Below are 43,115 nucleotides of genomic sequence, written 5' to 3' on the forward strand. Positions count from 1 at the left end.
GGTGTGTCTGGCAATGCTGTGCTAGCCAATCCACCGCTATCGCAGGCAAGCCAGCTCCCACATTTTGACCGTGCCGGCTCCTGCAGCGATGTGGGCGGGTCAGTCCGGGTTGGCCAGCCGTTGTACTAGCGCCGAGGCGCCTTTGTGCAACGGCTGATGCTTCAACCACACCGCGTTCACCACCATCGCCAGCCCGTTCTCGATGTTCTTGAAGTCCAACCGCCGCAACCGCCCTGCCGCCAGCAATGGCGCCACCGCCGACTGTGGGAAATTGCCCCAACCCAAGCCCGCCTCGACCATGTCCAGCGCCATGCCCAAGCTGTCGGTACGCCAATAGGATTGCCCCACGAGTGGGCGGCGATCGCTGAGAGGACTGTCCCGGCCCGCCACCAGAATCTGGCGTACCCGCACCAGGTCTTCCAGAAACGGCTCGCCTTGCGCCTGCGGATGGTGCGGGCCGATACAGGCGATCAACTGCTCACTGGCGACAAACTGAAAACGCTCCAGCACGTTCACGCTCAGCCCTGCAAACACCACGCACACCTGCACGCGCCCGCTGTGCAGCAACTGCAACACGTCATCTTGTGGCGCTGTCAGCACTTCGATTTCCAACAGTGGAAATTGCTCGCTGATGTCGGCGATGGCCGCGAGCAAACGCCGAGTATTGATATCCACCCCCACACCGATCGACAACTTGCTTTCCAGCCCCTGGGACAGTTGCAACGCATGCACCTGCAACTGCTTGAGCTGTTCGGCCATCAACCGCGCATGGGGGATCAGCGCCAGCGCGAGGTCGGTGGGCACCGGCTCGCGGTGGCTGCGATCAAACAACAGGTAACCCAGTTCGGCCTCAAGGTTGGCAATGCCCATGCTCACCGCCGAAGGCACCTTGCCCAGTGCCCGCGCCGCCGCTGAAAACGAGCCGCCCTCCACCACTGCCAGGAACACTTCAACGCTGTCGCTGGAAAAGCTCATCTCGCCACCTATCAATAAAACTGAAAGCTTCTGACTTTTTGTGTCAGCCATATTGACGCTATCTTCCGCGCCTAGTGACGTTCCTGTCACCCGAAAAAAGAGGAAGCGGTATGCAAGGCGTGAAACGCAAACTGGTGTATGTGTCGCTCTATGAGCTGATCGGCATGACCTTCTCGGCCCTCGGCCTGGCGCTGCTGTCCGGCACACACCCCTCCAGCACCGGGCCCCTGGCCGTGGTGATCACCACCGTCGCGGTCACCTGGAACTTCATCTACACCTCGCTGTTCGAGCGTTGGGAAAGCCGCCAGCATGACCGCACGCGCACAGTCAAACGGCGCATCGCCCACGCGGTAGGGTTCCAGCTGACGCTGATCGTGTTCCTGATTCCGCTGATCGCCTGGTGGATGAACGTGAATCTGGTGCAGGCGTTCCTGCTGGACCTGGCGCTGATCCTGTTCATCCCCTGCTACACCTTTGCCTTCAACTGGTTGTTCGACCGCACCTTCGGCTTGCCCGCATCGGCGCTGCCTGCCACATCGGCGTAGCTTCGAGCGTGCACCGCTGCTAGATTCCTTCAGGTCATCTTCAGCGACAGGGAAGCACCATGGGACACTCACTGAAAATCTTGGGCCGTACGTCCTCTATCAACGTGCGAAAAGTCCTCTGGACCTGCCAGGAACTGGGAATCGACTACCACCGCGAAGACTGGGGCATCGGCTACAGCCCCACCCAGTCCCCCGAGTTCCTCGCCCTGAACCCCAACGCCCAAGTCCCGGTGCTGATCGACGACCATGGCGTGCTGTGGGAATCCAACACCATATGCCGTTACCTCGTAGGCCTCTACCAACGCCACGACCTGCTGCCTGCCGAGCCCGCCCCACGGGCCCGGGTGGAGCAATGGATGGACTGGCAAGCCACCGAACTCAACCCGTCATGGGGCTACGCCTTCCACGCCCTGGTGCGCCAGAACCCGGACTACCAGGACCCGCAACGCATCAGCGCGGGCGTGCAGGCCTGGAATGACAAGATGGGTCTGCTGGAGCAACAGTTGCTCAAGACGGGCGCCTACGTGGCCGGTGATGAGTTCAGTCTTGCCGATATCCTCGTCGGCCTGTCGGTACATCGCTGGCGCAACGCGCCGCTGGAGCACCCACCCTACCCGGCGGTCGAGGCGTATTACCAGCGGCTCAGCCAGCGCTCGGGTTTCCAGAAGTTCGCCCTGGACGGTCACAACTGAGCCCCGCGCCATAAAACCTGCAAACACAAGGCCTTGGCGCAATAAATCGGTGAATGTGAGGCCAAACACAGGCAACTTCACATGCACCGATTTCCGTTAGCCAGCTAAGATTCCAGGCCACTGCTCCTGGAATCTCGCTCATGTCGACACTCACTGCCTCTGCCACGGACGGTATCGACCCGATCCGTGCCGCCCATATCAGCGCACGCATTGACCGCCTGCCCGCCGTCGCCACCGTCTGGCGCCTGGTGGCGCTGCTATCGATTGGCGGCTTTTTCGAGCTGTATGACCTGTTCCAGACGGCCTATATCAGCCCCGGCCTGATCAGCGACGGGCTGTTCCACACCGGCAGCGAGGGCGTGTTCGGCTTCTCGGACCAGGCCGCGTTCGCCTCGGCCACCTTCCTCGGCCTGTTCCTCGGCGCCAGCCTGCTCAGCCCGATTGCCGACCGTTTCGGGCGCCGCGCCATCTTCACCTTCGCGCTGGTCTGGTACACCGTCGCCACGGTGTTGATGGGGATCCAGACCTCCGCCCTGGGCATTATCTGCATGCGTTTTCTGGTGGGCATTGGCCTGGGAATCGAACTGGTGACCATCGATGCCTACCTGTCGGAACTGGTGCCCAAACGCATGCGCAGTTCGGCGTTTGCCTTCGCGTTTTTCGTGCAGTTCCTGTCGGTGCCGGCCGTGGCGCTGATGTCGTGGTGGCTGGTGCCCCAAGCTCCGTTTGGCATTTCTGGCTGGCGCTGGGTGGTGTTGGCCAGTGCAGTGTTTGCACTGTTTATCTGGTGGCTGCGCAAACGCCTACCGGAATCACCGCGCTGGCTGGCGCAGAAAGGCCGCTTCGAGGAAGCCAGTGCGATCCTCGACACCCTGGAAGCCCGCTGCCAGAAGGATCACGGCAAGCCCCTGGATGAACCCGAGCCCGAGGCCGTCAGCGTGCAAGGCAGCGGCCGCTTTGCCGATATCTGGCAACCGCCGTACCGTCGCCGCGCATTGATGTTGATCGTGTTCCATGTGTTCCAGGCCATCGGTTTCTTCGGCTTCGGCAATTGGTTGCCGGCATTGCTGTCGGGCCAAGGCGTCAGCGTGACCCACAGCCTGATGTACGCGTTCATCATCACCCTGGCCTACCCGCTGGGGCCGTTGCTGTTCGTGAAGGTGGCCAATCGCTTTGAGAACAAATGGCAGATTGTCGGCTCAGCCTTGGGCGCGATGATCTTCGGCAGCCTGTTCGCCCTGCAAACCACGGCGGTGGGCCTGGTGATCTGCGGGGTGATGATCACTTTCTGCAACGCCTGGCTCAGCTTCAGCTATCACTCGTACCAGAGCGAGCTGTTCCCCACCAACATCCGGGCGCGGGCGGTGGGGTTCTGCTATTCGTTCAGCCGCTTGTCCACGGTGTTCAGCAGCCTGTTGATCGGCTTGATCCTCGACCACCTGGGCACACCCGGCGTACTCGCGTTCATTGCCAGCAGCATGTTGATCGTGATGATCACCATCAGTGGGTTCGGGCCGCGCACGCGCAACCTGGCTCTGGAGAACATCGCCCACTGACGGCAAGGATCGGCCGTCGACAGGACAATACTTGCCGCGACGGCCGCGCCAGCCCCAATAAATACGGGGGCATGGCCCCCGGCACGCTATTTGCTCCACCTGTGGCACCGAACACACCCCAGGTGAGCAATCATGCTGATCAACAACAACACCCAAGCCATTTCCACCGTGCAACAGCTCAAGCGTGCCGACATGGACCCGGCCAACGCCGCCGCCAGCACGCTGTACAGCGGCGCCCTGCAAGCCGCGCAGCAAAGCGTGACCGTACCGGCCGCGCAAAAGGACCTGGACAAGGCCAACGACCGTATCGACGAGGCCTTCGCCAAGACCCGCGTGCAGTTGCAGGCCACCACCGCAGCCCCTGCGGCGACCACCGATGTGCCGGCAGCCGGTTCCAGCACCAGCACTGCCCGCGCTGACTTCACCGACTACATGAACAAAACCCCGGCCGAGCGTATCCGTGAGCAACTGCTCAAGGAACAGGGTTTGACCGAGGAAGAAGTGCAGGCCATGCCGCAGGAAAAACAGGACGCAATCGCCAAGCAAGTGGCTGAGCGCGTGAAGGAGCAGCAGGATCAGCAAGTTGCCGCCAAAGCCACTGACCCGGCACAAGCCGTGAAAGAAACCCTGGCCGCAATCTGACAAACGCCCCCCTGTAGGAGCCGGCTTGCCGGCGATGAGGCCCTTGAGTTCGATGTTGATCTCAGGGACGCCATCGCCGGCAAGCCGGCTCCTACAGGTATGGGTTACGCAGTCGCCGGTATGGGTTGTTTCAGTTGCAGAGTGGCGTTATTGCAGTTGCAACGTCGAATTGAACTGACTGATCGCATCCACCACATGCCGTGACCCTTCCTGAATCTCCAGGATCACCTGCCCCGCCTCATTCGCCAGTTCCACCCCCAGCCCCGTGCGGCTCAAGCTCGACTGCATGCTCGACACCGCGCTCACGGACAGGTCGTGGTTTTTGCGCACCACATCCACAATCTCCACCGTTGCCTGGCTGGTCCGTGCCGCGAGGCTGCGCACTTCGTCGGCCACCACCGCAAACCCGCGCCCGTGCTCACCGGCGCGCGCCGCTTCAATCGCCGCGTTAAGCGCGAGCATGTTGGTCTGCTCGGCGATGCTGCGGATGGTCTGCACGATGGCGCCGATGATGTCCGACTGCTTGCTCACGGCATCGATGCTTTGCGCGGCTTGGTTCAGGTCGTGGGAAATTTCTTCGATGATCTGCACCGTTTGCTGCACCACCTCCGAGCCTTTGCGTGCGCAGGCGTCATTTTGTACCGAGGTGGCATGAGCCGAATCCGCCGCGGTGCGCAGGGTGGTGACCTGATCGGTGATGTCACTGGCGAACTTCACCACCTTGTACAACCGGCCGTTGGTGTCGAAGATCGGGTTGTAGGACGCTTCCAGGAACAGCGTCTTGCCGTACTTGTTTTTGCGCTCGAAACGATGGGAGTGATATTCGCCGCGGTTGAGCGAGGCCCAAAACGCCTTGTACGAAGGCGAATCCACCTCGCTGCGGTGGCAGAACATGCTGTGGTGCTGGCCGATGATTTCTTCACGCGAGTACTGCACGGTGCGCAGGAAGTTGTCGTTGGCGTTGATGATCTGGCCCTGGGGGGTGAACTCGATCACCGCCATGGAGCGACTGATGGCGTCGATCAGGCTCTGGTTTTCGTGTTCATGGTGGACCCGCGCGGAAATATCCGACGCCACCTTGATCACGCTCTGCACCTGGTTCTGGCTGTCGAGCACCGGCATGTAGCTGGCCTCCAGCCACACCTCCTGGCCACGCTTGTTCAAGCGCATGAAGGTACCGCTTAGCGCTTCACCCCGCGCCAGGTCGCGCCACAACTTGGCGTAGGCCTCCGTGTGGGCGTAGGCCTCTTCGCAGAAGATCCGATGATGTTTGCCACGAATCTCCTCCACGGTGTAGCCCATGGCTTTGCAGAAGTTATCGTTGGCATCGAGAATCACGCCATTGCGGTCAAACTCGATCATCGCCATGGAACGGCTGATGGCGGCGAGTTTGGCGTTGGCTTCAGTGAGGGCACAGGAGAAACGTTCGATTTCTTGCAGGTCGGATTTGTGATGGCGGTTGAACATGTTCAGATCACCCTTGATTCCCGGCGCCTGGAAGGCGCATTCCATTCATAAGTTGGATAGAGCTGGCAAACCTTTCATGGGGAACAAACCAACCGAATCGCTTTATATGGCAAGCGTCATCACGGTTCAGGGTGAGCATAGACAGGGCTTGGCGCTATGCAAGGTCACTAGTCAGCCAGCATTTTTAACAATGCGCTGACCGCAGCGGAGGCCGGGCGGGTTGGGGAACCGACCAGGGCAAATTCGCGGTGCATCGGCACCGTCAACGGCATGACACGCAGGCCATTTCGCTGGGCCGGCAAGGCCATTTCGGGCACCAGTGTCACGCCGACGCCTTCGCGCACCAGGCTGAAGGCACTGTTAAACTCACGCACTTCCACACGAATATCACGCAGGCTCAGCCCGGCTGCGGCTCCCAGGCTGCGCGCGTTGGCGGTGCAACCACCGGTGGCCAGCACGAACGGTTGCTCCAGCAACTCCTCCAGCGACACCGTCGCTTCAGCCGGGCGCTGTGCGAACGCATGCTGGGCCGGCAGCACCGCCATCCAGAAATCGCGCCCCAGTACCGTGGCCTTGCGCTCGGGCTTGGGGTTGAGCACCACGCCCAGGTCGATCAGGTCGGCGTCCAGCAAGGTGTGCACTTCGCTGTCGGTGACATCCAGGGTGGTGACCTCGATACCGGGGTTCAACTGACGGAAGCGCTGCAGCAGCGGTGTCAAAAATGTCGCCAGCACCATGGGAAAACTCGCGATACGAATGCTCCCACGCAGCAGCGGGCGGGCTTCGTCGACGGTGGTCCGAATCGCCTGCAAGGCCCCGAGCATCACCCGCGCCTGTTCGATCACACTCAAGCCCAGGGCGGTCGGCAAGGTCTTGCGCGGCTCACGGGTAAACAATTGCGCACCCAGAGTCGCCTCCATGCCGGCCATGGCCTGGCTGGCGGCGGATTGGGTCATGCCCACGTGCTCGGCGGCGGCGGTGATGCTGCCGTGGTCGGCCACGGCCACCAGCAGGCGCCAGTGCATCAGGTTCATCATGGCAGTAGCTGTCCTTATGGCGGGGCTCTGAAGGTTTAATTTTACGCAAGGTGTCATGCCCGTGAGACTGGCGCAAATCCAAAGGAGTCGCCCTAGATGAAACTGTATTTCTTCCCCCACGCCTGCTCTCTCGCCCCGCATATCGTGCTGCGCGAATTGGCGCTGCCGTTCGAGCTGGTGCGGGTGGACAACCAGACCAAAACCACCGCCACTGGCGAGAACTTCCTGCAGATCAACCCCAAGGGCTACGTGGCGGCGCTGCAACTGGACAATGGCCAGGTGCTGACCGAAGCCAGCGCGATCCTGCAATACCTGGCCGACCAGAAAACCGAAGCGGGCCTGGCCCCGGCCAATGGCAGTTGGGAGCGCGTGCGCTTGCAGGAATGGCTGAACTTTATCGCCAGCGAAATCCACGGCGGCCTGGCGATCTTCTTCAATGGCGCGATCCAGGGCGACGTGCGCGCCATGTTCCTCGCCACCTTGCACAAGCGTTTCGCGATTCTGGTGCAGACGCTTGAGCGCCAGGATTACCTGCTGGAGTCCGGGTATTCGGTGGCGGATGCCTACCTGTTCGTGGTGCTGCGCTGGGCGGCGTTTCACGATATTGACCTGCAGGAATGGCCGGCGCTGGCGGCGTTTCAACAGCGCATCAGCGAGCGGCCAGCGGTGGTAACCGCATTGGCCACCGAAGCCGCCTGACCTCACCCACCTACCTGTAGGAGCCGGCTTGCCGGCGATGGCTTCCCTGAGTTCAACATTGAATTCAAGGGCCTCATCGCCAGCAAGCCGGGCTCCTACAAGGGGAAGGGGGTGGTTTGGAGGAAGGCGCTCAGGGCCAGCACGTCCACTGAGCCGGAGCGGTCCTGGTCCAGGTGCGCCACGTGGCGGCGTACCGCCTCATGGACCTGCCGCACGCCCTGCCCCAGTTGCAGCGGGCCACGCAGGTCGACGGCCTGCGCAGCGACGATCAGCTCGATGCTCGCCAACCACAGCACCCGCTCGGTCAAACGGCGGGTCTTGTCGACCACCGCCAGCGCTTGCCCGGCGTAATCTTCCACGCGATCGGCCACTGGCACACTCACCGCCGGCAACGGGTTGGCCAAGTGCCCGATTTCGGCGACCAGCGCCGAGCTGGTGCGTTGCAAAGCCGCCATCCCGACATGCCCTGGCTGGGTGATCAGAAACCGTGGCAAGTCGCTGGACGCAGGCGATAACAGCTTGGCGATGCGTTCAGCACTGCACACTGCCACCCGACTCAAGGCTAACCCCAAGCCTTCGGCCGCCAGCGCCAGATGGGTACTGTCAAAGTTCGCCGTGGCCAGTACCAACGCCTCTTCACTGATCAACGCCGGGTTATCCGCACCGCTGCGCAGTTCCAACTCGACCAGATCATACAGCTGTTGCAACGCCTGCTGCGCGGCGCCCTGTACCACCGTGGCACAGCGAAAGCTCAACGGGTCCTGCAAGCGGCGTGGGCCATCGGCCAACTCACCGCCCGCCAGCAGCTGTAGCAGCGCCGCCGATTGTTCGGCCTGCCCCGGCGCCGCTCGCAAGCGCGACGCCCACGGTTGGAACGGGCTGAGATTGGCCCGATAGCCTTCGCACGAAAGCGCCAGCGCCGCCAACAACGCATCCAGCACCTGCTGCGCTTCGGCCACCAGCAAGGCGCCCAGGCCGACACTCGCGGCATTCGCCGACACCAGCGCCAGGCCGTCCTTGCCGGTCAACGGCACCGACAACGCCAGGCTCAGGTGGGCCAGGGGCGCCAGGTCACTCTCGCCCAACGAGCCGAGCAACGGCACCGCGGGCTCGACCCCGGCATTGAGCAGCGCCAGCAACGCATCCGCTGCCCCAGGTGAAATGCCTGAACGGCCCTGGGCCAACCCCGCCAAACGCGCGGCTGTGATCGCGCGCACTTCCTGCCGGTTGGCCAGGCGCCCCACGCCCACCGCCCGACCCAGGGGAATATTCGCCTGCACAGGTGCCACCGGCGTATCCACCGCCGCGCCGAGGCCGGTGGTCACGCCATAAATCGGCGTGCCTTCGGCGGCCAGTTTCAGCAGCAGTGCGTGGCCTTCCTCGATGCGCTGACGCGCTCCAGCGCTGAAGTCGGCCGGTGCATCCTGCCGGGCAATCGTCAATAAATCCGCGAGCGCCAGGCCTTGGGGATCCAGCTCAATCATGCCCAGCGCAACCGCTGGCCAATCCCCAGGCGCTTGGCTTTTTCCAGCAGGGCGTGGCCCAGGGCGATATCGCTGAGGCTCAGCCCGCGGTGCCAGAACAGGATGGTTTCTTCAGGGTTTTCACGGCCATTTTTCAAGCCGGCAACGATCTGCCCCAGCTCGGCATGCAGGGTGTCGGCACTGAGTTTCCCCGCGTCGACATGCGCACGCAGCGAACCGAAAAGGCCGCCTTTGCACTGGCCCCAATCATCGACCACCAACTTGCTCATGATGTCGGTGAGCGACAGTTCCACTGCGCTCATGGTGCCGTAAGGCACGACAAACGCGCCGGGCTTGATCCAGTCGGTGCGCAGCAAGGGCTCGGGCTGATCCAGGCGCGAGGCCTCGACCACGATGTCGGCGCCGCGCACGGTGCTTTCCCAATCCTCGGTGACGATCACCGGTTTGCACAAGTCCTGGCGCAGGCGCTCGGCGAAGGCTTCGCGGCTTTCGCTGCGGCGCGAATGCACGCGGATTTCCTCGAAGTCGAACAGGTGATCCAGCAAGCGCACGTTCCAGTACGCGGTGCCCCGGGCGCCGATATGCGCCAGCACTTTGCTGTCGGGTCGGGCCAGGTATTTGGCACCGATGGCGGTGACCGCACCGGTGCGCATATCGGTGATGGCCGAGGCGTCGAGGATCGCCTTGGGAATGCCGGTGGCCGGGTCCAGCAGGTTGAGGATCGCCAGTTCCGAGGGCAGGCCCTTGCGGTAGTTGTCGACGAAATCCCCCACCACCTTAACGCCCGCGTAGCCGATGTCGCCGCCCAGCACACCACGCAGCACGTTGAAGTGGCCGTTGATCTCGCCGCCGGGAATCAGGTGGGTGCGCGGCTCGATCACCGCCTCGCCCCGGCCCTGGATCGCCAGGCTGGCTTCGATGGCGGTGAGGATTTCGTCGTTGGAGAGGCCCAGTTCATCGATGTCGAGGCCGTTGAGAAAGTCGATGTAGATCGGTTGCATGGTCTGCTCACTGATAAAAGAAAACTTCACGCCAACCCCTTCTGTAGGAGCCCGGCTTGCCGGCGATGGCGATTTTACGGACGCCATCGCCGCGGTGCGACGATTCGACAAGCCGGGCTCCTACAGGGTTTAGGGAGATCAAGGGGCGTGGAACACGATTTGCTGCACATCGACCTTTTTCGGGATCAGGCCGTTGGCAAAGAACAGGTCGGCGGTGCGTTGCTGGTTAGCGACGTCGACGGCTTGCAGCGGACGGATCGGCGCCGGCGAGCGGTGTTCGAAGTAGCTGCGCACCACGGCCGGTGGCAGGCCCAGGGTCTTGGCCATCAGGGCGATGCTGTCGTCGGGCTGGTCCAGGGACAGGCGCTGCGCCTTGGCCAGGGTCTGGATGATGGTGGCAACCACCTGCGGGTGCTGTTGTGCAAACGGATGGTTGACCACAAAGAAACTGCCGGCCGGGTTGAGGCCCTGGCCATCGCCCAGCACACGGGCGGAACCGTCGACCACGGCGGCCGAGTAGTAAGGGTCCCACACCACCCACGCGTCGACCTTGCCCTGCTCGAACGCGGCGCGCCCATCGGACGGTGACAGGTACACCACGTTCACGTCTTTCCATTGCAAACCGGCGCGCAGAAGGCTTTTCAAGAACAGGTTGTGGGCACTGGAACCCTTGAGCAGCGCCACGCGCTTGCCCTTGAGTTCGGCCACGCTCTGGATCGTGCTGGACTTGGGCACCAGCACCGCTTCGGTCTTGCCTTCATTGGGCTCGACGGCGAAGTACTGCAGGTCAATGCCAGCCGCCTGAGCGAAGATCGGCGGGATGTCGCCGATATTGCCGATGTCCAGGCTGCCGCCGTTCAACGCCTCGATCAGCGGCGGGCCACCGAGAAATTCGATCCACTGTACCTGGGTGCCGGGCAGCGCGGCTTCAAAGAGCTTGTGCTCACGGGCCAGCACCATGCTCACCGAGCTTTTCTGGTAGCCGATGCGCAAGGTGGCCGGGTCGGCCGCCAGCACGTGGCCAGCGACCAGCGATAGAACGGCAGCAGCGAGGAATTTAAGCATCAGAGCGCCCCCTTGACCTTGGCCGCGACGTCCGCCGGCACCCACTGTTGCCAGACTTGCGGTTGCTCCTTGAGGAACGTCAACGCCACTTGGCGCGGTTGCTCACGCTTCTCGCTCATCTGTGCGAGGGTGCCGTTGAGCAGGTCGATCGGCAGGTCGACTTTCTCGAAGAACGTCACCAACTGCGGGTACTGCGCCTTGAACGGCGCCGACACGCCAATCGCCAAATGCGCGGGCAACGAACGGGTGCCGATGGGGTGCGGATTGTGGGCGTCGGCCAGGGTTTTCCAGGCCTCGGCGTTGAACGGCGGCTCTTCCAGCTTGATCAGCTTGAAGCGGCCGAGCAGCGGCGTCGGCGACCAGTAGTAGAACAACACCGGCTTGCCGCGACGGATCGACGACGCCACCTCGGCGTCCAGCGCCGCGCCGGAACCGGTGCGGAAGTTGACGAAGGTGTCGGTCAGGCCATACGCCTTGAGCTTCTGGCTGTTGACGATCTCCGAGGTCCAGCCGGTGGGGCTGTTGAGGAAGCGCCCTTTGCTGGGGTCTTCGGGGTCACGGAACACGTCTTTGTAGCGCGCCAGGTCGGCCACCGATTTCAGCTCGGGCGCCAGCGGTTTGATACCCCGTTCGGCATCGCCCTTGATCACGTACTCGGGCACCCACCAGCCTTCGGTGGCGCCTTTGACCGTGTCGCCCAGGCCGAACACCTTGCCTTCACTTTCGGCCTTGACCCACGCCGGACTGCGCCCGGCCCACTCTTCGCCGATCACCTGAATGTCGTCCTTGGCCAGGGCGGCTTCCAGGCTCACGGTGCTGCCGGGCAAGGTGTCGGTGGGCAGGCCGTAGCCTTTCTCGACGATCACGCGCAGCACTTCGGTGATGAGGCTGCCGCTTTCCCAGGTGATGTCACCGAAGTGGATCGGCTTGACCGCGTCGGCGGCGGGCGCGTGTTGGGCCACAAGGGCCAGTGCCAGTAGTGAGCCACCGAGCAGATGTTTGATCTTTTTCATGCAGAACCTCGTGGTGATTCGGATGAGTAATACGGTGCATTGGATGACGCCATCGCCGGCAAGCCGGCTCCTACAGATCAACTCAATCCTGTAGGAGCCGGCTTGCCGGCGATGGCCTCGACTCGATCTCAACCCTTAAAAGTCATAACTGAGCCGCGTGTAGTAAAACGCCCCCTCCGGCGCGGTCGGCGACAGGTAGCTGTATTGCTGACCGGGCGTCTGGCGCAGGCGGGTGTTGAAGTCGTCGGGTTTGCTGTCGAACAGGTTGTTCACGCCCACCGAGACGCGCAGTTGCTTGGTGAACGCGTAGTTCACGTCCAGGTCGGTGGTCCATTGCGCGCTGAAGGTCTGGTCGTATTGGGCATTGGCTTCGGCAGCCGCGTATTTGCGGTATTTGCCGTAGCGGGTTTCGTTGAGGGCAATGGTCCACTGGTTGATCTTGTGCACCGCGCCGAACACCAGCTTGTCCTCGGGGTAGCCATGCTCGATAAAGCCACGGGCTTCGCGGGTCAGCACTTCGAAGCCGTTGGGGTTTTCGTGGACCTTCTCGATGGTGGTGCGGGCCTTGGTGTAGCCGGCCGACAGGTTCAGGTCACCGAACTGCGCAAGGTCAATGTTGTACTTGCCGACGATGTCGACACCCCGGGTGCGGGTGTCGGCGGCGTTGGTCATGAACTGCGCCCAGGAGTACTGGCCGTAGCCGGCATTGTTGAGGATCTGCTCGGCCAAGGGCCCGGAAATACCGCCGCTGAACAACAGCCGGTCGCGGATCGAGATCTGGTAGGCATCGACGGTCAGGGATGCGTGTTCGGTCGGTCGCAGCACCAGGCCCAACGAGTAGTTGGTGGATTTTTCTGGCTTGAGCGCCTGGGCGCCGAGGGCACGGGCGGCCGGGTTGTCGGCCGGCAGCATGCGGGTCAGCACCGGGTTGCCGTTGACGTCCAGGTTGGTGGTGGTGGTCCACGACGTGCCGATCTGCCCCAGGCTCGGCGCGTGGTACGCGTTGTTGACCGTCGCGCGCACGCCCACTTGCGGGGTGAAGTCATAGCGCGCCGACAGCTTGCCCGTGGTGGCCGAGCCGAAATCCGAGTAGTGCTCGGTGCGCCCGGCCACGCCCACTTGCAGCTTGTCGGTGACCTGGTTTTCCAGGCCGAAATACACCCCGCCCACGTCGCGCTTGAAGGTGCCGGCGTCATCCGGCGTCAGGCCCGAAGCCTGCACCGCGCCCACTTGCACGTTGTCGATACCGCCATAGGAGTAGGAATCGTAGTCACCCGCCTCCAGGCGATATTGCTCATGCCGGTAGGCCACGCCGGCCGAGACGGTCAGCGGGTGGCTGGACCAGTTCACGTCCAGGTCCTTGGCGTAGTCGAGGGTGATGTTGGTCTGGTCGTTGATCAGGGTGGCGACGTTGAATTTGGTCGGGCTGTTGGCACCGTAGCTGGGGTTGACGGTGTTGAAGGCCAGTTCATCGTGCTCGTCGCGACCATAAGTGGCGCTCAGGTCGAAGCGACCGATGCTGTCATCCTCATAACGGGTGCCCACGGTGATGGCGCCGTCTTCATAGCGATAGCGGTATTTGGGGATCGTGCCGTTGGGGTAGATCGCCGCCACGTTATTCGGGCTGCTGGCCAGCAACGGCGGCGTGTTGTTCACCGACGTGTCCTGGCCAAAGGTGGCGAAGCTGTAGAGGCGCCATTGATCGTTCAGGCCGATCTCGGCGTTGGCCGCCAGGTTGTATTTGTCACGCCCGGCACCGCCCCAGCGCGGGTCTTGCACCTGGCCGTCGGCCACGTACTTGTCGCCGATATCGTCGGGTTTGTTGTTCAGGGTGTTGAAGCTCAGGGTCAGGAAGCCATCGCCCGGCAGGCCGATGCCGTACCAGCCGTCGGTGGTCTTGCTGAAGCCGTCGCCCTGGGCGTACTTGCCCAGTTGCGTGTTGATGCCGCCGCCGCTGTCGCGCTCCTTGAGCACGATGTTGACCACGCCGGCCACTGCGTCGGAGCCGTACTGCGCCGAGGCGCCATCACGCAGCACTTCGACGTGGTCGATGGCGCTGATGGGGATCATGTCCAGGTCCACCGGCTGGGCACCAATGAACGGCACGCCACCGGAAATATTCACCACCGCCGAGGTGTGCCGGCGCTTGCCGTTGATCAGCACCAGGGTCTGGTCCGGTGACAGGCCGCGCAGTGACGCGCCCTTGGGGTCCTGGCCACGGGTGGCGCTGTTGTTCTGCGGAAAGTTGAACGAGGGCAGCAACTGGAACAGCGCCTGGTTAAGGCTGGTGGCGCCGGTCTGCTTGAGTTCTTCGGCGTTGATCACGTCCACCGGGGCGCTGCTGGTCAGAGCCGTGGCGTCACTGCGACGGGTGCCGATGGCGACCACGCGGTCCAGGGTCGGCGCCTGCGCGGCGCTGGTCTGGGCCTTGACGCTGCTGGTGGCGTTTTTGCTCGCGCCTTCCTTGATGATAAAGGCACCTTCCGGGCTGACCTGCACTTGCAGGCCGGTGCCCTTGAGTGCGGCGTCGACGGCCTGGTGGGCCGACAGCGAACCGTCCACGCTGGCCGAGGAATACTGGCCCAGTTGCGGCGTGAAGGAGATCACCTGGCCGCTCTGACGGCTGATGTTCAGCAGCACTTCATCCAACGGGCCAGGGGCGATGTGATAGACCTGACGCGCCTCTTCGGCACTGGCGGCAAATGACAAAAACAGGCTGGCCAACGGCACCAGGGCAAAGGTTCGAAGCGGCACACGGTTGAACTGACTCACTTTGGCTCCCCCCAAGGAAACTCGAGAACGCTGCTCCCCGCAGCGCTTACGGGAGTGATGTGGGACAGCCGGGGGAAAACTTGCAGATCGTTTGGTTATGTCCTTAGAACCCCCACCGAACAACCGCCGCTCTGTAGGAGCTGGCTTGCCAGCGATGCAGGCGCCTCGGTCTTTGTTTAGGACCGGGTTGATGCCATCGCCGGCAAGCCGGCTCCTACAGAGGTCAGGCCGCACTGACGGTCACCCACAGGCCGGTACGGCGCGTGATGTGGATCGGCAAGGTGCGCGCCAGGGTGTCGAGGATTTGCTGGGGGTTGTCGAGGCGGTACAGGCCGCTTACGCGCAGGCCGGCGACAGCGGGGTCCAGGCGCAGCACGCCGTTGTGATACGGGCGCAACGCCTCGATCACCTCGGCCAGCGGGCGGTCGCGTACCTGCAGGAAACCATCGACCCACGCGGTAGCGGCAGAAGAACTGGCCTCAACAGGGCCAAAGCCCGTGGGGTCGTAGTGCACTTCATGGCCGGCCGCCAGTTGCAGGCGCTCGCCGTCCTGGCGGTCGATCTGCACCGCGCCGCTGAGCGCGACGACCTGGCCCTGCCCTTCCCGCTCACGCACCAAAAAGCGATTGCCATAGGCGTGCAGGCGCGCGTGGTCAGTCTGGATCAGAAACGGTCGATTGCGGTCGCTGGCAACCTTGGCGAGTAACTCGCCTTCGCGCAGGCGCACCAGGCGCCGTTGCGAATCAAACCGGATATCCGCCGCGCTTTGCGCGTTCAACAGTAATTCGCTGCCATCGGCCAGGGTGACGGTGCGGCGCTCGCCGGTGCCGGTGCGGACATCGGCGGTCAGCTCCGACAAGCCCATGGGCTTGGCCAGCAGCGCTGCGCCGATAGCCACGCCTGCGCCGGCCAACGCGATCTGCAACACCTGGCGCCGACTGGAAGGCGCGTCCAACGCCTGCTGCAACACTTTGCCGCTCACCCCCTGGGCCTGGGGAATCTGGAACACGCCCAGGCGCGTCTCCAGTTGCTGGCACAGCGCTTCGTGGCGCGGGTCACTGGCGCGCCACTGGTGATAACGCTGCCAATCCGCCGCCGTGGCCTGACCCGAACGCAACAGCACGTACCAGTGCGTGGCACTGTCGATCAGTTCGTCGTTCATTCCAGGCACAGCCGCAGGCAACGGTTGAGGGCGCGGGCCATGTAGTCGCTCACCGAGCGCTGGGATATACCCAGCTCGACCGCGATTTCCGGGTAGGTCAGGCCATTGAGCTGCGACAACAAAAAGGTCGCCTTGACCTTGGCCGGCAAACCGTCGAGCAAGTGGTCGATGGCCTGCAGGGCTTCGAGCATTTGCGCCAGGTCTTCGGGCGAGGGTGCGGTGGAGGTTTCGTCGTTGTCGAGGGCGTCGAGGTAGGCGCGCTCCAGGTCCCGGCGACGCCACAGCTGGTACATCAGGCGCTGGGCAATGGTGGTGAGCAAGGCACGGGGTTGCCGGATCGGCATCACACCCGGCGAACTCAAGAGTTGGACAAAGGTGTCGGCGGCGATGTCTTCGGCGTGCGCACGGGAGTCGAGATGACGGTGCAAACGGCTGCACAGCCAGTCGTAATGACTGCGGAACAATCCGCCCACGTAATCGCTGTGAGAAGTGTCGGCGCCGGACATAGTGGCTCCATTTGAGTAGGTTGCGCGTTATGTCCGGTGTTCCGGTGGAGCGATCCTAGCAAGGCGACTTATTCTTTAATAATATTTAAAAGGTATTTTTATATAACCTTATTGAAGTACCGAGTAGCCAGCGCTGGCGGCTTGCTGTTGATAGTCCAGCAGCACCTGATAGTCGTCTTCGCTGGCCGGGAGCACCTCCTGCACGCCCAGGGTTTCAACCACCTGCGGCAAATCCTGCAGCGCCTGGTTCATCGCCTGGCGAATCGTGGCGACCTGTTCATCGCTCAAACCCAGCGGGCCGATATAAGGCAAGGTCGGGCTGGGCGCGCTACGGGTGATGAGGCGCAGCCCCGCCACGTCCTGCGGGGCGAAACGGGCCAGGTAGTCGTAGGTCACGCTGTCGATGGCGGCGAGGTCGGCGCGGTTTTCCCGCAGCCAGCGCAGGCTCTCGCGGTGCGCGCCGCTGATGCCGACGCTGGCGAAGAAGCGGCCATCGCGCTGCAACGGCGCGAGGCGTTCGCGCAGCAGGTTCATGCCGCTGTTGGAATCATGGCCATTGATCACGCCACGGCTGTCGTAGAACTGCGCCAGGCTGGTACGCGGGTTGTCGTCGCGGGTCAGCAGCAGGCTGCAATGTTCTCCGCCGCTGCTGTGGGGCAACTCGTAGCGCGGGCGGCCGATGACGCGGACCCTGCCGCGCAACTGGGTCATCAGCGGGTAGCCGCAGGTTTGTGTGACGAGCAGTTCGGAGGCGAGCCACAGGCCGTGCAGGTCAAGGTGGTCGGCGTTGCGGCGGCTAAGGCCGAGCCGTTCAAGAATACGTGCCAGCCACTGCTGGTTGGCCTGGTGTATGTGATCCGGCGCGACGTACATCAGCAGCTCGGCGTAATGCTCACTCATGGTTTTGTCTCACGCAAAAGGATGCCGGGGGCTGTCGATGGCCTTGAGGCCGTGACGGCTGATCAACTGGCCATAGCCCTGCACCAGGAACCCACCGCTGCGGGCCACCCACTGCTCGCGGCGCGCGCGATACACCGCGGGCAGCAAATACCAGGGCAGTTTCGGCAAGTCGTGGTGCACCAGGTGCAGGTTGTTGTTGAGGAACAACCAGGTCCACGGCCAGGACGCTTCGTTGAGCACGGTGCGCTGTTCCGGTTGCGGGTGTGGGCGGTGTTCATAGTAGGAACGGATCGACGCCAGCGACAAGGCTGGCACGCTGACCAGCAGCAGGTAGTGCAGCACCGACAAGGCGCTGTAGTGGGCGATGAAGCTGAGCATTAGTACGGTGACGGCGCCGTGGCACAGCCACATCGGCCATACCTGCGGCAGGCGTTGCCACTCATGGCGGGCCAGCCGGCCAATCGCCAACGGAGCGGCCAACAGGAAACGGCCGAGCACGGTCTTGGTCAGCCAATGTACACCACGCTCGAACAATGAGCTGCTGTCCCATTGGGCTTGCTTGAGGTATCGGCTTTCCGGGTCGATGCCCGGCAGCGTGAGGTCTTCGTCGTTGTGGTGCAGCAGGTGGCTGTCGCGGTACAGCGTATAGGGGTACCACACGGCAAACGGGGCGTAGCCGAGCAGTTTGTTCACGAACAGCGAACGGGTGGGATGGCCATGGAGCAGTTCGTGTTGCACCGACAGCCACAGCGTCACCAGCGGGATCAGCAACAAGGTGCTCAGCCACAGGCCCAGCCAATGGCTGGCGAACATCACGCTGAACCAGCCGGCATAGACGCCGATGATCAGCAGCCAGGTCGGCCATTCGGTGCGTACGGTAAAACGTTGCGCCAGGGCTTCGATTTCCCGGCGTTGGGTCAGATCAAGGTAGTTGGCCATCGGCAGCTCAGAGCAGGTGTTTCCTGCTCTGTGCAGCGAGGCCGGAAAATCTTGCAGATCATTTGGTTCTAAGCTTGGAACTCAATGGCCGAACAAGCCGGTTTCGGATTTCTTGGCTTTCTTGTCGGCGCGTTTTCCATCGGCGGTCTTGGCCGGTTTCTTCTTCGCGGCTTTCTTTGAATCCATACCTTTGGCCATGATGCGTACTCCACGTGCAGGGGATGTAGCACTGGGTATACCACCTATTGGGCGGCAGAAGGCGCTTATAATCCCCGCCCCTTCACAACGCCTGTATGACCACCATGCCTGAATTGACCCTGGAACTGCTGGCAGAGCCTCTGTGGCCGCTGCTGAACAAGTTTTATCGCAGCCACGACTCGTCGATGAAAGCCCTCAAGGGCGGGCGTTTGTGGGTGGCGCGGGAAAGCGAGATTGTCGCCGGGCTGTGCCTGACCCCGGTGGTCGGCGGGCAGTGGCTGACCCCGGTGGTCGGCGGGCAGTGGCTGACCGGTGTGTTCGTGGCCCCCACCTATCGCGGCCAGGGCCTGGCGGCGCGCTTGATCCGCCAGGCGGTGGCATCGAGTGAAGGCACGGTGTGGCTGCTGTGCCATCCGGACCTTGAGGGGCTTTATCAGCGCATGGGGTTCAGCCAGCAAACGCTATTGCCTCAATCCTTGAGCGAGCGGCTGGTGCGCTACAAGCGCAACAAGCCGATGATCGCCATGGGCTTAGAACCGTTGGTGAGGTCGACCTTCGATAATGTGTGATCAGCCGGTGGAGGGCCCATGCTAGCCTCGACGGCACAGTGGCCCCAAACAGGACGATCATGAACAAGACGCTTGCAGCCCTCTCCCTCACCGCCCTCCTCGCCCCGGCCATGAGCCACGCAGCCGACGCACCGATCAGCGCCAAGCAATACGCCAGCGTGCTCGCCGGCACCTGGCGCGACCCGGCCAACAGTGCGCGTGATGTTTATCGCCACCCGCAACAGACCCTGGAATTCTTTGGCCTGGGCGCCAAACAGACGGTGATAGAAATCACCCCGGGGGGCGGCTGGTACAGCGAAGTGCTGGCGCCGCTGCTCAAGGACCACGGGCATTACATTGCCGCCGTGCAGGCAGCCAGCGTCAGTACCTACGCGCGCACGTCCGAAGAGAACCTGAAGAAGAAATTCGCCGCCGCCCCTGCACAGTACGCCAAGGCTCAGGTGGTGGAGTTTGATCCCAAGGCGCCAGTGTTCGGCAAGCCGGCGTCGGCCGATGCCGTGCTGACCTTTCGTAATGTGCATAACTGGGTAGAAGCCGGCACCGCGCCGGCCACCTTCAGCGCGTTCTATCAGGTGCTGAAACCGGGTGGCGTGCTGGGTGTGGAAGACCACCGGGCCAAGGACGGGGCGGACCTGGAGGCCATCAAGGACAGCGGCTACCTGACCACCGCCCAGGTGGTGAAGCTGGCCACCGATGCCGGGTTCAAGTTGGCGGGGCAAAGCGAGGTGAATGCCAACCCGAAGGACACCAAGGACTATGCCGGTGGCGTGTGGACTTTGCCACCGACGTTGCGATTGGGTGAGCAGGACAAGGCCAGGTATGTGGCGATTGGTGAGTCGGACCGGATGACGTTGCGGTTTGTGAAGCCCGCCCAATAAGCCGACTGAACACAAAACCAATGTGGGAGCTGGCTTGCCTGCGATAGCGTTCTGACAGTCACCGTTGCAGCGACTGACAGACCGCTATCGCAGGCAAGCCAGCTCCCACAGTTTTGATCGGTGTTGTGTCAGAGGGTCAGTCGTCGGCACTGGGGTCCATGTCAGGGAACATCACTTCGATAAAGCCGAACTTGCTGAAGTCGGTGATCCGCGACGGGTACAACCGGCCGATCAGGTGGTCGCATTCATGCTGCACCACCCGCGCATGAAAGCCGTCGGCGATGCGCACAATCGGCTCGCCCTTGGGGTCGAAGCCTTCGTAGCGAATCTGCTGGTAGCGGTTCACGGCGCCACGCAGGCCCGGCACCGACAGGCAACCTTCGTAACCCTCTTCCAGCACCGGGCTCAGCGGCGTGATCAACGGGTTGATCAGGATGGTCTGCGGCACCGGAGGCGCGTCCGGGTAGCGTTCGCTGGCTTCGAAACCAAAGATCACCAGCTGCAGATCAACGCCGATCTGCGGCGCGGCCAGGCCGACGCCGCCCACGTGTTCCATGGTCTGGAACATGTCATCGATCAATTGCCACAGCTCGGGGCTGTCGAACATTTCCGGGGGGACCGGTGGCGCAATGCGCAGCAGGCGCTCGTCGCCCATTTTCAGGATTTCACGGATCATCGATCAGACTTCATCGGTAGTGGGCTTGGAATGGTCACGGCCGAGGCCTGAGACGTGTTGTTTTTCATCCGTGTCGGCGTGCTCATCAAAATCCTTCTCGCCAGGGTCCTTGCCTTCGACCGACATGTGTTCGATCACGGCATTCATCTCCGCGCCGAGCAGCAGCACGGCGGCAGAAATATAGAAGTACAGGAGCAGGACGATGATCGCACCGATACTGCCATACATGGCGTTGTAGTCGGCGAAGGTTTTGACGTAGTAGCCAAAGCCAAGGGAGGCGACGATCCACACCACCACGGCCAGCACCGAGCCCGGAGTGATAAAGCGGAATTTCTGCTTCACGTCGGGCATCACGTAATACATGAGGGCCACGGCGAACATCAGCAAGATCACAATCAGCGGCCAACGCAGGATGGTCCACAGCGTGACCACGATATCCTGCATACCGATTTGCCCCGCCAGCCATTCCATCACCTGCGGGCCGAGCACCATCAGCGCGGCGGCGGCCAGCAACATGCCCGCGATTCCAACGGTGTAGAACACCGAGAGCGGAAAACGCTTCCAGATCGGCCGGCCCTCGACCACGTCATACGCGGCATTCATTGCGCTCATCATCAGGCGCACGCCCGCCGAGGCGGTCCACAGGGCAATCACGATACCCACCGAGAGCAGGCCGCCCTTGGATTGCTGCAACTGGTCGATCACCGGGTTGACCTGCTCCAGGGCCTGGGGCGGCAGTACCAGCTCCGACTGCATGCGCAGCCAGCTGAAAAAGTCCGGCAGGCGCAGGAAACCGATCAGGGCGATCAAGAACAGCAGGAAGGGAAACAGGGAGAACAGCATCTGGTAGGCCAGTGCCGAGGCATAGGTGGGCATCTCGTCATCGACGAACTCTTTGACGGTGCGCACCAGCACCTGGTGCAGCTTGAGGCCTTGCAGTACCGGAAAGATCATAGCGTCTCCTTTCGCCGCAAAAAGGTTGAGTTCAGTGGGCGACTCAGGGGCCGTTTTCTACATCAAGGTAGCCTATTTGGCGACCTTGAAACAATTTCGAAACTTTAGCGGTAACAGATGACATAAAAACGGCCATCCGTGGATGGCCGTTTGCACTGCTGGAAAGCACACTTATTTGGTGGCTTTTTTCACAGCGTCCTTGGTGTCGCCAATCGCTTTTTCGACTTGGCCTTTCTTTTCCTGCACCACGCCTTCAGCGCGCAGTTTGTCGTTGCCGGTGACTTTGCCGACGCCTTGCTTGATGTTGCCGACGGCTTCGTCTTTCAAACCTTTTGCCTTATCCGCTGTGCTGCCCATGGTATTTCTCCAGAAGAACAATCAAGGGTTTTGGTCATTACCTAGAGATTGACCCGAGGCCGTTCGGCAGAGTTTCAATTATTTTCACGCGGCATTTCATCGCCGGCCGCAGGTTTGGCTTTATGTTTTGCAGCCAACCCACGAGAATGCCCGGCACATTCAGGCTATAACGCTGAATAACAGATCCCGTAGGAAGGTTATGAAACTCAATAAAGCACAGGCCATCGCCCGCAGAAACACCGAACTGGGCGGTGCCGTACTCGGCGTCAACAACTGCCACTTCACCGACCTGGACCGCAAACGCAACATCTGGTGGTTCGACCTGCCGGTGGGCCGTATCGCGATTGGCCAGTACGAGTGGATCCACCTGTTGATGCACAACGCCGAGACCGACCAGTTGCTGCACCTGAAGGTGCCGACGGTGTTCCTGCGCGAGAAGCTCGAAGGCCTGGTGGTGCGCAATGCGGGCAAGCGCAAGCCGGAGATCACCCTGGAGCTGAGCGCGGACAAGGATTCGTTCCTCAAGGACGTGCGCCCGGCTGGCGCCGGTGTCAGCTTCGCGCAGTTTTCCCTGTAAAAACTCGGTCAAAAAACTGTGGGAGCTGGCTTGCCTGCGATAGCGATATTTCAGTCACCTGATGTATCGACTGGCAAACCGCTATCGCAGGCAAGCCAGCTCCCACAGGGTATGCATTCCAAATCGGAAAATCAGCAGGCCATAAAAAACCCCGCATCAGCGGGGTTTTTTATGGGTTACTTTTTAAGACCGAGCTTCTTCAGCTCTTCATCACGTAACTCACGCCGCAGGATCTTGCCCACGTTGGTGGTCGGCAACGCATCGCGGAATTCCACGGCCTTCGGCACTTTGTAACCGGTGAGGTTGGCGCGCATGTGCTCCATCACCTGGTCCTTGGTGAGCGTCGCGCCTGGCTTGACCACGATGAAGATCTTGATGTGTTCCCCGGACTTCTCGTCCGGCACACCGATGGCCGCGCATTGCAGCACGCCCGGCAGGCCGGCCAGCACGTCTTCCAGTTCGTTGGGGTACACGTTGAAACCGGAGACCAGGATCATGTCCTTCTTGCGGTCGACGATGCGCATGTAGCCGTCTTGCTGGATGAGCGCGATATCACCGGTCTTCAACCAGCCTTCGCTGTCGAGGATTTCGGCGGTGGCGTCTTCACGCTGCCAGTAACCCTTCATCACCTGCGGGCCCTTGATGCACAGCTCGCCGATTTCGCCCAGCGGCAACTCGGTGCCGTCGTCGGCAATCACCTTGCACAGGGTCGACGGCACGGGAATGCCGATGGTGCCGATCTGGGTGTACTGGATCGGGTTGACGGTGGCCACCGGGCTGGTCTCGGTCATGCCGTAACCTTCGCAGATGCCACAACCGGTCACGTCTTTCCAGCGCTCGGCGGCCGCCAGTTGCAGGGCCATGCCGCCCGACAGGGTGACTTTCAATGCCGAGAAATCCAGCTTGCGGAACGCTTCGTTGTTGCACAGCGCCACGAACAGCGTGTTCAGACCGACAAAGCCGCTGAACTTCCACTTGGACAATTCCTTGACCATCGCCGGCAGGTCGCGCGGGTTGCTGATCAGGATGTTGTGGTTGCCGATCAGCATCATCGCCATGCAATGAAAAGTGAACGCATAGATGTGGTACAGCGGCAGCGGCGTGATCAGGATCTCGCAGCCCTCGTTGAGGTTGGAGCCCATCAGCGCCTTGCACTGCAACATGTTGGCGACGAGGTTGCGATGGGTGAGCATCGCGCCCTTGGCCACGCCGGTGGTGCCACCGGTATATTGCAGCACGGCCACATCGCTGCTGGCCGGGTTGGCGTCGCTGACCGGTTGGCCATGCCCCTTGGCCAGCACGTCGTTGAACTTGATCGCCTTCGGCAGGTGGTACGCCGGGACCATCTTCTTCACGTACTTGATGACGCTGTTGATCAGCAGGCGCTTGAGCGGCGGCAACAGGTCGGCAACTTCGGTCACGATCACGTGCTTGACGGAGGTCTTGGGCACGACCTTTTCCGCCAGGTGGGCCATGTTGGCCAGGCACACCAGGGCCTTGGCGCCGGAGTCGTTGAATTGGTGTTCCATTTCCCGCGCGGTGTACAGCGGGTTGGTGTTGACCACGATCAGGCCGGCGCGGATGGCACCGAACACGGCGACCGGGTATTGCAGGACGTTGGGCAGTTGCACGGCGATGCGATCACCGGGCTTCAAATCGGTGTGCTGTTGCAGGTACGCGGCGAACGCGCCGGACAATTCGTACAACTCACCGTAGGTGATGGTCTTGCCCAGGTTGCTGAAAGCCGGTTTGTTGGCGAAGCGCTGGCAGGACTGCTTCAGTACCGCCTGAATATTCGGATACTCGTCTGGATTGATGTCTGCAGCAATCCCGGCGGGGTACTTATCCTTCCAAAAGTCTTCGTTCATGGAAGCCCACTCCTCAGCGACGCGAATTCATCATCGCATTTGATGCGATTATTATTGGTGTATGTTTTTTTAGGTGAATCTGGCGCTTTCAAGCAGGCCTAGACGTCACAAAGCGCGCCGAGAGTAGCAGCTTTGCCAAGGGCCGCCTAGAGCCAAAGGTGGGCCCCACAGTCATAATCACGACTGTCCTACAATATTTGGTCACACTTTAAACCAGGGCAAATTCCCCCAGTAAAAGGCTCTGGAATGGGCCTTTCAGATCAACAAATAGCAATGTGGGAGCTGGCTTGCCTGCGATGGCGGTGTATCAGTCAATACATCCTGTGACTGATACACCGCCATCGCAGGCAAGCCAGCTCCCACAATTTTTACCCTATTTCAAATCAAGCGATGTCGCGAAGCTCACGTCGCAGAATTTTCCCCACCGGCGTCATCGGCAACGACTCGCGCAACACAATGTGTTTAGGCACTTTGTACCCCGTGAAGTTGGCCTTGCAGTACGCCTTCAACTCTTCAAGGCTCACCCCTTGGGTGCGCGCCACCACAAACAGTTTGACCGCCTCGCCGGTGCGCTCATCCGGCACGCCGATCACGGCGCAGTTGGCCACGGCCGGGTGCGCCATCACCACGTCTTCGATCTCGTTGGGGTACACGTTGAAGCCCGAGACGATGATCAGGTCTTTCTTGCGGTCGACAATGCTCACAAAGCCATCGGTGTCGATCACCGCGATGTCGCCGGTCTTGAGCCAACCCTCGGCGTCCAGGGTCTCGGCGGTGGCGACCGGCTGCTGCCAGTAGCCCTTCATCACCTGCGGGCCCTTGATGCACAGCTCGCCCCGCTCGCCCAACGGTAATTCGCGGCCTTCATCATCGATGACCTTCATCGCCGTGCCCGGCACCGGAATGCCCACGGTGCCCAGCCGCGACTGGCTGCCATACGGGTTGGTGCTCGCCACCGGCGACGTCTCCGTGAGGCCGTAGCCTTCGCCGATGGAGCAACCGGTGAGTGCCTTCCAACGCTCGGCCGTGGCCTTGACCAGCGCGGTGCCGCCGGAGTTGGTGATCTTGAGGTGGGAGAAATCCAGAGTCTTGAAATCCGGGTGGTCCATCAGCGCCACAAACAAAGTGTTCAACCCGAGCAGGCAGGAGAACCGCCACTTCTTCAGTTCCTTGATAAAGCCGCCGATGTCGCGAGGGTTGGTGATCAGCACGTTGTGGTTGCCGGTCACCATCATGCACATGCAGTTCGCTGTGAATGCATAGATGTGATACAGCGGCAGCGGCGCGATCATCACCTCCTGCCCTTCCCGCACCAGCGGCTGGCCGTCATCGGCGACCTGGGACATGCACGCCCGCGCCTGCTGCATGTTGGCGACGAGGTTGCCATGGGTGAGCATCGCGCCCTTGGCCAGGCCGGTGGTGCCCCCGGTGTATTGCAGCACGGCGATGTCATCCAGTGTCACCGGATGACGAGTCACGCCCAGGCCCGCGCCCATGCGCAGCGCACGCTTGAACGACACAGCCCGTGGCAGGCTGTAGGCCGGCACCATCTTCTTCACTTTGTCGACCACGGTGTTGATCAACCAGCCTTTGGCGGCGGGCATGAAGTCGCCCATTTTGGCTTCGATAAGGTAGTCGATTTCGGTGTCGGCGCAGACTTCCTGCACCCGCGAACCGAACAGGTTGAGGTAAACCAGCGCGCGCACGCCGGCGTCCTTGAACTGGTGGCGCATCTCCCGTGGGGTGTACAGCGGGTTGGTGTTGACCACGATCAGCCCGGCGCGCAGGGCGCCGAACACGGCAATCGGGTAATGCAGCACGTTGGGCATCTGCACCGCGATGCGCTCGCCGGGCTTGAGGTCGGTGTGCTGCTGCAGGTAACCGGCGAACGCCGCACTCTGGCGCTCAAGCTCGGCGTAGGTCAGGGTGATGCCCATGTTGCTGAATGCCGGACGGTCGGCAAAGGCCTTGCAGGAACGCTCGAACACCTCGATCACGGACTTGTAGGTGGTCAGGTCGATGGTGTTGGGAACGCCCGCCGCGCGTTTGTCATTCCAGAAATCAGGTTGCATTATTCTTGTCCTCTTACCTGAGTGTGTCCGACCGCTGCCGCTATAAAAGCAGGCGGCTATAAAAAGCGGAGCTTTGGGGACGTTAGCAGCTATGGCCAAACAGGCAAATACGCCAAACCGTGTCATTGATTGTATGAATCTTGCCCCTGAGGCGTAGGCTGATACCCAAGTCCCTGGCAGATGAGCTATACACTGCATCGAACCTGAGCAAAGGAAGCGCCATGAACCACAGCACCTTCTGGCTGACCGCGAATGACCGCAGCCGCCTGTACGTCAATCAATGGCTGCCGGAGGGCCCGGCCAAGGCGATGGTCATGCTGTCCCACGGCATGGCCGAGCACAGCGGCCGCTATGGGCGCCTGGCCGAGGCACTGTGTGGCGCGGGCTACGGGTTGTACGCACTGGACCAGCGCGGCCATGGCCGCACGGCGGACGAAGGCACGCTGGGGCTGTTCGCCGAGCACGACGGCTGGAACAAGGTGGTGAGTGACCTGGCCAGCCTGAACCAGCACATTGCGCACCAGCAAACGGGGCTGCCGATCATCCTGCTGGGCCACAGCATGGGCAGCTATATCGCCCAGGCCTACCTGCTGCACCACAGCGCCAGCTTGAGTGGCGCGATTCTCAGTGGTTCGAATTTCCAGCCAGTGGCGCTGTACCGTGCGGCGCGGGTGATCGCGCGCATCGAGCGCGCACGCCAGGGTTTGCGCGGGCGCAGTGCGCTGATCGACTTCCTGTCGTTCGGCTCCTTCAACAAGGCGTTCAAGCCCAACCGCACAGCCTTCGATTGGCTCAGCCGCGACCCGGCCGAAGTCGACAAGTACATCAATGACCCGCTGTGTGGTTTTCGTTGCACCAACCAGCTGTGGATCGACCTGCTGGGCGGCTTGCAACAGATCAGCAAGGCGTCCAACCTCGCCCAGATCGACCCGGGCCTGCCGATCCTGGTCACGGGCGGCGAATGTGATCCGGTGAGCGAGGGCAAGCGTCTCAACAGCCTGGCCCACGCCCTGCGTGAGGCCGGCTGCCAAAACCTGCAATTGACGATCTACCCGCAGGCGCGACATGAAGTGTTCAATGAAACCAACCGTGATGAAGTCACAGCGGATGTGCTGACGTGGCTCGACCAGGCCCTGACGCTGCACAGGCCGGCCCGCTACGAATAACTTTCCTTTAAAATCAGCCGATAATCTCCGATTAGCCACAGGATGTACCTTTAGATGACTCAGGTTACCAACACCCCGTACGAAGCCCTCGAAGTCGGCCAGACTGCCAGCTTCAGCAAGACCGTCGAGGAGCGCGATATCCAGCTGTTCGCCGCCATGTCCGGCGACCACAACCCAGTGCACCTGGATGCCGAGTACGCCAAAGCCACCATGTTCAAGGAGCGGATCGCCCACGGCATGTTCAGTGGCGCCCTGATCAGCGCCGCCGTGGCCTGCGAGTTGCCTGGGCCGGGCACCATCTACATCGGCCAGCAGATGAGCTTCCAGAAGCCGGTGAAGATCGGCGACACCTTGACCGTGCGCCTGGAAATCCTCGAGAAGCTGCCCAAGTTCCGCGTGCGCATTGCCACCCGCGTGTTCAACCAGCGCGATGAGCTGGTGGTGGATGGCGAGGCCGAGATCCTGGCGCCGCGCAAGCAGCAAGTGGTTGAGCTGACTGAGCTGCCACCGATCAGCATTGGCTGATATTTATCTAACGAACAATGCAAAACAAATGTGAGAGCGGGCTTGCCCGCGAAAGCGGTGGGTCAGTCACTTATCAGTCGACTGACACTCCGTCTTCGCGAGCAAGCCCGCTCCCACATGGTTTACAACATAGGGCTTAACAGGGCTTACGACTGAGCGCGAGCCTGATTACGCAGGGCTTTCACCTGGTCGTGGTTGCGCTGTGCGCCGTGGAACTGACGCTCCACCAGGTCACGAATACCCAGCAGGTTGTGCTTGTTGATTTTCTCGATCGCTTCCTTATAAGCCTTCAGTGCGTGGTCTTCACCGCGCTCGGCTTCATTCAGCACCGCCTCTTCATCTTTACCGGTGACCAGCGACTTCACGTCGACCCAGCCACGGTGCAGGGCGCCGGCCACACTGCCGGACTCTTCCGGATCACCACCCAAGGCACGCACTGCAGTTTGCAGCTCGGCGGCGGCGGTTGCGCAGTCGGCAGAGCGCTTGACGAACAACGCCTTGAGCTCTGGGTGCTTGATGTCTTCAGCGCAGGTCGCGAAACCTTTCTGGCCATCTTTGCTGGTCTCGATCAGGTCGTTGAGTACGGAGATCGATTCTTTGTTGATGTCAGTCATTTTTCAATTCCTTGTGCGGGTTGAGAAGGTTGTCTTAATGATTGCAGCGCCCGTGCCAGGTTTTTGAAAACAATTTTTCCTTTATTTTTCAATGATTTAATATTTATTGAACCATCTGTATGTACGTTATTTGCATGATCTGTCAATTGGCCTTCATGCAGAATGCCTGTATTTTCCAAGGCCTCGACTCACGCGCCTGAAGCCTTATGAACCCCGAAAAACTTGAACTGCTGATCACCCGCGAAATGCCCTTCGGCAAGTACAAGGGACGGATCATCGCCGACCTGCCCGGGCCGTACTTGAACTGGTTTGCCCGCGAAGGCTTCCCCCACGGCGAGCTGGGTGGTCTGCTGGCACTCATGCAGGAAATCGACAGCAACGGCCTGTCCGAACTGCTGGAGCCGCTGCGCGTAAAACACGGTAAGCCCGCCCCTCGCCATTAAGAGCCCCGCCATGCCAAGGAATGCTGATAACGAACACCACTGGCAGACCATCGCCGGGAACTACGAACGGGAGCCGGGCCCGATCAACCTGGAAAACGGTTATTTCGGACGCATGAGCCGCGTAGTCCGGGCGCAGTACCTGGAGCACGTCGCGTTCATCAACCGCAGCAACTCGCTGCACGTGCGCCAGCGCTTCGAACAGGGCGAAAACGTCGAGATCCGGCGCCAACTGGCCGAGCTGATCAGCGTCGACCCCGAGTCCGTTGCCTTTACCCGTAACGCCACCGAAGCCTTGCAGTCGCTGATTCGCAACTACAACCGCCTGCAACCGGGCGACCAGGTGTTGATCAGCGATCTGGAGTACGACACGGTCAAAGGTGCGATGCGCTGGTTGGCCGGTGTCCGTGGTGTGGAAGTGATCGAACTGTCCCACACACATCCGGCCAGTTTCGACAGCCTGGTGCAGACCTATCGCCAAGCGTTTGCTGAGTACCCACGCATAAAGCTGATGGCCCTGACCCACGTCACCCATCGCACCGGTTTGGTAATGCCGGTTGAAGCCATTGCCAAGGCCGCCCGTGAGCACAGTATCGATGTGATCCTCGACGGCGCCCATGCCCTGGGCCAGATCGAGTTCAACCTGGCAGAGTTGGGTATCCAGTTCGCCGGTTTCAACCTGCACAAGTGGATCGGCGCGCCGCTGACCCTGGGCTTTCTCTATATCGCCCCGGAGCGCCTGGCCGACATCGACCCGGACATGGGCGAGTTTCACTACCCGATCACGGATGTGCGCGCGCGAACGTCCTACAGCACACCCAACTTTCCCGCGCTGATGACCTTGCCGTTGGTGTTTGAAGAACATCGCGCCTTGGGTGGCTCGGCAGCCAAAGGTGCACGGGTGAATTACCTGAGGGACCTGTGGGTGAGCCAGGTGCGGCCGTTGGCGGGAATTGAAGTGCTGACGTCGGACGATCCTCGGCTTTATTGCGGGATCACGGCCTTCAAGTTTGTCGGCCGGGACCAGCAGGCCATGGCCGACCGCTTGCTCAAGGACTACAACCTGTTTACCACCACCCGCGTGGGCGCGGCATTTGGGACCTGTATTCGGGTGACGCCAGGGTTGGTCACCTCGGCGGCGGACATCAGTGTCCTGGTCAATGCCATCACCGAGCTACCCCCCCACTAAACCTGTGGGAGCTGGCTTGCCTGCGATAACGGTACATCAGTCACACTTGTACTTTCTGACCCACCGCTATCGCAGGCAAGCCAGCTCCCACATTTGAACATCGGAGTGCTTGGTTTTTCTGCGGGCAAAAAAAAGCGGTACACCGACCAAGTGCACCGCAAAAATGCCGTCAAGCACAGCAACAACGATTCGATAAATCAGATCAGTCCAGCAGCGCCAGCGCCTGAGCAGTGACTTCCTGGATACGAGCCCAGTCGCCGTTCTTGACCCACTCCGGGTCCAGCATCCAGCTACCGCCCACGCACATCACGTTTTTCAACGCCATGTAGCTCTTGATATTGGCCGGGCCGACGCCGCCGGTTGGGCAGAATTTGACTTCGCCGAACGGGCCGCCGAGGGCTTTGATCGCAGCCACGCCGCCGCTGACTTCAGCCGGGAACAGCTTGAAGCGGCGATAACCCAGGCCATAGCCTTCCATGATGCCCGAGGCATTGCTGATGCCCGGCAGCAGCGGGATCGGGCTGTGTACCGAGGCTTCCAGCAGGTCGCGGGTAATGCCGGGGGTGACGATAAACTGCGAACCCGCGACTTCAGCGGCTTCGAGCATGTGGCGATCCAGCACGGTGCCAGCACCGGTGCACAGTTCAGGGCGTTGCTCGCGCAGTACCTGAATGGCCTTGAGGCCGAACTCGGAACGCAGGGTCACTTCCAATGCGGTCAAACCACCGGCTGCCAGGGCATCGGCCAGCGGCAGGATGTCCTGTTCGCGGGCAATGGTGATCACCGGCAGGATCCGCGCCTTGGCGCAGAGGCTGTCGATCAGGGCAACTTTGTCCGCCATGGACACGGTCGGTTGAGGGCTGTTCATAGCGGCTGATCCTTGGCTCATGGGCACCAGTAAATCTCTAATGTAGGTTGCAAAAACGCGCGAATCGGCATGGCAGCGACATCGTCACTCGCCAGCGCGGCGCTCAAGGTGGTCAATTTCGAACTGCCGGAGATCGACAGCACGGTGTAGTTCGCCGTGGCCAGCAGCGCGCGACTCATGGTCAGGCGCTGATGGGGCACGGTCGGCGCCAGCATCGGCCAGCAACGGCGGGTACCGTTGGGCTGCAGGGCTTCGCTCAGGTTCGGGCTGTTGGGAAACAGCGATGCGGTGTGGCCGTCATCGCCCATGCCCAGTACCAGCACATCAATGGCTGGCAACTCGCCCAGCAGGCGATCGGCCTGCAAGGCGGCGTCTTCAAGGTTGGCGGCGGCGCTGTAGAGGCTCAAGAACTTGGCCTTGGCTGCCGGGCCTTTCAACAGGTGCTGCTTCAACAAACCGGCATTGCTGTCGGCGTGCTCCACCGGCACCCAGCGCTCGTCGGCCAGGGTGATGGTGACCTTGGACCAGTCCAGGTCTTGCTTGGCCAGGTGCTGGAAAAACGCCACCGGGCTGCGGCCACCGGACACCACCAGGGTCGCTTCGCCTCGGGCACTGAGGGCCGTGCGCAATTGCGCGGCCACATCATTGGCCAGGCCTTCCGCCAGCAGTACCGGCGTGCGGTACTCGTGAGGGGTGACGCCCTGGGGCAGTTTCAAATCAGATATCGCCATACCACGACCTCCCATCCCGCGTGATCAGTGCAATGGAGCTCATCGGCCCCCAGGAACCCGCCGCGTACGGCTTGGGCGCATCACCGGATTTCTTCCACCCGGCGATCAACTGGTCACACCACTTCCACGCGGCTTCGATTTCATCTTTGCGCACAAACAGGTTCTGGTTGCCGCGCATCACTTCCAACAGCAACCGCTCGTAGGCATCGGGGATGCGCGCGCTGCGGTAGGTGTCGGAGAAATTCAGTTGCAGCGGGCCGCTGCGCAGTTGCATGCCCTTGTCCAGGCCCTGCTCCTTGGTCATCACGCGCAAGGAAATACCTTCGTCCGGCTGCAGGCGGATGATCAGCTTGTTGCTGATCTGCAGGCGCTGCTCAGGGGCGAAGATGTAGTGGGACGGTTCCTTGAAGTGGATGACGATCTGCGACAGCTTTTGCGACATGCGCTTGCCGGTCCGCAGGTAGAACGGCACCCCGGCCCAACGCCAGTTGCGAATATCGGCACGCAGGGCGACGAAGGTTTCGGTGTCGCTCTGGGTGTTGGAATTCTCTTCTTCCAGGTAGCCCGGCACGGCTTTGCCGGCGCTGTAGCCCGCGATGTACTGGCCGCGCACCACTTGGGTGGTCAGGCCTTCGGGGCTGATCGGCGCCAGGGCCTTGAGCACCTTGACCTTCTCGTCACGGATGCTGTCGGCAGACAGGTCAGCCGGCGGGTCCATGGCGATCAGGCAAAGCAACTGCAGCAGGTGGTTCTGGATCATGTCGCGCAGCTGGCCGGCCTTGTCGAAGTAACCCCAACGGCCTTCGATCCCGACCTGCTCGGCCACGGTGATTTCCACGTGGGAAATGTAATGCTGGTTCCACTGGGTTTCGAACAGGCTGTTGGCGAAACGCAGAGCGATCAGGTTCTGGACGGTCTCTTTGCCCAGGTAGTGGTCGATGCGGTAGGTGCGGTTCTCCGGGAAGAACTGCGCCACGGCGTCGTTGACCTTGCGTGAGGATTCCAGGTCGGAGCCGATCGGCTTTTCCAGGACCACACGGGTGTTTTCCGCCAGGCCAGCCTTGGCCAGGTTTTCGCAGATGCCGCCGTACACCGCTGCCGGGGTGGCGAAATAGGCGATCAGGCGTTGTTCGCTGCCGACTTTTTCGGCAAGGGCAACGTAATCGTCGGCCTTCATGAAATCGACGTGCACATACGCCAGCCGCGCGAGGAAGCGCTTGGCGACGGCTTCGTCCAGCTCCTTGCCAACGTATTTGCGCAGCTCTTTTTCGATGCGGGCCAGGTGCTGTTGCTCGGTACCGGCTTCACGGGCCAGGGCCAGGATGCGGGTGTCGTCGTGCAAGAGCCCGGCGCCATCGAGTTGATAGAGGGCAGGAAATAACTTGCGCAGCGCCAGATCACCCAAGGCGCCAAACAGGGCAAAGGTGCAGGGTTCTACGGTTATCGAAGGCATGATGTTTGTTCTTTTATCAAGTTAAGCTACAAATACCTTTTTTCAAGGCATCACTCAAGGAAAAATGTAGTAATAACCACAACATTTTCCCGAAATACGCATTCCGAGTGGTGGTGTTCAGCTACGCTCAGTAGGATAGGCCACCTCCAAGGGCCGCTCGTCGATTGGTTGCCGCCCTTAATTTGCATCGTCGCCCGAAGGAAAGACTGAATGGACCGCGTGCGAAATCTTCTGGAACAGATCCAGAACCGCCTCGAAGAATTGAACAAGGCCGAGCGCAAAGTCGCAGAAGTCATCCTGCTCAACCCGCAGCAGGCCACCCGCTTCTCGATCGCCGCCCTCGCCCAGGCCGCCTCGGTCAGTGAACCGACGGTCAACCGTTTCTGCCGTTCGTTCGGCGTGAGCGGTTACCCTGAACTGAAATTGCAGCTGGCGCAAAGCCTGGCCAGTGGCGCCGCGTACGTCAGCCGCGCCGTGGAAGCCGATGATAACCCTGAGGCGTACACGCAGAAGATCTTTGGCAGCGCCATTGCGTCACTGGACAGCGCCTGCCAGGCCCTGGACCCGGCCCTGATCAGCAAAGCCGTGGACCTGTTGATCCAGGCGCGGCAGATCCACTTCTTCGGCCTGGGCGCTTCGGCTCCGGTGGCCATGGATGCGCTGCACAAGTTCTTCCGCTTCAACCTCGCCGTGACCGCCCATGCCGACGTGCTTATGCAGCGCATGATCGCCTCGGTGGCGCATACCGGCGAGCTGTTCGTGATCATTTCCTACACCGGGCGCACCCGTGAACTGGTGGAAGTGGCGCGGATTGCCCGCAGCAACGGCGCCTCGGTACTCGGCGTGACCGCCGAGAACTCGCCGCTGGCCAAGGCCAGTACGGTGAGTTTGAACATTCCGCTGCCGGAAGACACCGATATCTACATGCCGATGACCTCGCGGATCATCCAGCTGACGGTGCTGGACGTGCTGGCGACCGGCATGACGTTGCGTCGCGGGGTGGATTTCCAGCCGCATCTGCGCAAGATCAAAGAGAGCTTGAATGACAGCCGGTATCCGGTGGGGGATGAGTTCAACTAGCAGGAATCTCCGCCAGCCGTACCGACCCTATCGCAGGCAAGCCAGCTCCCACAGGGGAATGCATTCCAAATGTGGGAGCTGGCTTGCCTGCGATGGCGCCATCAGCCTCACCGCTAAACCCCAGCCCTAGCCTGCAAACTGAGGTGCGCCCTCTCCCCCGGCGCCAGACTCGCCCCGGCCATCGCCGACTCCACGCACACAAACCCCGACGCCTCGTTGAAGCTCACCCCCAACAAGGGCCGGCTGCCGGGATGCCACACCACCGTGTCTGCGCTGTCGCCGGTGTCGATGCACAACTCACGCTGCCAGGCGTGGTCCTTGAGCTGCAGTTCGCCCTCGTGTTGGAACACCCGTTGGCACCCGCCCTCCACCCGCAGCTCGCCTTCCTGCTGACAGACCTGGCGGTTGAGCTGGTCGTAACCTTGCGCACCATCGAGCCCAGACAGCGCTATCTCGTCAACGTGACCAATACGCCAATAAGCGTGCAACGCATGGCTCAACTGGCACGGCAACTCGTCCTGATGCTCGGTGCTCAGGCGCAGCTCCAGGGTTTCGCCCAGGTGCGCGTGCAGGTCGACCTGCCAGTCGCACAGCTGCAATTGCCAGTGCAGGTGTACGCCGTCCTCGTCGGTGCTGCTGTCGAGCAGTTTCCAGTCGATGAGCCGCGCCCAGCCATGGGACGGCCAGGCGTTTTCGCTCGGGTGGCGGCCATACCAGGGCCAGCACACCGGCACACCACCACGGATGGCGCCGACTTGGGGCCACTTGGCCGCACACCAGAGCCAGGGCTTCTGGCCCCGCGGCTGAAAATGCAGCAGTTGCGCGCCCTGGCGGCTGAACACCGCCTGGCACAACGGGTGGTCGATCACCAACACGTCGCGCATCTGAAAGCGTTCCCAGGCGAACACCGGTCGCTCGCGCAGGGATTTGAAAAAGCGTTGCAGCGGATGCTCATGCATGTGCCACGGTCCTGAAATCGTTGTTGCGCGCCCTTGTAGGAGCTGGCTTGCCGGCGATGGCATCGCCAAGGTGTGTCTGATACACCGCGGTGATGCTATCGCCGGCAAGCCGGCTCCTACAAAGGCCATTTCTCAAAAAAAAGCGGGTAGCCATGGCTACCCGCAAAATGCGCACAGAGAGAAGGAGCTTATCGCAACAGCGTTAGAACGTAGACTGAATTTTCAGGCCCGCAACCAACGCGTTGTCGACCTGGTCCACACCGCCTGGGTTCTTGATGTATTGCAGGTTAGGACGCACGGTCAGCCAGTTGGTAACGTGGAAGCCGTAGTTGAGTTCAACGTTGTACTCAGTGTTACGCAGCGGTGCGTAACCCGCCTGGTCGTAATCCGTGAAACCACCGGCGGCATTGAGCAGCTCGGCGTTTTTCTTCACGTCACTGTTGGCGTGGATACGGGAAATACCGATGCCGACGTCATCCTTGGTACGCGCGTCGAATGGACCTTTGTAGACCAGCATCAACGACTGGTAGTTGTCGACCAGGTTGGTGTCCTTGTCGTGGAAGGTCACGTTGGCCGCGATGTTCAGGCCACGGGAAGCATCGCCATTGTGCGTGGTGAGTTGCTGTTGCAGCACACCCCAGTAGCCAGTCTTGCTGCTACGCAGACGGTAGGCCTGACCGGTGGTGGCCGCATCGTTGCCGTTGACGTCTTCACGTACATCGGCCGCCTCGGCAGTGCTCTTGTAGTAACCCACACGGTATTCGCCCGGCAGGCCATTGACCTTCGGCGACCAGACCAATTCCACCGGGATCACGGTGCCCTTGGTGCCACTGCCGCTGAGCTTGAAGCCGTTGCCGTGCTCCAGCTGCGACGGGTTCTGGTTGTACGCACCGATTTGCGCATACAGCTCTGGCGTGATGTTGTACTTCACGCGGATAGCCGCCTGGCTCACCGGCCAGTTGTACCAGGTGTTCACGTAGTTACCCACTTGCGAGCCGCAGAACGACAGGTTCTGGAAGTCGCATGGGAAGGTGTTGAAGTCTTCGCCTTCACCGAAGTAACCGAGTTTCACATCCAGCTTGTTGTCGAACATCTGGTGCTGGATCCAGAACTGGGTCAGACGCACCATGTGGCCACGGCCATCAACCTCTTGAGACGAACTCAAGGTGCCGGCACGCGGGTCGCCAATACGGTCATTGGAGATGTTTGCGCCATTACGGTTGGTCAGTTGGATCTTGGCCTGGGTGTTGTCCCAGCCCCATAGCTTTTGCAGATCCAGTGCTACGCCCAGACCGAACTGGTCAGCGTAACGGGCAGTTTTGTCGTTGTTGTAGCCACCGTGCAGGTTGCCACCGACTTCCCCAACGTAGTCAGCCTTGATGTCGATACCTTGCTCGATCAGCTTGGTACGCTCACCACCCCAATCGCCGGTCATCCACTTGGAATCGGCGCTGAATGCATCGTCTGCCATCGCATTGGCGGACAATACCAGGGCTGCTGCTGCTGACAGTTGGCAGATCAGCCGAGTGTTGTTGTGTTGCTTTTTCATCCCTACATCCTCGTCTTTATTGTTATTAAACTGTTTTTATCTAACGCGGTTTACTTTTTTTAGCTAAAACAACAAGTTATCTACTTCAGCGGCCTTTGAATTGAGCCACATTGTCGGCATGCCCTTGTGTGGGCGATGAAGAAGCAGTGCCCAGGCGCTCACCGGTCTTGGCGTCAAACAGCAACACTTTGGCCGGGTCAAACTGTAGGGTCAGGGTCTCGCCCACTTGCGGCGCCACATCCGGCGCCAGGCGGCAGCAGACCTTGGTGTCATTGAGTTGCACGAACACCAGGGTGTCCGGGCCGGTCGGCTCGGTGACCTGGACTTCGGCGCGAATGCTCGACGAGCCGTTGCCCTCGCCCGCTGCCAGCAAAATCTGCTCAGGGCGCAGGCCGAGGATCACGTCACGGTCTTCGAGGCCCGCATCGTTCATGTTCAACGCCAGCTCGCAACGGGCCTGGCCGCTGTCGAGCAGGGCCACCAGGCGGCCGTCCTTGCGCTGCAGGCGCACGGGCACGAAGTTCATCGGCGGTGAACCGATGAAGCTCGCCACGAACTGGTTGGCCGGGTTGTTGTAGATCTCTTTGGGCGTGCCGAACTGCTGGATGATGCCGTCCTTCATGACCGCCACCTTGTCGCCCAGGGTCATCGCTTCGATCTGGTCGTGGGTCACGTAGACCGTGGTGGTCTTGAGGCGCTGGTGCATCAGTTTCATTTCGGTACGCATCTCGACACGCAGCTTGGCGTCGAGGTTGGACAGCGGTTCGTCGAACAGGTAGATCTTCGGACGACGTGCGAGGGCGCGGCCCATGGCCACACGTTGCTGCTGGCCACCGGACAGTTGGCCCGGCTTGCGATTGAGCAGGTGCTCGATCTGCAGCAGCTTGGCTACGCGCGCCACTTCGGCGTCGATATCGGCCTGGGGCATTTTGCGGATCTTGAGGCCGAACTCGATGTTCTCGCGCACGCTCATGGTCGGGTACAACGCGTAGGACTGGAACACCATGGCGATGTCGCGATCCTTGGGGCTCATGCCGCTCACGTCCTGGTCGCCGATCATGATCGCGCCGCCCGTGATGGTTTCAAGGCCAGCGATGCAGTTCATCAGCGTGGATTTACCGCAACCCGAAGGGCCGACCAGGATCAGGAATTCGCCTTCCTTGATCGACAGTTCGATGTTCTTCAAGGTGTCGGGCAGGCCGGCGCCATAGGTCTTGTTTACATTGCGAAGTTCAAGCGTAGCCATGATTACCCCTTGACCGCGCCAGCCGTGAGGCCGCGCACGAAATACTTGCCTGCGATCACATAGACCAGCAGGGTCGGCAACCCGGCGATCATCGCCGCTGCCATATCCACGTTATATTCCTTGGCCCCAGTGCTGGTGTTGACCAGGTTGTTCAGCGCCACCGTGATGGGCTGCGAGTCGCCGCTGGAGAACACCACACCGAACAGGAAGTCGTTCCAGATCTGGGTGAACTGCCAGATCAGGCAGACCATGATGATCGGCGTGGACATCGGCAGAATGATCTGGCGGAAGATCGTGAAGAAACCCGCACCGTCCAGGCGCGCGGCCTTGATCAGCGCGTCCGGGATGCTCACGTAGTAGTTACGGAAGAACAGCGTGGTGAACGCCAGGCCGTAGACCACGTGCACAAACACCAGGCCGGTGGTGGTGCTGGCCAGGCCCATCTTGCCGAGGGTGAACGACGCTGGCAGCAGCACGGTCTGAAACGGCAGAAAGCAGCCGAACAACAGCAGGCCGAAGAACAGTTGCGAGCCTTTGAAGCGCCAGAACGACAGCACATAGCCGTTCAACGCACCGATGGCGGTGGAGATCAGCACAGCCGGAACGGTGATCTTGATCGAGTTCCAGAAGTAGCCATCCACGGTGGCCCAGGCCTTGACCCAGCCGATGCCGGTGACCACGGTCGGCCAGCTCAGCAGGTTGCCGGTGCTGATGTCTTCCGGGGTCTTGAAGCTGGTGAGCAACATCACCACCAGCGGCACCAGGTACAGCAACACCGCGAGGATCAGCACCGCGTAGATCGCGATGCGGCTCAGGCTGATGGAAGGTTTGGAAACGAGACTAGTCATTACGCTTGGTCCTCAGCTCGGAGTAGAGGTAAGGCACGATGATCGCGAGGATCGCACCGAGCATCAGGATTGCACTGGCCGAGCCCATGCCCATCTGGCCACGGCTGAAGGTGAACGAGTACATGAACATCGCAGGCAGGTCGGACGAGTAGCCCGGGCCGCCGGCGGTCATGGCCGCCACCAGGTCGAAGCTCTTGATCGCAATGTGCGCCAGGATCATCACCGCACTGAAGAACACCGGACGCAGGCTTGGCAGCACCACGCTCCAGTAGATGCGCGGCAGGCTGGCGCCGTCGATCTGGGCGGCGCGGATGATCGATTGGTCCACACCCCGCAGGCCGGCGAGGAACATCGCCATGATGAAGCCGGAGGCTTGCCACACGGCCGCGATCACCAGGCAGTAGACCACGCGATCAGGGTCGATCAGCCAGTCGAGACGGAAGCCTTCCCAGCCCCAGTCCCGCAGGAGTTTGTCCAGGCCCATGCCCGGGTTGAGCAGCCATTTCCAGGCGGTACCGGTGACGATCATGGAGAGCGCCATCGGGTACAGGTAAATGGTGCGGATAAAGCCTTCGCGGCGGATTTTTTGGTCGAGGAAGATCGCCAGTGTCACGCCGATGACCAGGGTGATGCCGATGAACATCCCGCCGAAAACCGCCAGGTTCTTGCTCGCTACCCACCAGCGGTCGTTGTCGAACAGCCGGGCATATTGCGCAAGGCCGGCCCATTTGTAGCTGGGCAGGAAGGTGGAATTGGTGAACGACAGCACGAACGTCCACAGGATGTAGCCGTAAAAGCCCACCAGAACGATGAACATGCTCGGCGCCAGCACCAGTTTGGGAAGCCAGCGCTGCAGTGCATCGAACGGCGAGGCCTTGCTGAACACAGCAACAGAACTCATGGGAAAATCCAGTACAGGGAAAAAGGGCTACAGGGTGACTCTCTGCCGGAGCGCGGTTTGTGTGGGAGCTGGCTTGCCTGCGATGCAGCCAACTCGGTGTAACCGACACACCGCGTTGTTTGCATCGCCGGCAAGCCGGCTCCTACAAAAGCATCACTTGGCTGACTTGATCGCAGCGCCGAGTTTCTTGGCGGTGTCGGCCGGGTCGGCTTTCGGGTCGTTGATGTAGTTAGTCACGACATCAAAGAACGCACCTTGTACAGCCAGGGTGGTGGCCATGTTGTGGGCCATGCTTGGCTGCAGGCCGCCGGTCTTGGCGTCTGCCAGGAAGTCTTTGGCGGCGGTCTGGGCGCAGGAGTCAAAGCCGTAGGAGGCCATTTTCTCCAGCATGTCGGTGCGCACCGGGATCGAACCCTTGTTGATGCTGAAGACTTTCTGGAAGTTTTCACCCAGCACGACTTTGGCGATGTCCTGCTGACCGGCAGCAGTGCCTTTGTCTTTCTGCTTGAACACCGCCAGGGAGTCGATGTTGTAGGTGAAGGCTTTGTCGGTGCCCGGGAAGGCTACGCACTCGTAGTCCTTGCCGGCGACTTTCTTGGCAGCGGTCCATTCAGACTTGGCCCAGTCACCCATGATCTGCATGCCGGCCTTGCCGTTGATGACTTTGCCCGCTTCCAGGTTCCAGTCCTGACCTTTGCCGTCGACGTCCATGTAGGTCGCGACTTTCTTCAGCTCAGTCAGGGCCTTGACCATTTCCGGGCCGGTCAGCGCGGCGTTGTCCAGGTCAACCAGGGCTTTCTTGTAGCCATCTGCACCCATCACCGACAAAACTACGGCTTCGAATACAGTGCTGTCCTGCCAAGGCTGGCCACCGTGGGCGAGCGGAATGAAGCCCGCCGCTTTGAGCTTGTCGCCGGCTGCGTAGAATTCTTCGAGGGTGGTTGGGTTCTTGGTGATCCCGGCTTTCTTGAAGACTTCCGGGTTGATCCACAGCCAGTTCACGCGGTGAATGTTCACCGGTACGGCAACGTAGTTGCCTTCGTACTTCACGGTGTCGGAGACTTTTTTGTCGAGCAGCGAGTCCCACTTCTCTTCTTTGGCGACGTCCTTGAGCACGTCGGTGTCGAGCAGGCCAGTCGACGCCCATTCCTGGATGTCCGGGCCTTTGATCTGGGCAACGCCTGGCGGGTTGCCAGCGACTGCGCGGCTTTTCAGCACGGTCATGGCGGTAGCACCACCACCGCCGGCGACGGCGCCGTCTTTCCAGGTGAAGCCGTCTTTCTCAACTTGGGCCTTCAGGACATCTACAGCCGCTTTTTCACCACCCGAGGTCCACCAATGCACAACTTCAACCGTCCCTTTCGAGTCGGCGGCAAATGCACTGAGGGGAAACAACGAGGCAATGGAAATAGCTACGGCGAGGCGATTAATCGCGTTCATCTGAGTACCTTTTCTTGTTGTTATGCATGCAAGTCTAGAGCTTGCGCTGCACGGAGTTTAAACAGGGATTTTCCAGGCGCAGGTAACAAAGGGACGCACAAATGTCACCAGCTCGTGACATAAGCGCCGCGCCCCAGAGCGCTGGCCATGCTGGGTGCCAAGGGTAACGCAGGCAGCAACACCGCTTGCCAGGCATGGTACAGGTCGGGTTTGCCGCCCCAGATCTTGCTGCTGGGCAGGTTCTGCGGACTCAGTTCGTGATGCCAACTGCCGTGCAGACGGTCGATGAAATGGGTTTCGCAGAACTCCCAGAAGCGTCGGTACCAGGTCTCGTAATGCAGCTCGCCGGTACGCTTGAGCAGCGCTTGCGCGGCGGCGCTGGCCTCGGCGTGGGTCCAGTGCAGGCGCTCACGCACCACGGGGCGCTGGCTCCAGTCCAGGGTGTAGACGATGCCGGGCGCACCGTCCACGGCCCAGGCGTACTCGCAGGCGCTGGCGAACAAGCCTTTGGCGTCGGTCACCAGCCAGTCCGGCGTGGCGAGCCCGGCCTGCAGGCGGGCGGCTTCCAGGTGCAGCACCAAGCGCGCCCATTCAAAACCGTGGCCGGGGGTGATGCCATAGGGGCGAAAGCCGTCGGCGGGGTTGTCTTCGTTGTAACCGAGCACGGGTCGCCAGCGGGCGTCGAAGTGCTCGATGACCATATGTTGGTTGCCAGCCGCATGGGTGTGGATAACACGCTCGACGATGCGCAACGCACGGTCCAGCCAGCGCGTGTCACCGGTGACATCGGCCAGGGCCAGGAAGGCTTCGGTGGCGTGCATGTTGCTGTTGGCGCCACGGTAGGCTTCGATGCCGCTCCAGTCCTGGGCAAAGGACTCGAGCATCACGCCCTCCTCCTCGCTCCAGAAGAACTGGTCGATGATATGGATGGCGTCGTTCAACAGATTCTGTGCGCCGGGCGCGCCGGCCACCACCGCCGAGCTGGCGGCGAGCGCGACGAACGCATGCAGGTAGGCTGCTTTGCCACGGTTGCCATCCCGCGCGTGAGGCGTGGCGAACCAACCACCGTGCTCGCTATCACGCAGGGGACCACTCAGGGCGGCCACACCGTGCGCTACCAAATCGGCATAACCGGGCAACCCCATGGCGTGGGCCATGGCAAAGCTGTGGGTCATGCGGGCGGTGCTCATGGTCTCGGCGTGGGCATCGGCGGGCAGTTGGCCATTGTCGTCCAGGTTGCCGAAGCCCTCGGGCAGTCGAGAGGCCTTGGCGAACGACAGCAGGCGCTGGCCTTCATTGGCGAGCCAGGCGTGATGGGCAGGTGCGTTCAGCCAACTGCTGGCAGGCAGTGGGTGGGTGGTCATGGGTGGCCCTTATTATTTTTTGTGGGATGACCGGAGTCTAAACAAGGGCGAGGTGGGGGCAAGTAACGAAGGGCAAGGGAAATGTCACCAGCCAGTGACAATCCCAAATAGGAGAGAGGGCACTTGTAGTGAGCGGGC

Annotated in this window: 42 protein-coding genes and 1 pseudogene; 13 read left to right on the forward strand and 30 right to left on the reverse strand. The window is 61.4% G+C overall.

From position 1 onward, the window contains the following. Positions 1–99: 99 nt before the first annotated feature. Positions 100–975, reverse strand: coding sequence for a LysR family transcriptional regulator (locus HX792_RS00005; RefSeq protein WP_176994215.1), 876 nt, complete (start codon positions 973–975; stop codon positions 100–102). A gap of 110 nt (positions 976–1,085) precedes the next feature. Between HX792_RS00005 and HX792_RS00010 the strand changes: the two genes are divergently transcribed. The 4 genes from HX792_RS00010 (at position 1,086) to HX792_RS00025 (ending at position 4,410) form a co-directional block, all read left to right on the forward strand. After that, a complete protein-coding gene (locus HX792_RS00010; RefSeq protein ID WP_176994216.1) occupies positions 1,086–1,520 on the forward strand; it encodes a PACE efflux transporter in 435 nt (144 codons plus the stop codon). A 59-nt stretch (positions 1,521–1,579) separates the two neighbouring features. Beyond that, complete coding sequence (locus HX792_RS00015; RefSeq protein ID WP_176994217.1) at positions 1,580–2,212, forward strand: glutathione S-transferase family protein; 633 nt, start codon at positions 1,580–1,582, stop codon at positions 2,210–2,212. Between the two features lie 140 nt (positions 2,213–2,352). Continuing rightward, entirely contained in the window at positions 2,353–3,768 is a 1,416-nt protein-coding gene (locus HX792_RS00020) for an MFS transporter (protein WP_176994218.1), read from the forward strand. Positions 3,769–3,900: 132 nt separating this feature from the next. Beyond that, the gene (locus HX792_RS00025) at positions 3,901–4,410 is read left to right on the forward strand and encodes a hypothetical protein (protein ID WP_176994219.1); all 510 of its coding nucleotides are present in this window, start codon (positions 3,901–3,903) and stop codon (positions 4,408–4,410) included. 147 nt (positions 4,411–4,557) lie between these two features. On the opposite strand, the gene HX792_RS30500 is transcribed toward HX792_RS00025, so the two are convergent. From HX792_RS30500 to HX792_RS00035, 3 genes and pseudogenes are all read right to left on the reverse strand, one after another. Beyond that, positions 4,558–5,127 (reverse strand): methyl-accepting chemotaxis protein, encoded by a 570-nt coding sequence (locus HX792_RS30500; RefSeq protein WP_371319317.1) that lies wholly within the window; start codon positions 5,125–5,127, stop codon positions 4,558–4,560. After that, a pseudogene (locus HX792_RS30505) lies at positions 5,101–5,922 on the reverse strand (PAS domain-containing protein); the annotation flags it as partial. The gene HX792_RS30500 and the pseudogene HX792_RS30505, both read right to left, overlap by 27 nt. A 122-nt stretch (positions 5,923–6,044) precedes the next feature. Next, positions 6,045–6,914 carry a LysR family transcriptional regulator gene (locus HX792_RS00035; RefSeq protein WP_176994221.1) on the reverse strand — a complete coding sequence of 290 codons (870 nt, stop codon included), beginning with the start codon at positions 6,912–6,914 and terminating at the stop codon, positions 6,045–6,047. A gap of 96 nt (positions 6,915–7,010) precedes the next feature. Between HX792_RS00035 and gstA the strand changes: the two genes are divergently transcribed. Next, on the forward strand, positions 7,011–7,613 hold the full coding sequence (gstA, locus tag HX792_RS00040; RefSeq protein WP_176994222.1) for a glutathione transferase GstA: 603 nt from the start codon (positions 7,011–7,013) through the stop codon (positions 7,611–7,613). 95 nt (positions 7,614–7,708) lie between these two features. On the opposite strand, the gene HX792_RS00045 is transcribed toward gstA, so the two are convergent. The 9 genes from HX792_RS00045 to HX792_RS00085 all read right to left on the reverse strand — a co-directional run bounded on the left by HX792_RS00045 (position 7,709) and on the right by HX792_RS00085 (position 18,455). Then, positions 7,709–9,097, reverse strand: a complete 1,389-nt coding sequence (locus HX792_RS00045; protein ID WP_176994223.1) for an aromatic amino acid lyase — start codon at positions 9,095–9,097, stop codon at positions 7,709–7,711. Continuing rightward, positions 9,094–10,098, reverse strand: a complete 1,005-nt coding sequence (locus HX792_RS00050) for an ornithine cyclodeaminase family protein (RefSeq protein ID WP_176994409.1) — start codon at positions 10,096–10,098, stop codon at positions 9,094–9,096. Before HX792_RS00050 ends, HX792_RS00045 begins: the two co-directional genes overlap by 4 nt. A gap of 138 nt (positions 10,099–10,236) precedes the next feature. Beyond that, entirely contained in the window at positions 10,237–11,163 is a 927-nt protein-coding gene (locus HX792_RS00055) for an aliphatic sulfonate ABC transporter substrate-binding protein (protein ID WP_176994224.1), read from the reverse strand. After that, entirely contained in the window at positions 11,163–12,176 is a 1,014-nt protein-coding gene (locus HX792_RS00060) for an ABC transporter substrate-binding protein (protein ID WP_176994225.1), read from the reverse strand. The genes HX792_RS00055 and HX792_RS00060 overlap by 1 nt, the downstream gene beginning before the upstream one ends. Before the next feature lie 135 nt (positions 12,177–12,311). Next, positions 12,312–14,948: a TonB-dependent receptor gene (locus tag HX792_RS00065; protein ID WP_176994226.1), complete on the reverse strand. Its 2,637-nt coding sequence runs from the start codon at positions 14,946–14,948 to the stop codon at positions 12,312–12,314. A gap of 223 nt (positions 14,949–15,171) precedes the next feature. Continuing rightward, entirely contained in the window at positions 15,172–16,110 is a 939-nt protein-coding gene (locus HX792_RS00070; protein ID WP_176994227.1) for a FecR domain-containing protein, read from the reverse strand. Further along, complete coding sequence (locus HX792_RS00075) at positions 16,107–16,616, reverse strand: sigma-70 family RNA polymerase sigma factor (RefSeq protein ID WP_176994228.1); 510 nt, start codon at positions 16,614–16,616, stop codon at positions 16,107–16,109. Before HX792_RS00075 ends, HX792_RS00070 begins: the two co-directional genes overlap by 4 nt. A gap of 108 nt (positions 16,617–16,724) precedes the next feature. Beyond that, positions 16,725–17,516 (reverse strand): phosphate/phosphite/phosphonate ABC transporter substrate-binding protein, encoded by a 792-nt coding sequence (locus HX792_RS00080; protein ID WP_176994229.1) that lies wholly within the window; start codon positions 17,514–17,516, stop codon positions 16,725–16,727. A 9-nt stretch (positions 17,517–17,525) separates the two neighbouring features. Beyond that, positions 17,526–18,455 (reverse strand): fatty acid desaturase, encoded by a 930-nt coding sequence (locus HX792_RS00085; protein WP_176994230.1) that lies wholly within the window; start codon positions 18,453–18,455, stop codon positions 17,526–17,528. Positions 18,456–18,757: 302 nt separating this feature from the next. On the opposite strand from HX792_RS00085, the gene HX792_RS00090 reads away from it, so the two are divergent. Together HX792_RS00090 and HX792_RS00095 are read left to right on the forward strand one after the other, a co-directional pair. Further along, positions 18,758–19,222, forward strand: coding sequence for a GNAT family N-acetyltransferase (locus HX792_RS00090; RefSeq protein ID WP_176994231.1), 465 nt, complete (start codon positions 18,758–18,760; stop codon positions 19,220–19,222). A gap of 59 nt (positions 19,223–19,281) precedes the next feature. Further along, a complete protein-coding gene (locus tag HX792_RS00095) occupies positions 19,282–20,100 on the forward strand; it encodes a class I SAM-dependent methyltransferase (protein WP_176994232.1) in 819 nt (272 codons plus the stop codon). A 136-nt stretch (positions 20,101–20,236) separates the two neighbouring features. On the opposite strand, the gene def is transcribed toward HX792_RS00095, so the two are convergent. From def to HX792_RS00110, 3 genes are all read right to left on the reverse strand, one after another. Then, entirely contained in the window at positions 20,237–20,776 is a 540-nt protein-coding gene (gene def / locus HX792_RS00100; protein WP_176994233.1) for a peptide deformylase, read from the reverse strand. 3 nt (positions 20,777–20,779) lie between these two features. Beyond that, complete coding sequence (locus HX792_RS00105) at positions 20,780–21,730, reverse strand: YihY/virulence factor BrkB family protein (RefSeq protein WP_176994234.1); 951 nt, start codon at positions 21,728–21,730, stop codon at positions 20,780–20,782. A gap of 171 nt (positions 21,731–21,901) precedes the next feature. Continuing rightward, positions 21,902–22,087 carry a CsbD family protein gene (locus HX792_RS00110; RefSeq protein ID WP_176994235.1) on the reverse strand — a complete coding sequence of 62 codons (186 nt, stop codon included), beginning with the start codon at positions 22,085–22,087 and terminating at the stop codon, positions 21,902–21,904. 199 nt (positions 22,088–22,286) lie between these two features. Between HX792_RS00110 and HX792_RS00115 the strand changes: the two genes are divergently transcribed. Continuing rightward, a complete protein-coding gene (locus HX792_RS00115) occupies positions 22,287–22,664 on the forward strand; it encodes a hypothetical protein (protein ID WP_176994236.1) in 378 nt (125 codons plus the stop codon). A 176-nt stretch (positions 22,665–22,840) separates the two neighbouring features. Here HX792_RS00115 and fadD1 read toward each other — a convergent pair whose 3' ends face one another. Both fadD1 and fadD2 read right to left on the reverse strand, forming a co-directional pair. Then, entirely contained in the window at positions 22,841–24,532 is a 1,692-nt protein-coding gene (gene fadD1, locus HX792_RS00120; RefSeq protein WP_176994237.1) for a long-chain-fatty-acid--CoA ligase FadD1, read from the reverse strand. Positions 24,533–24,915: 383 nt separating this feature from the next. After that, the gene (gene fadD2, locus HX792_RS00125) at positions 24,916–26,604 is read right to left on the reverse strand and encodes a long-chain-fatty-acid--CoA ligase FadD2 (RefSeq protein WP_176994238.1); all 1,689 of its coding nucleotides are present in this window, start codon (positions 26,602–26,604) and stop codon (positions 24,916–24,918) included. 221 nt (positions 26,605–26,825) lie between these two features. On the opposite strand from fadD2, the gene HX792_RS00130 reads away from it, so the two are divergent. After that, positions 26,826–27,770: an alpha/beta hydrolase gene (locus HX792_RS00130; RefSeq protein ID WP_176994239.1), complete on the forward strand. Its 945-nt coding sequence runs from the start codon at positions 26,826–26,828 to the stop codon at positions 27,768–27,770. 54 nt (positions 27,771–27,824) lie between these two features. Next, positions 27,825–28,295 carry a MaoC family dehydratase gene (locus HX792_RS00135; RefSeq protein ID WP_176994240.1) on the forward strand — a complete coding sequence of 157 codons (471 nt, stop codon included), beginning with the start codon at positions 27,825–27,827 and terminating at the stop codon, positions 28,293–28,295. A gap of 146 nt (positions 28,296–28,441) precedes the next feature. Here HX792_RS00135 and HX792_RS00140 read toward each other — a convergent pair whose 3' ends face one another. Further along, positions 28,442–28,909 (reverse strand): PA2169 family four-helix-bundle protein, encoded by a 468-nt coding sequence (locus HX792_RS00140; RefSeq protein WP_025858443.1) that lies wholly within the window; start codon positions 28,907–28,909, stop codon positions 28,442–28,444. Next, positions 28,906–29,088 carry a hypothetical protein gene (locus tag HX792_RS00145; protein WP_176994241.1) on the reverse strand — a complete coding sequence of 61 codons (183 nt, stop codon included), beginning with the start codon at positions 29,086–29,088 and terminating at the stop codon, positions 28,906–28,908. Before HX792_RS00145 ends, HX792_RS00140 begins: the two co-directional genes overlap by 4 nt. A gap of 27 nt (positions 29,089–29,115) precedes the next feature. Here HX792_RS00145 and HX792_RS00150 point away from each other — a divergent pair, with 27 nt between their 5' ends. Both HX792_RS00150 and HX792_RS00155 read left to right on the forward strand, forming a co-directional pair. After that, the gene (locus HX792_RS00150; RefSeq protein WP_176994242.1) at positions 29,116–29,352 is read left to right on the forward strand and encodes a DUF3820 family protein; all 237 of its coding nucleotides are present in this window, start codon (positions 29,116–29,118) and stop codon (positions 29,350–29,352) included. Positions 29,353–29,362: 10 nt separating this feature from the next. After that, a complete protein-coding gene (locus tag HX792_RS00155) occupies positions 29,363–30,538 on the forward strand; it encodes an aminotransferase class V-fold PLP-dependent enzyme (RefSeq protein ID WP_176994243.1) in 1,176 nt (391 codons plus the stop codon). A 202-nt stretch (positions 30,539–30,740) separates the two neighbouring features. Here HX792_RS00155 and HX792_RS00160 read toward each other — a convergent pair whose 3' ends face one another. The 3 genes from HX792_RS00160 to zwf are packed head-to-tail and all read right to left on the reverse strand — an operon-like array spanning position 30,741 to position 33,590. Continuing rightward, the gene (locus tag HX792_RS00160; protein ID WP_176994244.1) at positions 30,741–31,406 is read right to left on the reverse strand and encodes a bifunctional 4-hydroxy-2-oxoglutarate aldolase/2-dehydro-3-deoxy-phosphogluconate aldolase; all 666 of its coding nucleotides are present in this window, start codon (positions 31,404–31,406) and stop codon (positions 30,741–30,743) included. Positions 31,407–31,423: 17 nt separating this feature from the next. Beyond that, positions 31,424–32,137, reverse strand: a complete 714-nt coding sequence (gene pgl, locus HX792_RS00165) for a 6-phosphogluconolactonase (RefSeq protein ID WP_176994245.1) — start codon at positions 32,135–32,137, stop codon at positions 31,424–31,426. Then, positions 32,124–33,590, reverse strand: coding sequence for a glucose-6-phosphate dehydrogenase (gene zwf, locus HX792_RS00170; protein ID WP_176994246.1), 1,467 nt, complete (start codon positions 33,588–33,590; stop codon positions 32,124–32,126). The genes pgl and zwf overlap by 14 nt, the downstream gene beginning before the upstream one ends. 219 nt (positions 33,591–33,809) lie before the next feature. On the opposite strand from zwf, the gene HX792_RS00175 reads away from it, so the two are divergent. Then, positions 33,810–34,670: a MurR/RpiR family transcriptional regulator gene (locus HX792_RS00175; RefSeq protein ID WP_174554056.1), complete on the forward strand. Its 861-nt coding sequence runs from the start codon at positions 33,810–33,812 to the stop codon at positions 34,668–34,670. A 113-nt stretch (positions 34,671–34,783) separates the two neighbouring features. On the opposite strand, the gene HX792_RS00180 is transcribed toward HX792_RS00175, so the two are convergent. The 7 genes from HX792_RS00180 to HX792_RS00210 form a co-directional block, all read right to left on the reverse strand. Then, positions 34,784–35,629 (reverse strand): D-hexose-6-phosphate mutarotase, encoded by an 846-nt coding sequence (locus HX792_RS00180; protein ID WP_176994247.1) that lies wholly within the window; start codon positions 35,627–35,629, stop codon positions 34,784–34,786. A gap of 202 nt (positions 35,630–35,831) precedes the next feature. Further along, positions 35,832–37,178 carry a carbohydrate porin gene (locus tag HX792_RS00185; protein WP_176994248.1) on the reverse strand — a complete coding sequence of 449 codons (1,347 nt, stop codon included), beginning with the start codon at positions 37,176–37,178 and terminating at the stop codon, positions 35,832–35,834. An 85-nt stretch (positions 37,179–37,263) separates the two neighbouring features. Beyond that, the gene (locus HX792_RS00190; RefSeq protein ID WP_176994249.1) at positions 37,264–38,424 is read right to left on the reverse strand and encodes an ABC transporter ATP-binding protein; all 1,161 of its coding nucleotides are present in this window, start codon (positions 38,422–38,424) and stop codon (positions 37,264–37,266) included. A gap of 2 nt (positions 38,425–38,426) precedes the next feature. Then, entirely contained in the window at positions 38,427–39,272 is an 846-nt protein-coding gene (locus HX792_RS00195) for a carbohydrate ABC transporter permease (protein ID WP_176994250.1), read from the reverse strand. Continuing rightward, positions 39,265–40,173, reverse strand: a complete 909-nt coding sequence (locus HX792_RS00200; RefSeq protein WP_017253695.1) for a carbohydrate ABC transporter permease — start codon at positions 40,171–40,173, stop codon at positions 39,265–39,267. Before HX792_RS00200 ends, HX792_RS00195 begins: the two co-directional genes overlap by 8 nt. A gap of 153 nt (positions 40,174–40,326) precedes the next feature. After that, positions 40,327–41,613, reverse strand: a complete 1,287-nt coding sequence (locus tag HX792_RS00205) for an ABC transporter substrate-binding protein (RefSeq protein WP_176994251.1) — start codon at positions 41,611–41,613, stop codon at positions 40,327–40,329. Positions 41,614–41,717: 104 nt separating this feature from the next. After that, entirely contained in the window at positions 41,718–42,977 is a 1,260-nt protein-coding gene (locus HX792_RS00210) for an AGE family epimerase/isomerase (protein WP_176994252.1), read from the reverse strand. Between the last annotated feature and the right edge of the window lie 138 nt (positions 42,978–43,115).

This window comes from Pseudomonas sp. B6002, assembly GCF_013385985.1.
Lineage (GTDB): Bacteria > Pseudomonadota > Gammaproteobacteria > Pseudomonadales > Pseudomonadaceae > Aquipseudomonas.

What these genes read in the sequence shown, in the direction of transcription:
- HX792_RS00180 (WP_176994247.1), bottom strand. Translation starts at nt 35,629, where the DNA reads ATGCATGAGCATCCGCTGCAACGCTTTTTCAAATCCCTGCGCGAGCGA.
- fadD2 (WP_176994238.1), bottom strand. Translation starts at nt 26,604, where the DNA reads ATGCAACCTGATTTCTGGAATGACAAACGCGCGGCGGGCGTTCCCAAC.
- HX792_RS00115 (WP_176994236.1), top strand. Translation starts at nt 22,287, where the DNA reads ATGAAACTCAATAAAGCACAGGCCATCGCCCGCAGAAACACCGAACTG.
- HX792_RS00155 (WP_176994243.1), top strand. Translation starts at nt 29,363, where the DNA reads ATGCCAAGGAATGCTGATAACGAACACCACTGGCAGACCATCGCCGGG.
- HX792_RS00150 (WP_176994242.1), top strand. Translation starts at nt 29,116, where the DNA reads ATGAACCCCGAAAAACTTGAACTGCTGATCACCCGCGAAATGCCCTTC.
- HX792_RS00010 (WP_176994216.1), top strand. Translation starts at nt 1,086, where the DNA reads ATGCAAGGCGTGAAACGCAAACTGGTGTATGTGTCGCTCTATGAGCTG.
- HX792_RS00060 (WP_176994225.1), bottom strand. Translation starts at nt 12,176, where the DNA reads ATGAAAAAGATCAAACATCTGCTCGGTGGCTCACTACTGGCACTGGCC.
- HX792_RS00045 (WP_176994223.1), bottom strand. Translation starts at nt 9,097, where the DNA reads ATGATTGAGCTGGATCCCCAAGGCCTGGCGCTCGCGGATTTATTGACG.
- HX792_RS00105 (WP_176994234.1), bottom strand. Translation starts at nt 21,730, where the DNA reads ATGATCTTTCCGGTACTGCAAGGCCTCAAGCTGCACCAGGTGCTGGTG.
- HX792_RS00095 (WP_176994232.1), top strand. Translation starts at nt 19,282, where the DNA reads ATGAACAAGACGCTTGCAGCCCTCTCCCTCACCGCCCTCCTCGCCCCG.
- fadD1 (WP_176994237.1), bottom strand. Translation starts at nt 24,532, where the DNA reads ATGAACGAAGACTTTTGGAAGGATAAGTACCCCGCCGGGATTGCTGCA.
- HX792_RS00160 (WP_176994244.1), bottom strand. Translation starts at nt 31,406, where the DNA reads ATGAACAGCCCTCAACCGACCGTGTCCATGGCGGACAAAGTTGCCCTG.
- HX792_RS00085 (WP_176994230.1), bottom strand. Translation starts at nt 18,455, where the DNA reads ATGGCCAACTACCTTGATCTGACCCAACGCCGGGAAATCGAAGCCCTG.
- HX792_RS00210 (WP_176994252.1), bottom strand. Translation starts at nt 42,977, where the DNA reads ATGACCACCCACCCACTGCCTGCCAGCAGTTGGCTGAACGCACCTGCC.
- HX792_RS00035 (WP_176994221.1), bottom strand. Translation starts at nt 6,914, where the DNA reads ATGATGAACCTGATGCACTGGCGCCTGCTGGTGGCCGTGGCCGACCAC.
- HX792_RS00205 (WP_176994251.1), bottom strand. Translation starts at nt 41,613, where the DNA reads ATGAACGCGATTAATCGCCTCGCCGTAGCTATTTCCATTGCCTCGTTG.
- HX792_RS00075 (WP_176994228.1), bottom strand. Translation starts at nt 16,616, where the DNA reads ATGTCCGGCGCCGACACTTCTCACAGCGATTACGTGGGCGGATTGTTC.
- def (WP_176994233.1), bottom strand. Translation starts at nt 20,776, where the DNA reads ATGATCCGTGAAATCCTGAAAATGGGCGACGAGCGCCTGCTGCGCATT.
- HX792_RS00140 (WP_025858443.1), bottom strand. Translation starts at nt 28,909, where the DNA reads ATGACTGACATCAACAAAGAATCGATCTCCGTACTCAACGACCTGATC.
- HX792_RS00020 (WP_176994218.1), top strand. Translation starts at nt 2,353, where the DNA reads ATGTCGACACTCACTGCCTCTGCCACGGACGGTATCGACCCGATCCGT.
- HX792_RS00015 (WP_176994217.1), top strand. Translation starts at nt 1,580, where the DNA reads ATGGGACACTCACTGAAAATCTTGGGCCGTACGTCCTCTATCAACGTG.
- HX792_RS00070 (WP_176994227.1), bottom strand. Translation starts at nt 16,110, where the DNA reads ATGAACGACGAACTGATCGACAGTGCCACGCACTGGTACGTGCTGTTG.
- HX792_RS00080 (WP_176994229.1), bottom strand. Translation starts at nt 17,516, where the DNA reads ATGAGTGAGCATTACGCCGAGCTGCTGATGTACGTCGCGCCGGATCAC.
- HX792_RS00195 (WP_176994250.1), bottom strand. Translation starts at nt 39,272, where the DNA reads ATGACTAGTCTCGTTTCCAAACCTTCCATCAGCCTGAGCCGCATCGCG.
- HX792_RS00200 (WP_017253695.1), bottom strand. Translation starts at nt 40,173, where the DNA reads ATGAGTTCTGTTGCTGTGTTCAGCAAGGCCTCGCCGTTCGATGCACTG.
- HX792_RS00005 (WP_176994215.1), bottom strand. Translation starts at nt 975, where the DNA reads ATGAGCTTTTCCAGCGACAGCGTTGAAGTGTTCCTGGCAGTGGTGGAG.
- HX792_RS00135 (WP_176994240.1), top strand. Translation starts at nt 27,825, where the DNA reads ATGACTCAGGTTACCAACACCCCGTACGAAGCCCTCGAAGTCGGCCAG.
- HX792_RS00190 (WP_176994249.1), bottom strand. Translation starts at nt 38,424, where the DNA reads ATGGCTACGCTTGAACTTCGCAATGTAAACAAGACCTATGGCGCCGGC.
- zwf (WP_176994246.1), bottom strand. Translation starts at nt 33,590, where the DNA reads ATGCCTTCGATAACCGTAGAACCCTGCACCTTTGCCCTGTTTGGCGCC.
- gstA (WP_176994222.1), top strand. Translation starts at nt 7,011, where the DNA reads ATGAAACTGTATTTCTTCCCCCACGCCTGCTCTCTCGCCCCGCATATC.
- pgl (WP_176994245.1), bottom strand. Translation starts at nt 32,137, where the DNA reads ATGGCGATATCTGATTTGAAACTGCCCCAGGGCGTCACCCCTCACGAG.
- HX792_RS00185 (WP_176994248.1), bottom strand. Translation starts at nt 37,178, where the DNA reads ATGAAAAAGCAACACAACAACACTCGGCTGATCTGCCAACTGTCAGCA.
- HX792_RS00090 (WP_176994231.1), top strand. Translation starts at nt 18,758, where the DNA reads ATGCCTGAATTGACCCTGGAACTGCTGGCAGAGCCTCTGTGGCCGCTG.
- HX792_RS00050 (WP_176994409.1), bottom strand. Translation starts at nt 10,098, where the DNA reads ATGCAACCGATCTACATCGACTTTCTCAACGGCCTCGACATCGATGAA.
- HX792_RS00130 (WP_176994239.1), top strand. Translation starts at nt 26,826, where the DNA reads ATGAACCACAGCACCTTCTGGCTGACCGCGAATGACCGCAGCCGCCTG.
- HX792_RS00110 (WP_176994235.1), bottom strand. Translation starts at nt 22,087, where the DNA reads ATGGGCAGCACAGCGGATAAGGCAAAAGGTTTGAAAGACGAAGCCGTC.
- HX792_RS00055 (WP_176994224.1), bottom strand. Translation starts at nt 11,163, where the DNA reads ATGCTTAAATTCCTCGCTGCTGCCGTTCTATCGCTGGTCGCTGGCCAC.
- HX792_RS00025 (WP_176994219.1), top strand. Translation starts at nt 3,901, where the DNA reads ATGCTGATCAACAACAACACCCAAGCCATTTCCACCGTGCAACAGCTC.